Source organism: Kitasatospora sp. NPDC023385 (assembly GCF_055664045.1).
Map to the genome: position 1 here is coordinate 55,252 of NZ_JBVOOL010000015.1, position 55,565 is coordinate 110,816.

A 55,565-nucleotide genomic window follows, 5' to 3' on the forward strand; every position below is an offset into this window, starting at 1 on the left:
CCGTCGTCCGCGACCGCGGACCGGGTGGGATGTGCGCCTTCGGGGGGACTCACGGCACCTCTCCGGGGCGTTTGCCGAGTGAGGTGGCCGCCGGACCGCCGCTCTCGCCAGTCCGGGTGGCGGGCAGGCGGCGGGTGAAGGGAAAGCCCGCCAAGGTGATTCCGGCGGCGGCCAGAATGGCCACCTTCAGACCGTTGAGCTGGGCGGTCCGGTACGCCGTGACCACCGCGTCCGCCTCCTGCGGCGGGATCGGGGTGGCGGCGAGGGCGGCTGCGGCCTGGTCGGCCGGCACGAAGTTGAGCCCTGCCTCGACCTGGATCCCGGCCTGCTGGCGGACCGCGTCCGAGACCGCCGGGTCCTTCGCCAACGCGGCGGTGAAAGCGCCCGCCAGGGCCCCGATCAGGATGGCGCCGATCAGCGCCGTGCCGAGCGACGAGCCGAGGTTCTGGGCGGTGTACTGCAGCCCGCCGACCTCGCTGCGTTCGGATTCACCGACACTCGACTGCACGACGTTGCCCAGCTGGGAGGCGAACAGGCCCATGCCGAGCCCGAGCAGCGCCATCGCCAGGGCGAAGGACAGGTCGTTGAGGGCGGGCTCGATGGTGCCGAGCAGCCACAGGGTCGCGGCGAGCAGCACCAGCAGGCCGATCCGGACCACCGTCCGCGGGGACGCGAACCTGCCCAGCACAGGACCGCTCATCGCCGCCACGAGCATGGTGATCGACACAGGCAGTAGCCGCAGCCCGGTTTGGAAGGCGTCCAGGCCCTGCACCACCTGAAGGTAGAGCGGAATGGCGAAGAACAGACCCAGCAGGATCATGTTCTGGCTGAACAGCATGAGCAGACCGGAGCGCAGACTCGGGATGCCGAACAGACCGAACCGCACCAGTGGATCTGCCCGGCGTGCCTCCCAGAGGCGGAAGAGGTAGAGGAGGGCGAGGCCGAGCGCGATGACGAAGACCGTGGGTGCGAACCCGAACACCGTGAACGGGGGGTTGCGCGGATGCAGCCACCCCCAGGAACTGCTCTGCAGGACGGCCAATACCACGAGGGCCAGCCCGGCGACCGACAGCACCACACCGCCCAGGTCGAGCCGTGGGCGGTGCTCGGGCGCCGGCTGCGGGGGGATCCAGCGCATCAGCGCGAGGATGACCACCACGAGCACGGCCTCGCCGGCGAACACCAGGCGCCAGGTCAGGTACGTGGTCACCCACCCTCCGAGCAGCGGGCCCACGGCGATCCCCGCGCCGGCGAGACCGCCGATGACTCCGTAGGCGATCGCGCGGTCCCGGCCCTGGTAGGTGCCCGCCACCAGGGCGGCGAGGGCCGGGAGGACCAGGGCGGCCCCGAGACCCTCGATGACGGACCAGCCGAGCGCCAGCACTCCCAGTGTGGGGGCGACGGCGGTGAGGGTGGAGCCCACCCCGTAGACGACGAGTCCGACGGCGAACACACGGCGGCGCCCGAACATGTCGCCGAGCTTCCCGCCGGTGATCATGAAGGCGGCCATGACCAGCGTGTAGAGGGTGATGACGGCCTGGATCGCCGTCACCTCGGTGTCGAAGTCGATGACCAGCTGGCTGATCGACACGTTCATCACCGAGGCGTCCAGCACCATGAGGAACTGTGCCATCCCGAGGATGCACAGCACTTTCCACCGATTCACCGGACCTCCAGGAGGGTTCACACGCCGGCTCGGGCGTCGATCCGGCCGTCGCTGATCGCGGTGGTGAGCGCGGCGTGGTCGCCACGGGTCCGTTCGGCGTACGCCATGGCGAAGTCGGCGACGGCGCGGTCGAAGACGTCACCGGAGCCGAGGTACGCGGCGATCGCGACGCGGTCCCCGGAGCGGGCGTGCCCGCCGGCGAGGGTGCGGCCGCACAGGTCGGCGTACCGCTCCAGCAGGGGCCGCGGCATGCCCTCGATGACGGCGGAGCCCTTCATGTCGCGCAGTTGCCGCCAGTAGAAGTCGCGACCCGCCGGGCCGGTGGCCCAGCCCAGGAAGATGTCGCCGACGGCCTGGAGCCTGCGCTGCCCGGCGACCACCCGTTGACCCTGGTGCCGGTGGCGGCTGGGTGCGAGATGCGGTTCCAGCACCGACCGCTCCGCCTCCTTCACCTGGAGGAAGAGCGGCTCGCCGGTGTTGCGCCCACGGAACAGGCCGATGTAGCAGCGGGTGCCCACGCTGCCCACGCCGACCACCTTGCGGGCGGCGTCGACCAACTCGAAACGGTCGAGCAGCGCTGCGCGCTCCTCCGGCAGGGTGTCGCGGTAGTCCCGGAGGACCTGCTGGAGGCCGGGCAGGTCCTGCGGGTCCGCCGGTTCCAGCAGCGGCGGATCGCGGATGATGCGGGGTTCGCCGTCCGGACCGTGCTCGGTGAGCTTGGCCAGGGCCTGCAGGCTGGTGCGCCCGCGGGCCTTCCGCAGCGTGGCCTCGACGCGCGCGCGATGCTTCGGCTTCTGGATCAGCGGCAGCAGGTCGGCGGTGTCCACCCGTTCGTACCAGACGTCGAGTTCCCCGAGACCGGCGAGCCGTCGCATGGCCAGCCGGTACGCCCGGGCGGAGGCCAGCGCCACGGTCCGCGCGGACGTGTCGGACTCCCGGTTCTCGTACGCGGCGACGGCGACACTGGCGGCCAGCCGTTTGACGTCCCACTCGAAGGGGCCCGGCAGGGCCTCGTCGAAGTCGTTGAGATCGAACACCAGGGCTCGCTCGGGCGAGGCGAAGAGACCGAAGTTGGACAGGTGCGCGTCCCCGCAGAGCTGGACCGCCAGGCCGGTGTTCGGGGCGGCGGCGAGGTCCGCGGCCATGATCGCGGGCGCGCCGCGCAGAAAGGAGAAGTGGGAGGCCGCCATCCGGCCGTACCGGATCGGCAGCAGCTCCGGAACGCGGGAGACGGCCTGCTGTTCGAGGATGGCAACGGGGTCGGACCGGCCCGGTGCCGGGGCCCAGCGCCCGTGGGCCGAGCGCGGCACGCGTTGACGGGCCTGCTTCCCTGCGGCGATCGAGTCGGAGGTCGTCGGTTCCACCTGGCCAGTGTCACCGCGCCCGGATCAGGCGGCCGTCTCAGGCGGCCGTTCGAGTGTGCGAGCAGCAGGCCGGGTCACCAGCCACGTGCTCCCGGCGCTGCGGTCATGCCCGTACCTGCTGCTGCCGCGGGTACGTGGCCTGCCTGGCGCTCTCGATGACGCGCGCGCGAGGCCGTGGGCGGTCGCGCCGGTCAGGATGAACAGGGCACTGAGGAGGATCCATCCGTCCCTTTCGTCGATGCTGAGACCGGCCGCGGGCGCGGGCCGGTCCGGCCCGGGTGCGTACTGCGGAGCAGGGCGCGTCGTGTCCTTGGCGATCGCGACGAGGCCTGACAGCGCGTGCCTGACCGTGGCAACGACGAGTACCGAGGATCCGAGCACGATCCAGCCGACGCGTCCCATCACCGGGCCCGGGCGCGATGACGGGACGTGATACCTGGTGGTGGACGCCGGGCATGCGTCTCACCTCCTCTGCTGAGTGCGATGGGGACGATCCCTCCCTTACGACGTTCGCAGAACGCCGCCGGTCACTCCGCTCTCCCTCCCGGCCGGGTGCCGGCACCCGGCCGCCGCTGCGGCTCGTCACGGGTGTGAGCAATCCGGATCGCGTCCGTCCAAGAGTGGGCGACGAACCGGCGTAGGGCATCACGTACGGACCGCTGTTCGGCGCAAACGGCCGTGGGGCTCCGCCTCTCATGGGCGCTCCGGCGCGGTGGTCAATGTCTTCCCGGACCCGGTCGGCTCGCCGCCGTACCTAGCCCGGACGGCTCACCTCAGGATGCCGGTCACCGAGCTCTACGGGGCAATGGTGGTCGGTGGCGCCACGGCCGCGCGAAGTGCTGGGAGTCCCGATGAACGAGCCGCCAGGGCCTCCGTCCCCACCGGGAAGGGGCGATGCGCCGGGCGGCGGCCCGCCCTCCGGGGCCAAGCGCCGCTCCCAGGCGGGTCGGATCGTCGGGAGCACCGTCTCGGCCGTGCTGATCACGTTGACCTGCGTTCTGGTGCCGGTCTCGCTGCTCACCGTCTGGGTGCACGACATCGCGCTGGACACCGACAGGTACGTCGCCACAATGGCGCCTCTGGCGACGAATCCGGCGATCCAGGACGCCGCGGTCAGCCGGATCGCGCACGCGGCGGACGCGCGGGTGGACGGCCCGGCGGTCGCCTCCGACCTCGCCGCCTGGCTGCAATCGCAGGGACTGCCACCGAGGGCCGCCTCGGCGGTCAAGGCGCTCGGGCCCAAAATCGATGACGCGGTGGACCAGGTGGTCACCAGGGCGGCGACCGAGATCGTGCACAGCGCCACCTTTGACACCGTGTGGACGCAGGCCAACCGCTCCGCGCACGCGGCTGTCGTCCAGGCCCTCACCGGGCACGGCCGGGGCGCGGTCGAGGTCAGCGACGGCACCGTCACCCTCGACGTCGGGACGGCCGTCGACCGGCTGAAGGACGAGCTGGTGGCCAAGGGACTCTCCCCGGCCGAGAAGATCCCGGACGTGAACAAGCAGCTGGTGCTGTTCCAGTCCGACAAGCTGGCGAAGATCCGCGGGGCCGCGCACGCACTCGACGTGGTCGGCAACTGGATGCCCGTCCTGACCGTACTGCTCGGCGCGATCGGCGTCCTACTGGCGCGGCGCAAGCGCCGGGCCCTGGTGTCCACGGCCCTCGGCGCGGCCGGCGCCTGCCTGCTGGTGGCCATCGTCCTGGTGACCGCCCGCCGCTACCACCTCGACCACCTGACTCCCGCCGTGCAGTCCCCGGCCGCCGCCGCGGCGGTCTTCGACACGCTGTTGCACTTCCTGCGGATCAGCCTGCGCACCGCGATCGTCCTCTGCGTCGTGGTGGCGCTCGGCGCCTACCTCTCCGGCGCGGGACGACTGCCGCGCGCCGTCCGCGGCCGGGCGGACCGCGCGGCGGACTCCGCCGCCCACTGGGGCGACGCGCACGGGGTGCACACCGGAAGGGCCGGCACCTGGACCGACTCCCACCGCCGCCGGATCGTCCTCGCGGTGGTGCTGATCCTGGCCCTGTTGTTCGCCCTGTGGAACCACCCGACCGTGCTGACCGTGCTGCTGCTCGTCCTGGTGCTCCTCGTGGTGCTCGCCGTCCTGGCACTGCTCGCCGCCTCCGGACGGGTCGTCACCCGCAACCGCTCCGGTGAGTGACATCGGGCAGACGGGGGCCTCAGTGTGCTCCTCCACGGGGTCTGCGCCGTGGCGCTCTCGGACCACAATTCGGCTGGACAGCGGTCGTCCCGCGATCGGGTGAGCCGTGTTCTCGTGCGCTGAGCCCAGCTGATGACCCAGCCGCTACACGGCGACCTCGACAGCGCCCGGTCCGCGGACGAGGGCCTCCCCGGCCGGCCACGGAGCCGACGACCTTTCGTCATCGAAGGAGATCGCAGCTGTTCGGCCGAATCCGGCCCGGACACCGGCCGCCGTGCCCACCGGCGTGGCTGCCAGCAACACAGAGCGCGCCGCTGCGGTCTGCAGCAGTCTCAGCGCCAGCTCGTACAGGCCCGGGTCAGGCGGGTCCGACGAGCCCGGAGTGACCCGCGTCCCCGGCGTCCAGACAGACGTCCACCAGGTCGTCCAGCCCGGCACGGTGAAGCAGGAGCGTGCCGCGTCGGCTGGTGGAGACCGCCGCCGTACGGATACCGGCGGTACGCAAGGCGCACAGCAACTGGACGGCGCCGGTGCGCGGCGGTGCGCCCCGGGAGTTCAGGAGTTCCTCGAAGCGCTGGTCCTGGTGGCGGACCAGCAAGCGCAGCAGGTCTTCCCCCGACGGGCCGAGGTGCTGGACGGCCAGGTCGGCGATCAGCGGGTACCGCTCGTCCACGTCGTCGAGCATGCCACACCGGCCCCTCCGGAATTGGTCTCGACCTCTTCCCGGAGGGGCCGTCATGTGCTGTGCTGTCCGCCATGGTTGACAGTGCAGACAGCGCCGTGGCGGGGACGTCCCACCCGACCGTCCCGCTCACCCCCATGACGGTGCCCGCCCACGAGGCCGAGGCCCGCAGCAGGTCCTTCCACGACGTGATGGCCCAGCGCCGGACCGTCCGCGACTACTCCACCCGCCCGATCCCGGACGGGGTGCTCGACTGGGCGGTGCGGACCGCGAGCACCGCGCCCAGCGGCGCGCACGTCCAGCCCTGGCGGTTCGTGGTGATCACCGACCCGGAGCGCAAGCGGCGGCTGCGCGAGGCGGCGGAGGCCGAGGAGCGCGAGTTCTACGGCCACCGGGCGTCCCAGGAGTGGCTGGCCGCGCTGGCGCCGATCGGCACCGACTGGCGCAAGCCCTTCCTGGAGGACGCGCCCGCCGTGATCGTCGTGTTCGAGGTGCACAAGGGGCCCGGCTCGCCGCGCCCCTACTACACCAAGGAGTCGGTGGGGATCGCGGTCGGGCTGCTGCTGGCCTCGCTGCACCAGGCCGGACTGGCCACGCTCACCCACACGCCGAGCCCGATGAGGTTCCTCAACGAGGTGTGCGACCGCCCGCCGGAGGAGCGCGCGGCGTACGTGATCCCGGTCGGCTACCCGGCCGAGGGGGCGCGCGTGCCGGATCTGCGGCGCAAGGAGCTCGACGAGGTGATGGTCCGGCTCTGACGCTCCGGTGGGAGACCGGACGCGCCCGCCGTCGGAGGGGCCCGGATGGTGACGGGTCCGGGCCGCGGACATAATCGCCGCCATGAGCCAAGCACAGCCACGCTCCTGCGGCCCGGCCCCGGCCCGCGGGGCGCGGACGGCGGTCGAGGTGACCCCCGGGCGGCCGCCCGAACTGCTGCGGCTGCCCGGCGGCCTCCGGCTGCGCCGCCGGGGCAGCACCGACACGGCGGCGCTGAACCGGGCCGTCCGCGCCAACCTGGACCACCTGCGGCCCTGGCTGGAGTGGGCCTCCGAGGCCCCCACCCGGGCGCAGACCGCCCAGCTGACCCGGGCCGGCTCCGCCGCCTGGGAGGCCGGCACCGACTTCATGTACCTGGCCGGCCTGGACGCCGAACCTGGCGGCGTGATCGGCGCCTTCGGCCTGCACGGGCGGATCGGCCCGGGCGCGCTGGAGCTCGGCTACTGGGTCGCCGCCGGACACGTCGGCCGCGGCATCGCCACCACCGCCACCGGTGCGCTGACCGAGGCCGCGCTGGCACTGCCCGGGATCACCCGGGTGGAGATCCGCTGCGACCGGGCGAACGCCGCCAGCGCGGCCGTCCCGCGCAGGCTCGGCTACCGGCTGGACCGGATCACCGAGGCCGCCGTCCGGGCACCGGCCGAGACCGGACGGCAGCTGGTGTGGGTCAAGGAACGGCCCTCGGCCGACCGGGGATCCGCCAGCGGGACCGCCCGGGCCTGGGACGCGGGGTCGGGCTAGTAGCGACCGCCCGTCGGCACCGGCAGCGCGTCCAGTTCGGCGAGGTCGGCCGCCGAGAGCTCGACCTCGGCCGCCCCCACGTTGTCCGCCAGGTAGCGCGGCGTCCTGGTGCCCGGGATCGGGAAGACGTACCGGCCCTGCGCCAGCACCCAGGCCAGTGCCACCTGCGCGGCCGTGGCGCCGATCCGCTCGGCCACCTCCCGGACCTTCGCGACCAGCGCCAGGTTCGCCTTGAGCGCGTCCTGCTGGAAGCGCGGCAGGCGGCGGCGGAAGTCGTCGGCGGGCAGCTCGTCGAAGGAGGAGATGCTGCCGGTCAGGAAGCCCCGGCCGAGCGGCGAGAACGGCAGGAGGGCGATGCCCTGGTCCTCGGTGTAGGGCAGGACCTCGGCCAGCGCGTCCCGGGTCCACAGGGACAGCTCGTTCTGGACGGAGGCCACCGGGTGCACCGACTGCGCCCGCTTGATCTCCTCGACGGTCACCTCGGAGAGGCCGATGTGCCGGACCTTGCCCGCCGCGACGAGTTCGGCGAACGCGCCCCAGGTCTCCTCGATCGGCACGTCCGGGTCGACCCGGTGCAGCTGGTAGAGGTCGACGTGGTCGGTGCCCAGGCGGCGCAGGCTCTCGTCGATCGAGCGCCGCACGTGCTCGGGGCGGCCGTCGCGCTCCTGCTGGCCCCCGCCGCCGGGGACGATGCCCACCTTGGTGGCCAGGAAGGCGCGTTCCCGGTACGGGCCGGCCAGCGCGGCGCCGACGACCTCCTCGTTGGTGTACGGGCCGTACATGTCGGCGGTGTCGATCAGGCCGACGCCGAGGTCGAGCGCCTGGCGGATCACCTGGACGGAGTTGGCGTCGTCCCGCCCGCCCATGTCGTAGGCCCAGGTCATGCCCATGCAGCCGAGGCCGATGACGCCGAGCTCCGGGCCGTTGGTACCGAACGAGGCCTTGCGCATGACGGTGCTCCCATCGTGGTTTCCGGGGTGGTGCGTGATCAACGCGTTCAGCATCCCTCTTGGAGTGCACTCGAGGTCAAGTCCGGTCCGTCCGGCCGGATCCAGTCCCGGAAGCCGCCGTCCAGGACCAGCGCGGCGAGCGCCGCGTACCCGCCGGCGCCCGGGTGTGCGCCGTCCCCCGCCACGGCCTCGGCCACCCAGACCGGATCGGCGGCCAGCGCCTCGGTGACGTCCACGAACGCGACGCCGGACGCGGCGCAGAGCGCGGCCGTCGCGGGGGCGAGCCTGCGCAACCGTGCCAGGTGCGCCGCTCCCCCGCCGACCACCGGCGGCGGGCCGACCACCAGCACGCCGAGGCCGCGTTCGCGGGCGCCGTCGAGCAGGGCGGCGAGATTGGCCAGGGTGTCCTCGTGCGCGACGCGCGGTGCGCCGGCCTCCTCCACCGCGTCGTTGGCGCCGACGGAGAGCACCAGCCGGTTGTCCGCGCCGGGCACGGTCCGCGCGCCGATCTCGGGCCAGGAGCGGTGCAGCGCCTGCGCCGAGGTGTCGCGCCGGACGCCGAGGTTGAAGGCGGTGGCGTCCGGTGCGGCGGCCTGCAGCACCCGGCCGGCCCAGCCGCGGAACTCCGGGTCGCCGAAGCCCTGGACGAAGGAGTCGCCGAGGAAGCAGATCCGGGGGCCGTCGAAGGTGACGTGTCTGGTCATCGGCCCACCGTAGGGGCGCAGGCGGGGCGCGCGCTTCCGATTTCACCACCGGGCCCGGCGGCCCGGCCGTAACCCCTCGATGGTGGGCCGCGGCGCCGCCTTAACCCTCTCTAAAACCTGTCCCCGGTGAGGTCTCCGGTGCCGGGAAGTGCTTGACGTGCACAGCTGGTCTAGTCCAGTTTGATGCTCAGCACCGCGCTCCCCCACCGGACCACCCCAGGCCGCCGCCCACCCCGCGTGCCCCCTCGCGGCGCGGGCGGCCTCCACGTCCCGAGAGGCACCCCCATGCCCAGCGCGCCCCAGCACGCCCCCACGCACCACCGCCCCACCGGCCGCACCACTCTGCTGAGCCTCGCCACCGCCACCGCGCTGGCCGCGGGCGGCCTGGCCGTCCTCGCCGGCAACGCCGGGGCCGCCGACGGCAACCTGCTCGCCAACGGCGGCCTGGAGAGCGGCGCACTCAGCCCCTGGAGCTGTTCCGACGGCACCGGCAGCATCGTCAACTCCGGTGCGCACAGCGGGACGTACGCCCTCAAGGGAGCGGTGAGCGCGAGCGACACCGCGCAGTGCGGCCAGACCGTCAGCGTCCAGCCCGGCACCACGTACAGCCTGAGCGGCTGGGTCCAGGGCCAGTACGTCTACCTCGGCGTGACCGGCAGCGGCGTCACCGACCCGGCCGCCTGGACGCCCGGCGGCGCCACCTGGCAGCAGTTGTCCACCAGTTTCACCACCGGCCCGGCCACCACGAGCGTCACCGTGTACGTGCACGGCTGGTACGGACAGGGCGGCTACCTCGCCGACGACATCACGCTGACCGGCCCCGGCGGCGGCAACCCGACCATCCCGCCGCCGACTTCCGGCACACCGACCGCGACGCCAACCGGTACGCCTACCGCGACGCCCACCGGCAGCCCGAGCACCCCGCCGCCGAACGTCGCCCTCCCCGTCGCCCCGTACATCGACATGGGCGCCTGGCCCACCCCGTCGATGCCCGACATGGCCAAGGCCGGGAACCTCAAGGGCTACACCATGGGCTTCGTCACCGGCGTCGGCTGCAAGGCCAGCTGGTTCAACGCCTACGACCCGCGCACCGGTTGGGCCAAGGACCAGGTCGACGCGCTGCGCGCGGCCGGCGGCGACGTCAAGGTCTCCTTCGGCGGCGCCAGCGGCACCGAACTCGCCGCCGCCTGCACCTCGGTGGACTCGCTGTTCGCCGAGTACGACGCTGTGGTGAAGGCCTACGACCTGCGCTACGTCGACTTCGACGTCGAGGGCGCGGCCATCGCCGACACCGCCGCCAACGACCGCCGCTCCGCCGCGCTCGCCAGGCTGCAGCAGGCCCACCCCGGCCTCAGGGTCTCCTTCACCCTGCCCGTGCTGCCCGAGGGCCTGACCGCCGAGGGCGTCGCGATCGTCAAGTCCGCCCGCGACGCCGGGGTCGCCACCGACCTGGTCAACGTCATGGCGATGGACTACTACCGCAGCGGGACGGACTACGGCAACGCCGCCGTCCAGGCCGCCCAGTCGCTGTTCGGCCAGCTCAAGGCGCTCTACCCGGCGAAGACCGACGCCCGGCTGTGGGCCATGGTCGGCGTCACCCCGATGATCGGCGAGAACGACGACCACCAGGTCTACGACCAGGCCGCGGCCCGGCAGCTGGTGACCTTCGCCACGCAGAACCACCTCGGCCTGCTCGCCTTCTGGGACGCCACCCGCGACGCCAACGCCTGCACCGGCGGCTCACTCTCCAAGTGCACCAACATCCCGCAGCAGCCGTACGAGTTCGCGAAGCTCTTCGCCCGGTACGCGGGCTGAGCCACGGCGTTCCCGGGGTGCCGGTGAGCCCGAAGGCCGCCGGCACCCCGACGAAATTGGCATCTCATCGCATCGGACCGTCGACTACTCTCCGTCCCACCTGTACGGCACGAGGGAGCGGACATGACGGTCCTCGCCGAACTCATGCAGACCTTCACCGCCGGCCGCCGCACCGCCCTGCGCGAACTCCTCTCCCGGGGGCGCGAACGCGGCGAACTGGCCGGGGACGCCGACCTGGACCTGATCGTGGACCAGGTCTACGGCGTCTTCTGGTACCGCTTCCTGCTCGGACACGGCCCGCTGGACCCGGCCACGGCGGAACGGCTCGCCGACACCCTGATCACGGGAAACGGGGCCGACTAGGGCGAGCTGACGGATCGCCAGCCTCTCGTTCTGCCCTGCTCTAACCCTGCTCGAAGACCTCGATGTCCTCCAGCACCGAAATGGTCACCACCACGTCCAGCGGGTCTCCCCAGTCGACATGGAGCAGGAACTCGACACCGCCGGCCTCCACGCCGGCCAGCCCGTGCGGGCCGATGTTCGTCACGTAGACATTTGCGTCGCCGAGAAGGGGACGCCCGAGGGTTTTGGGTCCGCCACCGAGTCCGCCGAACTCGGGCGCGAATTGTGCCGCGGTGACGACCACCGCGGAGTCCAGGTTGATAACGCCATCCCAGTTCCAATTCTTTCGAATTGTTCCCTGTTGGCCGCGGTAAAGGATGCGGAGCGAGCGAGCCATGATGAACTCCTCTCGTGAACTCCCCCTACTTTCATGGTGCGCAGGCGTTCCGAATGCCGCAACCTGCAACTGTGAGTGACATGCACTGGGGAACCGGGCAAGAAGTGCGCCCGGCCGACTTTCCATTTTTCTTCCGGTTCACGGGCTCGCGGTCGGCCGCACCCGCCAGAATTCCGACGGATTCAGCTTTTACGGGTCTCGGCCAGCAGGCAGACGTACGAGCGGTCCTCGTGCCGCGGATGCGGCTGCTCCAGCCGCGTCGTGACGGTGAAGCCGGCTGCGTCCAGCAACTCGGCGAGGCGGGCCGCCGGGACCAGGTACGAGGCGTACGACACCGGGTGGCCGTACCCCTGGGTGGGGTGCAGCCGGGCGTCGCCCGCGTGTCCGCCGAGGAGGAGGTGGCCGCCGGGCGCGAGGAGGCGGTGGAACTCGGCGAACAGTGCGGGCAGTTGCCCGGGCGGCGTGTGGTGGACGGAGTACCAGGCGAGGATGCCGCCGAGGGCGCCGTCGGGGAGGTCCATGGCGGCCATCGAGCCGTGCAGGAAGCGCAGTCGGGGGTAGGCCCCGCGGGCGAGCGCGACCATCTCGCCCGACACGTCCACGCCGAAGGCCGACAGTCCCAGGCCGTCCAGGTACGCCGTCACCCGCCCCGGCCCGCAGCCGAGGTCGGCGACGTCGCCACCGCCCGATTCCCGTACCAGCTCGGCGAAGGCGGCGAGCATCGCCCGGGACGGCGGGTCCATGGCCTCCGGCGGGACGACGAGGCGGACGTAGTCGGCGGCGACGGCGTCGTACGACTCGCGGACGGCGGCGAGGTGGGCGGGTTCGGTCACCGTGCGGCCTCGGCGGCCTTGACTGCCTTGGCGGCGTTGGCGGCGCGCTCGGCGAACACCTTCTCCCGCCGGTCGGCGGTCTGCTTCATCATCCGCCGGCGGTCGCGGGCGGAGAGCCGGTCGAGGTACAGCCCGCCGTTCAGGTGGTCGGTCTCGTGCTGGAGGCAGCGGGCGAAGTAGCCGGTGCCCTCGACGGTGACGGGGTTGCCGTGCTGGTCGACGCCGCGCACCACGGTACGGGCGGGGCGGGCGAGCCGGGTGTTCGCGCCGGGTACGGAGAGGCAGCCTTCGGTGTCCTCGATCAGCGGGCGGCCGGGCTCCTGTTCCTCGACCACCGGGTTGAGCAGGTGGCCGGTGTGCCGGCCGCCGTCGTCGTCGAGGCAGTCGTAGACGAACAGGCGCAGGTCCACGTCAACTTGGTTGGCGGCGAGGCCGCAGCCGTCGGCGACGGCCATGGTGACGAACATGTCGTCGATGAGCCGGGCCAGGCGCTCGCCGCCGAAGTCCTCGTCGGTCGCCGTGCGGCAGGTGCGGCGCAGGATCTCCTCCCCCACCTCGGTGATCCGCAGGACGGTCGGGGGTTCGCGCAGGTCGGACACGGGCGCTCCTTCGAGGGGGTGGGCTTGCCGTCGACTTTGCAAAGTAGCAGACTTTGCAAAGTGACCGAACACCTCGTCAGATCCGGCTCCCTCCCCGAGCACGCCGTCCGCACCGCGCTGCTGGAACTGCTCACCGAGCACGGCACCGTCACGTCCACGGAGGCCGCCGCCCGGCTCGGCCTCAGCTCGGGCCTGTGCTCCTTCCACCTGCGACAGCTGGCCCGCCACGGGCTGATCGAGGAAGCCCCGGCCACCGACGGGCGGGCCCGGCCGTGGCGGCTGCCACGGACGCAACTCCCCGTCGCCGCAGACGGGTTCGGCGAGCTGGCCCGAGGGCTGGAGGACGAGAGCTACCAGCACTGGCTGGCCCGGCGCGGCGAGGCCCCGGCGGACTGGCGGCGGGACGAGGCGTTCAGCGAGGTCGTCTACCTCACGCCCGAGGAACTGGCCGCCGTCGGCGAGGCCGTCCGGCAGGTGCTCGCCCGGTACCGCGGCCGCGAGGCCGATCCGGCCGCCCGGCCCGCCAGGGCCCGCCCGGTCGCGGCGGTCACCCGGCTCTTCCCGCTGCTCGACCGGTGACGCCCGCCGCCGGGTGCCGGCGGTAGGCGGCAGCCGGCGGCGAAGGCCAGGAATGCCGACGGCCAGGGACGGTTGATCAGGCCACCCGGGCTCGGACCCGGGCCCGCAGCGCCCGCGCCGCCGGTCCGGCCGACAGGCCCACCGCCGCCCCCAGGACGATGCCCTGCGCCCCGTCCCAGACGTCCTGCACGTCGCAGGCCCGCCCGATCACCGGCAGCGCGTAGTGCACGGCCGACACCGTGAACGGCAGGGCCGCCGCCGCGAGCAGCGCCACCGCCGCCCGCCGCCGGGTGCCGGCGAGCGCGGCCGCGAAGCCCACCGGGGCGTAGGTCGCCAGCTTGAGCTCGATGTGCCGCACGTGCAGCAGTTCGTACGGCGACCGGGGCCGCCCGCCCTCGACGGTGCAGTGCCGGACGGCGTCCTCCGAGAGCCGCAACGCCTCCGGCAGCAGCGTCGCCACGACGACCCCGCCGAGTCCGAGCAGCAGGACGAAGCCCACCGCCCAGTGGGCCCGCAGCAGCCGCCCCACCGGCCGGTTCAGCAGAGCCGCGGGCACCAGCGAGAGCAGCAGCCCGGGCCAGAACATCGGCATCCCGCCGAGCACCGCACTGATCACGCCTCAACGGACGCCCCGGACGCCCGCCCGGTTCTCCGCCGGCGGCGGGAATCCGCGAGGACGCCGAGGACGCCGAGGACGCCGAGGATGCGGCCCCCGGCCGGTCAGTGCGGGACCGGATCAGTGCGGGATCGAGGAGATCAGCTCCTGCGCCCCCTGCCGCTTGAGCGCCAGGGCCACCGAGGTCCCCAGGTCCTCCGGGTCGAGCGCGCCCGCCCACTCGTGGGCGTCCAGCACCTGCTTGCCGTCGGGGGTGAAGACCCGGCCGCGCAGGGAGAGGCGGCCGTCCGGTTCGGCCTTGGCGTAGCCGGCGATGGGGCTGTTGCAGTGGCCCTGCAGCACGTGCAGGAACATGCGCTCGGCGGCCGCCTCTCGCCACGTGTCGTGGTGGCCGAGCCCGGTGACGGCTCCGATGGTCGCGGTGTCGTCCTCGCGGCACTGCAGGACGAGGATCCCGGCGCCGATGGGCGGGCACATCGCCTCGGTGCCGAGGACTTCGGTGATCCGCGCCTGCTCGCCGATCCGTTCCAGGCCGGAGACGGCGAGCAGGAGCGCGTCCACGGTCCCGGCTGCCAGCTTGGCGAGCCGGCTGTTGGCGTTTCCGCGGATCGGGACGCACTCCAGGTGCGGGTGGGAGGAGGCGAGTTGGGCGGTGCGGCGGACGGAGGAAGTGCCGATCCGGGTGCCGGGCGGGAGTTGGGCGAGGGTCAGGCCGCCGGGGTGGACGAGGGCGTCGCGGATGTCGTCGCGGCGCAGGTAGGCGGCGAAGACGGTCCCGGCGGGCAGCGGGCGGTCGGCGGGCACGTCCTTGAGGCAGTGCACGGCGACGTCGGCGTCCCCGGCGAGCAGTGCGGCGTCGACCTCCTTGGTGAACGCGCCTTTGCCGCCGAGGTGGGCGAGGTCTCCCGTCCAGCGGTCGCCGGAGGTGGTGACGGGTACCACCTCGGTGCGCAGGTCCGGGTGCAGGGCGGCGAGTTCGGCGCGGACCCGCTCGACCTGGGCGAGCGCCATGGGCGAGGAGCGGGAGACGATGCGGATCAGCTCAGCGGTGGACATGGCGCGATGATAGGCCGTCGAACACCCGCCGTTGACGGTACCTCAGGCCCGTGGCGCACAGCCGCCGCATCCGTCCCGCCGCCTCTTCCACCGCCCCACCGCCCCGTCGCCCCACCGCCCCGTCGCCCCGCCGCCGACCCGTCCACCGCGCCGCGGTCACTCGTTGTGCAGCACCTCCGCGATCGGCAGCCGGGCCGCCGAGCGGGCCGGGAAGAGGGCGCCGAGGACGGCGATCACGACGCCCGCCAGGGCGACGGCGGCCAGCAGCGGGACGCTCCAGACGTCGCGAGGCGGAGGTGCTCGCCCTGCTCGGACGTGGGCTGTCCAACACCGAGTTGGCGCGCGAGCTCACCCTCAGCGAGTCGACGGTGAAGACGCACGTGGCCCGGATCTTCGCCAAGTTGAACCTGCGCGACCGGGCGCAGGCGGTGGTCCTCGCCTACGAGACCGGGCTGGTCGCGCCGGGCGGCGGCGACTGACCGCCACGTCGGCCGCTTCCTCACCCGTTCCTCACCCGCCAACGGCCCGAATCCCAGGGGCAATTCGCACGACAATCATCCGGCTCACTCGTTAGAGCTAACTCGCCGTCGAATCCCCCTTTTTGCCAGGTCATGGGGGAATATCTGCATGTCCGCGCCCGAACGGAGAACCACCCCGGGCGCGCCATCCCCCGGCATGACGAAGACAATTGGACAGGCCCGTGACCACCACCGCCCCCGTGTGGGACTGCCCCTTCCACCACACCGACGGCCTGGAGTTCGACCCCCTCCTCCGGCGGCTGCTCACCGAGGCCCCGATCGCCAGGATCCGGCTGCCGCACGGCGAGGGCGAGGCCTGGCTGGCCACCCGCTACGAGGACGTCAAAGTGGTCACCACCGACCGCCGGTTCAGTCGCGCCGCGGGCATCGGCCGCGACCTGCCGCGGATGACGCCCGCCCCGATCGCCCAGGCCGAGGCGATCAACCTGATGGACCCGCCCGCCCACAACCGGCTGCGCCGGCTGGTCGCCCAGGGCTTCACCAACCGCCAGGTCGAACGGATGCGCCCGGCCACCCAGCGGACGGTCGACGGCTACTTCGACGAGATGGCCGAGCACGGCGCCCCCGCCGACCTGATGCACTTCCTGGCCGGCCGGCTCCCGCTCACCACCATCTGCGAACTCCTGGCGATCCCCGAGGCCGACCGCGACGAACTGCGCGGCCACGCCGTCGCGATGATGCGGATGGGCCCGGGCAGCCGGACGGGCCAGGAGGCCGCCAAGGCCGTCCTGCGCGCGTACTTCACCGAGCTGACCGCCGTCCGCCGCGCCGACCCCGGCGAGGACCTGATCAGTGCCCTCGCCACCGCCCGCGACGGCGACGAACTGCTGGACGCCGACGAGTTGACCGTCATGGCGATGGTCCTGCTGGTCACCGGGCACGACACCAGCACCTACCAGCTCGGCAACATCACCTACACCCTGCTCACCCACCCCGAGCAGCTCGCCAAGCTGCGCGCCCAGCCGGAGATGCTGCCGCGCGCCCTGGAGGAGCTGCTGCGCTTCATCCCGTTCCGCCAGGGCGTCGGCATCGCCCGGGTCGCCACCGAGGACGTCGAGCTGGGCGGCACGCTGATCCGGGCCGGCGAGGCCGTGCACGTCTCGTACCTGACCGCCAACCGCGATCCCGCGGTGTACGAGCGCCCCGACGAGCTGGACCTCGACCGCGGCGCGCCCACCCACATGGCCTTCGGGTACGGCCAGCACCACTGCCTCGGTTCGCACCTGGCCCGGATGGAGCTGCAGGTCGCCATCGGCACCCTGCTGCGGCGCTTCCCCGGGCTGCGACTGGCCGTCGAACCCGCCGACCTCGACTGGAACTCCGGTTCGATCTGGCGCTTCCCGCGCGCCCTGCCGGTGGCCTGGTAGCCGCCTCCGCACCCGCCGCCACCGCCACCGCCACCGCCACCGCACCGTTCCACGCCGCCACCGGCCCGCCACGGGCCCCCAGGGAAGACCCACATGGCCACACTCTGCCGCCCCGCCATCGCCGTGCCCGAGCACGTCATCACGCTCGACGAAACCCTCGACCTGGCCCGCACCCTGCACGCCGGCCATCCCCAACTCGGCCTGGCCCTGCGGTTGATCGAGAACACCGGGGTCCGGACCCGGCACCTGGTCCAGCCGATCGAGCGGACCCTCACCCACCCGGGCTTCACCGTCCGCAACGAGGTGTACGAGCGCGAGGCCAAGCTCCGCGTCCCCGAGGTGGTCGAACGCGCCCTCGCCCACGCCGAGTTGTCCGCCCGGGACATCGACCTCATGGTCTACGTCTCGTGCACCGGCTTCATGATGCCGTCGATGACCGCCTGGCTGATCAACACCATGGGCTTCCGCTCCGACACCCGCCAGGTGCCGATCGCCCAGCTCGGCTGCGCGGCCGGCGGCGCCGCCGTCAACCGCGCGCACGACTTCTGCCGCGCCTACCCGGGCGCCAACGTGCTGATCGTCGCCTGCGAGTTCTGCTCGCTCTGCTACCAGCCCACCGACCTCGAGGTCGGCTCACTGCTCTCCAACGGCCTGTTCGGGGACGCGGTGGCCGCCGTGGTGATGCGCGGGCACGGCGGGCACGGCGTGCAGATCGAACGCAACGGCTCGCACCTCGTCCCCCACACCGAGAACTGGATCTCCTACGGGGTGCGGGACACCGGCTTCCACTTCCAGCTGGACAAACGGGTGCCCGGCACGATGGAGATGCTCGCGCCCGCGCTGCGCGGCCTGGCCGGCGAGCACGGCTGGGACATCTCCGGGCTCGGCTTCTACATCGTGCACGCCGGCGGTCCGCGCATCCTGGACGACCTGTGCCGCCTCCTCAACCTGGAGCCGGCCACCTTCCGCTACAGCCGGGCGACGCTCACCGAGCGCGGCAACATCGCCAGCGCCGTCGTGTTCGACGCGCTCGCCCGACTGTTCGCCGACGGCGGCGTCCCCGAGGGCACCACCGGACTGATCGCCGGCTTCGGACCTGGCATCACCGCCGAGGTGTCACTGGGGAGTTGGGTCGGTGTGCCGAGCGATCCGCCGTGCCCGCGCCGCCCGCGCGCCATGGCCACCTCCGACGTCGCGCTCGCCCAGCCGACCACCCCGCGCCGCCTTCCGGCCGGCACTACGATCACCGAATGACCGACACCACGGACCGCACCGCCGTCGCCGCCAGAGCCGCCGAACTCGCCGCCCTGTTCCCGGCGCTGCACGCGCCGCAGTACTGGAGCTGGGGGCGGTACGACGCGCAGTTCTCCACCGAGCTGCCGCCGGACGACCTGGTCACCAACATCCACCTGGTCGGGTTCGCGGACGGCGACGTGGTGCTGTGCCGGGACGACCGGGACCACTGGTTCCTGCCCGGCGGCACCCGGGAGCGGGACGAGAGCGTCGCCGCCTGCCTGGAGCGGGAGCTGCGGGAGGAGGCGGGCGCCCGGCTGCTCGGCGCGCCGGACTGGCTGGGCGCGCACCGCTGCCGCACCGACGACCCGGTGCCGTACCGGCCGTGGCAGCCGCATCCGCAGAAGGCCTGGCTGTGGGGCTGGGGCGAGGTCGTGCTGGACTCCTCTCCGACCAACCCGGCGGACGGCGAGCAGGTGGTCGAGGTCCGTGCCGTCCCGGCCGCCGAGGCGCAGCGGCTGCTGCTGACCGGGCACGACGCGTGGTGGAGCGAGCTGGTCGGGCTGGCCGTGGAGCTCCGGCGCAGGGCCGATCTGGGCTGAGGTCACCGCCCGGTCGAGGAATTCCCAGTCTGCGGAAGATCACTGGAACGGCGGAACATCGAACAGTCATGTCCGTTTTGTGATGATATGACTCGGCCATGGACACCTACCTCTTGGCCGTGACGGACTACCCGCTGCTCAACATCTTCTGGACGATGCTGGAGCTGTTCCTCTGGGTGCTCTGGTTCTTCCTGCTGTTCAAGATCATCACGGACATCTTCCGCAGCCACGACCTCAGCGGCTGGGGCAAGGCCGGCTGGCTGGTCCTGGTGATCATCCTGCCGCTGATCGGCGTCCTCGCGTACCTGATCGCCCGCGGGCAGTCGATGGGCCGGCGCGACGTCGCCCAGGCCGAACGGACCGAGGCCGCGTTCAAGGCCTACATCCGGGACGCCGCCACGGACGGGGCCACGACCGGCGCGACGGCCGGTGCCGCGACCGGCGCGACGGCCGGCGCGACGAGCGGAGCCGCCGGCGGCAGCCATGTGGACGACCTGGCGAGACTGGCGGACCTCAGGGAGCGGGGCGCCATCTCCGAGGAGGAGTACCAGAAGGCCAAGAACAAACTCCTGGTCTGACCGAGCCCACGGCACGACGGCCGGGGCCGGTGGGCGTGCCACACGCCCACCGGCCCCGGCCGTTCCCCGCTGGGGACCGGCCTCCCGGCCCGCGGCGCTCCGGTCAGCGCCGCCCGGAACGCCGGCTGCCCGCGCCGTCGCCGCCACCACCGGCCAGACCTGCCCGGCGCAGCGCGTCCGCCATGGCGCTGTTGGCCGGGGCCGGAGCCGGGGCGCCGCCCGTGCGGTCACCGCGGTCGCGGCCGCCCTGGCCGCCACGCCGGTCCTGGCCGCCCAGACCGCCCTGGCTGCCCTGGCCGCCCTGGCCGCCGCCGCCCCGCCGCTCCTGGCGCGGCGGGCGGGCCTGCCGGTCCCCGCGGTCGCCGCCCCGGTCCCCGCCCCGATCGCCGCGCTCGCGCCCGACCTCGTCGTCCAGCCGCAGGGTGAGCCCGATCCGCTTGCGCGGCACGTCCACCGAGACCACCCGGACCTTCACGATGTCGCCGGGCTTGACCACCTCGCGCGGGTCCTTGACGAAGGTCTTCGACAGCGCCGAGACGTGCACCAGCCCGTCCTGGTGGACGCCCACGTCCACGAAGGCGCCGAAGGCGGCGACATTGGTGACCACGCCCTCCAGCACCATGCCGGCCTCCAGGTCGCCGATCTTGTCGACGCCCTCCTTGAAGGTCGCGGTGCGGAAGGCGGGGCGCGGGTCGCGGCCGGGCTTCTCCAGCTCGCCGAGGATGTCGGTGACGGTCGGGACGCCGAAGGTGTCGTCCGCGAAGTCGCCGGGCTTCAACGCCCGCAGTGCGGCGCCGTTGCCGATCAGCTCGCTCAGCTCCCCGCCGGTCGAGGCGAGGATGCGGCGCACCACCGGGTAGGCCTCGGGGTGCACGCTGGAGGCGTCCAGCGGGTCCGCACCGCCGGGGATGCGCAGGAAGCCGGCGCACTGCTCGAAGGCCTTGGGGCCGAGCCGTGACACGTCCTTGAGCTGCTTGCGGGTGCGGAACGGGCCGTTGGCGTCGCGGTGGGCCACGATGTTGTCGGCGAGCGTGCCGGTGATGCCGGAGACCCGGGTGAGCAGCGGCGCCGAGGCGGTGTTGACGTCCACGCCGACGGCGTTGACGCAGTCCTCGACCACCGCGTCCAGCGAGCGGGAGAGCTTCACCTCGCTCAGGTCGTGCTGGTACTGGCCGACACCGATCGACTTGGGATCGATCTTGACCAGTTCGGCCAGCGGGTCCTGCAGGCGGCGGGCGATCGAGACCGCGCCCCGGATCGACACGTCCAGCTCCGGCAGCTCCTGCGAGGCGAACGCGGACGCCGAGTAGACCGACGCGCCGGCCTCGCTGACCACCGCCTTGGTGAGCTTCAGCTCGGGGTGGCGCTTGATCAGGTCCTCGGCGAGCTTGTCGGTCTCCCGGGAGGCGGTGCCGTTGCCGATCGCGACCAGGTCGACGTCGTGCTTCTTCGCCAGCGCGGCCAGGGTGTTCAGGGCCGCGTCCCACTTGTTGGCGGGCTGGTGCGGGTAGATCGTCTCGTACGCGACGACCTTGCCGGTGGCGTCCACCACGGCGACCTTCACGCCGGTGCGGAAGCCCGGGTCCAGCCCCATGGTGGCGCGGGTGCCGGCCGGGGCGGCGAGCAGCAGGTCGCGCAGGTTGGCGGCGAAGACCCGCACCGCCTCCTCCTCGGCCTCGGCGCGCAGCCGGGCGCGCAGGTCGATGCCGAGGCGCACCAGGATCCGGGTGCGCCAGGCCCAGCGGACGGTGTCACCGAGCCACTTGTCGGCCGGGCGGCCGCGGTCGGCGATGCCGAAACGGGCGGCGATCCGCTGCTCGTAGTCGCTCTCGCCGGGCAGGTCGCCCGCGGAATCCCCGTCGTAGGGCGAGAGTTCGAGGTCGAGCACCTCCTCCTTCTCGCCGCGCAGCATCGCCAGGATGCGGTGCGAGGGGAGCTTGGTGTACGGCTCGGCGAAGTCGAAGTAGTCGGCGAACTTGGCGCCGTCCTGCTCCTTGCCGTCGCGGACGGTGGCGACCAGGCGGCCGCGGGTCCACATCCGTTCGCGCAGCGAGCCGACCAGGTCGGCGTCCTCGCCGAAGCGCTCGACCAGGATCGCCCGGGCGCCTTCCAGGGCCGCCGCGCCGTCCGGCACCGACGCGTCGATGGTGCCGTTCCCGATGAGGGCGGCGGCGAGCGCTGCCGGGTCCTGGGAGGGGTCGGCGAGCAGGGTGTCGGCCAGCGGCTCCAGTCCGGCCTCCCGGGCGATCTGCGCCTTGGTGCGCCGCTTCGGCTTGAACGGGAGGTAGATGTCCTCCAGGCGGGCCTTGGAGTCCGCGGCCAGCACCTGGGCGCGCAGCGCGTCGTCCAGCTTGCCCTGGGCCTCGATCGACTCCAGGACGGTCGCCCGGCGTTCCTCCAGTTCGCGCAGGTAGCGCAGCCGTTCCTCCAGGCCGCGCAGTTGGGCGTCGTCGAGGGAGCCGGTGGCCTCCTTGCGGTAGCGGGCCACGAAGGGCACGGTCGCGCCGCCGTCGAGCAGGTCGACGGCCGCCTTCACCTGCCCCTCGCGGACGCCCAGTTCCTCGGCGATCTTGCGCTCGATCGCCTGCTGGGCCTGGCGGGCCACCTGTTCGGCTGGCGTGGTCACGAAGCCGGTCACCTTCTCCTTCAGAGCTTTCGCCGTACGCCCTGCATTCTGGCAGGTGCCGACGACGGCGCCCGGCCGCACCGGTGGCGGCCGGGCGTGGCGGCCCGGCAGGGCAGCGGCGGAACACAGGCGGAACACAGGCGGCGCACGGGCGCTGCCCGGTGCGCCCGGGCCCCACCGAGGCTTGAGCGGGGCCCAGTTGCCGCCTCCTAGGCTCGCGGGCATGGACACTCTGGATGCCGCCGCCGAACTGGAGCGGCTCGCTGCCGCCAAGTACCTGCTGTTCACCACCTTCCGGAGGGACGGCACTCCGGTGGCCACCCCCGTCTGGGTCGCCCGGGACGGCGACGCGCTGGTCTTCACCACGGTGACGAAGACCGGCAAGGTGAAGCGCCTGCGCAACCGCACGGACGTCCTGGTCGGCCCGAGCGACATCCGCGGCAACCTGCTCGGTGCGCAGGTCCGGGGCACCGCCGTGCTCGACCCCGCCCGGGCGCCCGCCTACCGCGCGCTGCTGCGGCGCAAGTACGGGCTGCTGTGCGCGGTCGCGTTGACCGCGAACGTGCTGCGGTTCGGCAAGGGCGGCACGGTCGGGGTGCGGGTCACCGTCGGCTGATCATCGGGATGTGCCCGGTTGTGGAATACGGCTGAACGGAAACGATCGGCGCTGTACGCTGCCGGGCATGTGCGCTGCCGCCCGGATGCACCCTGACGAGCCGGTGGTCGACGCGGCCCTGGTGCGGCGGTTGATCTCCGCCCAGTTCCCGCAGTGGGAGCGCCTTCCGATCACCCCGGTCGCCCCGGCCGGGGCGGACAACGCGATGTTCCGCCTCGGCCCCGAACTCGCCGTCCGGCTGCCCCGGGTGGAGTGGGCGGCCGGGGACGTGCGCCGGGAGCACCAGTGGCTGCCCGCCCTGGCACCCCGGCTGCCACTGCCCGTCCCCGCCCCGCTCGCGCTCGGACGGCCCGCCGCGGGATACCCGTGGGAGTGGTCGGTGCTCCGGTGGATCGACGGCGTCAACCCGGCGGCCGGCGGCCTCGCCGCACCCGGGGCCCTCGCCCGCGACCTGGCCGGCTTCGTCAACGCCCTGCGCGCCGTCAACCCGACGAACGCCCCGGCCGGCCACCGCAGCGCCCCGCTCGCCTCCCGCGACGGCGCGACCCGCGCGGCCATCGCCCAGCTCTCCGGCTCGATCGACACGGCGGCCGCAACCGCTCTGTGGGACAAGGCACTTCGGCTGCCCGACTACGCCGGGCCACCGGTCTGGATGCACGGCGACCTCACCCCCGGCAACCTCCTGGTCTCCCGCACCGGCCGGCTCGCCGCCGTCATCGACTTCGCCCTGATGGGCGCCGGCGACCCGACCGCGGACCTGATCGCCGCCTGGAACCTGCTGCCCGCCACCGCCCGCCCCGCCTACCGCGCCGCCCTGCGCGCGGACGACGCCATGTGGGCGCGCGGCCGCGCCTGGGCGTTCTCCATCGCCCTGGTGACGATCCCCTACTACCGCCACACCGACCCGGCCCTGACGGCCAACGCCCGCCACGTCGTCCGCGAGGTGCTCGCCGACCGCAGCGTGTAGGGCGCCTTCAGGCCCCGGCCGCCCCGGGCACACCGGATGTCCCACGTATTCCGGACACCTCGTCGGCCACGGCCGCGAGCAGGTTGCGGACCAGCGGCCCCGGGTCGTTGCGGCGCCAGGCGACGGCGACCCGGGTGCGGGCGGTGCCCGGGTCGATCCGGCGGAAGGCGACGCCGCGCAGCCGGATGCGCCGGATGCTCGCCGGGGCCAGGGAGACCCCCAGGCCGGCCCCGACCAGTGCGCACACCGTCTGCCACTCCACCGCGTGCTGCGCGATCCGCGGCGCGAAGCCCGTCTCGCCGCACAGGCCGGTGATCCGGTCGTACAGCTGCGGCCCGTCCTCCCGGGGCAGCAGCACGAACGGCGCGTCCGCCAACTGGGCGAGCCGGACGGTCCGTTGGCCGGCCAGCAGGTGGTGCGCCGGCAGGACGGCGACGAACGGCTCGTGCAGGACCGTACGGAAGGACAGCTCCGGCTCGTCCGCGGGCGGCTCGCGCAGCAGGCCGACGTCGATGGTCCGCTCGTGCAGCGCGGTTAGCTGCGGCGCGCTGGTCATCTCGCGCACGTCCAGGTGCACGGCTGGGTGGCGCTGCCGGAAGGTGTCCAGCAGGCCGGGCAGGACGGTGAGGGCGAGCGAGGCGGAGAACCCGATCCGCAGCCGGCCGGCCTCCCCGCTGCCGACGGCGCGGGCGGCGGCCAGCCCGTCCGCGAGGTCGGTCAGCGCCCGCCGCGCGGCGGGCAGGAGTTCGCGGCCGGCCGGGGTCAGGGTGACGCCGCCGGGGCCACGGTGGAACAGCGGGTGGCCGACCCTGTCCTCCAGCCGCCGGATCTGCTGGCTCAGCGGCGGCTGGGCGATGCCGAGGCGGGCGGCGGCGTGGCCGAAGTGCAGTTCCTCGGCGAGCACGACGAAGGCGTGCACCTGCGGGAGGGGAAGTTCGGGGCGCTCCATACCTCCAGGGATATCAGGTCATGTCGTGCGGAGTGTTGGACGTATCACCGCAGCCCACCTAGCGTCTCCACCATGACAGAGCGACGTGCGATCCTCAGCGGTTCGCCTTTCGAGGAGCAGATCGGCTACGCCCGTGCCGTGGTGGACGGCGACTGGGTCCACGTGTCCGGGACGACCGGGTTCGACTACACCGCCATGGCCATCTCCGACGACGTGGTGGAGCAGGCCGAGCAGTGCCTGCGCAACATCGGGGCCGCCCTGGCCGAGGCGGGCTGCGGCTTCGCGGACGTGGTGCGGGTGCGCTACCTGCTGCCCGAGCGTGCGGACTTCGAACCGTGCTGGCCGGTCCTGCGCCGCTGCTTCGGCGAGGTGCGGCCGGCCGCCACCATGCAGGTGTGCGGGCTCGCCGACCCCCGGATGAGGATCGAGATCGAGGTCACCGCCCGCCGGCCGTCTCGCTGATCCCACGTCAGGTAACCGTCGCTGTTGCTATGGTTCTCTCCGCCAGTAAGGGGGAACGGACTTGGCACGGAACGTGATCACCGTCAGCGTGAGCCGGCGGGTGCTGTGGGTCGGCGGCGACGCCTACCCACTGCAGCACATCGCCCGGGCACGGCAGTTGGTCTGGTGGCCGCCCAAGCGCTCCTGGACGATCATCCGGTTCGTCCGCCAGGTGTTCGCGCTGGCCTTCGCGGTGACCGTCCTCAGCGCGCTGCTGCAGAACTCGACCGACCCGGGGCAGGTCGCGGCCGTCCCCGGCGTGCTGCTGCTGGGTGGCCTCGCCTTCAGCATCTACCGGCTGGTCACCCGGCTGCGGCAGCGGGCGCTGTACAAGCTGGTCATCGAGACCTCCAACGCCTCGACCACGGCCGTGGTGAGCCACGACCCCCGGGAGGTCGGCCGGCTGATCGAGATGATCATGGATGCCATCGACAATCCGCAGGCCGAGTTCGCCATCCAGGTGGAGAGCGTCCACATCGGCGACCGGATCAACCAGTACGGCGACCACAACATCGGAAAGCAGGTGGGCCGGTGAGCGGCGACTTCCACTTCGGCGACTCCGTCACCCAGCACGGTGACCACAACATCGGCATCATCAAGCACCAGGGCCCGGCCGACCCCCAGGCCGCGCTGCGCGAACTCGTCGCCGCCGTACGCGCCCTGCGCGGGCAGGTGCCGGCCGAGGACCGCGAGGTGCTGGACGAATCGCTGGAGGCCATCGGCGACGGCACCGCCACCCCGCCGACCGTCCTGCGGCGCGCACTGCGGAACATCTCCGGGGTCGCCTCCCTGGTCACGGCGGGCGCCCCCGTGGTGGAGGCGATCCGCCGGATCATGGACTCGATCACCTCCTGAGCCCGGCCGCGTTGTCCGGCGTGCGCTACCCGGCTCGCACTGCCCGGCTCGCACCTCCAGCTTGCGCTACCCGGTCAGAAAGCTGCCCCGGTCAACCCGGCTGCTAGCCTGACACCATGAGCGGACTGCGCGAACGCAAGAAGGAGCGCACCCGGCGGGCCATCTCCGAGGCCGCCATCGCCCTCTTCCTGGAGCACGGCTTCGACCAGGTGTCGGTGGCGGACGTCGCGGCGGCTGCCGAGGTCTCCAAGCCGACGCTGTTCTCCTACTTCCCCAGCAAGGAGGACCTGGTCGTCCACCGCTTCGCCGACCACCAGGAGCAGGCCGCGGACGTCGTCCGCGCCCGCCCGGCCGGCGAACCGGTGCTCGACGCGCTCCTCCGGGACTTCCTCACCGGCCTCACCCGGCGCGACCCGGTCACCGGCCTCAACGACCACCCCGCGGTCCTCGCCTTCACCGCCCTGGTCTACGGCACCCCCAGCCTGGCCGCCCGGGTCGGCGAGTACGTGGCCCGCGCCGAACGCTCCCTCGCCGACGCGCTCGCCCAGGCCCCCGACCTCCCGCAGCCGCGCGACCTCACCGCCCCGCTGCTCGCCGCCCAGGTCACCGCCACCCAGCGCGTCCTCGCCCTGCACAACTGGCAGCGCATCCGGGACGGTGGCCGCACCCCCGACGACCTGCACGCCGAAGCCGCCGCCGACGCCACCCGCGCCTTCGGCCTCCTCACCCACGGCTACGGCCCCGGCCCCGGCCCCGGCCCGCACGACGGCCCTGAGGACGGCCCCGGTTAGAGTGCCGCGCATGACGACGCGTCACCACACCTTCGAGGCCCTGCACAACTTCCGCGACCTGGGCGGCCTTCCGGCCGCCGGGGGACGGTCCGTACGGTGGGGCCTGCTCTACCGCTCCGACTCGCTCGGCAAGCTCACCTCGGACGCCGACCTCGACCGGCTCCGCGCCCTCGGCGTACGGACCGTGATCGACCTCCGCTACCCCTGGGAGATCGCCGCCAAGGGCCGGGTGCCCGACTTCGAGGGACTGGAGTACCACAACCTCTCGATCGAGCACCGCCCGTACGACCAGGCCGAGATCGACCCGGAGCTCGACCCCTGGCGCTACCTCGCCGACCGCTTCGCCGAGGTCGCCGAGGACGGGGTCAAGGAGATCCGCCAGACCCTGGACGTGATCACCGACGCCGACGCCCCGGTGGTCTTCCACTGCGCCTCCGGCAAGGACCGCACCGGCCTCATCGCCGCCCTGCTGCTCACGCTGCTCGGTGTCGCCGAGGACGACATCGCCGCGGACTTCGCCCTCACCGAGCTCGCCACCGCGCGGCTCGTCGCCGACTGGCACGCCGCCAACCCCGGCCGCACCCTGCGCTGGCCCGGCTACGGCCGCGCCCCGGAGGCCGTCATCCGCCGCACCCTCGCCGACCTCGCCGCCCGCCACGGCTCCGTCGAGGCCTACCTCACCGGCACTCTCGGCATCGACCGCGCCCGGATCGCCGCACTCCGCTCCCGTCTGCTGACCGACTGAGCCGCAGCGGCAACTCGGTGGCAGGCACCGGGGGTTGTGAACGACCATGGCCGGTATGACCGAGCAACCCGCGCGATGGACCGAAGCGACCGTCTACCCCGACATGTGGTCCGATCCGGACGACGACCCCCGCAACAGCGAGGGCCCCAGCCCGGACGGTGAACCCGGCGCCCTGCACGACTGCCTGACGAACTACCGGCTGACCCTGCGGATGAAGTGCGACGGCCTCGACGCCGACCAGCTGGCGCGACGCTCCGTGCCGCCCTCGACGATGTCGCTGCTCGGGCTGGTCCGGCACCTCGCCGAGGTGGAACGGGACTGGCGCAACTGGCTCACCGAGGACGAGCCGCTGCCGAAGCTGTACGGCAAGCGGGACGCGGACTTCGACGGAGCCCTGGCCGACCCGGCGGTGGTGGCGGACGCCTTCCGGGACCTGGAACGCGAACAGGCCGCCACCGACGCCGCACTGGCCGGGTACGCCGACCTGGGCGAGCGGGTCGGCCGGAGCGGAGTGGCGATCCGGGAACTGCTGGTGCACCGGATCGACGAGTACGCCCGCCACTGCGGGCACGCCGACCTCCTGCGCGAGTGCATCGACGGCCGGGTCGGCCAGTAGGGCCGGTCGGCAGCGGTCAGCGGCGCCGGTCTCGGGGTGGCCGGGCGCCGCCGTTGCCGGGCCGGGGCTTCGCCGCCGGGGCCGGGGCCGTGGGCGCGGCGGTGGCGGGCCAGTGGGCGGGGCGGGTGAGTCCGGCCGGCAGGCGGGTGGCCGCGTCGCCGCGGGCGGCGTCGAGCTGGGCCTGGGTGAGGTAGAGGGCCGTGGTGAGGTCGGCGCCGGCCAGGTTGGCGTCGCGCAGGTCGGCGCCGATGAGGTCGGCCAGGCGCAGGTCCGCGCCGGAGAGGTCGGCGGCGACGAGCAGGGCGCCGCGCAGGTTGGCACCCCGCAGGTCGGCGCCGCGCAGCCGGGCGCCGAAGAAGTCGGCGCCGCGGTGCTCGCGGCGGCGCGGGACGGACGCCCGGACGAGTTCGCCGGCGCGCAGCAGGAGGTCGCTGACGCGCTGCCGGTGGGCCGGCACGTCGACGGCGAGGATCTCCTCGGGGGTGCCGCCGGCGAGCCGGTCGGTCTCCTCCAGGGCCTGCCGCAGGTCTGCGTGGACGGTGTGGGCGGCTTCGAAGGTGAGCGCCTCGGTGAGGTACCGGAGCAGTTCGTGCAGCTGCCGCACGATCGGGAAGACCTCGAACATCGGCCCGGCCGTGTCCGGCTCCTCGCGCCAGCTGCGCCCGCCGAAGGTCACCTGGGAGACCCGCTGCCCGGCGCCGAAGCAGTCGTAGACGGTGCAGCCCTGGAAGCCGCTGTCGCGCAGCCGCTCGTGGATGCCGCAGGTGAAGTCGGTCTGCAGGTTGCGGCAGGGGGTACCGGCGGACTTGTTGATGGCGAAGTCGGTGCCGGCGGCGAACGGCAGGGCGGCGCAGCAGAGTCCGAAGCAGTTGCCGCAGTCGGATCGGAGCGGGGTCGGCGCGGCCGCCGTGGGGTCTTGCGGCGACTCGGTCTCGCGCACGTTCCAGGATCCTTCCAGCAGCCGGGCGCCGGTGTGACGCCGCGGACCCCGGAAATTCTACTGGTCAGACGACCGCCCCAGTCCGTAAGGTATGCAGCTGGACATAGACCATTACATGCGGAGGTGGCGGGATGCCGGAGCCGGACATCAGGGAGCTGGTCCGGAGGTGGATCTCGGGCTGGGCCGTCTCGCGCGGCTCCGCCGAGCCGGTGGACCGGCCCTGGGGCTGGACCATCGACGTCGGCGCGCCCGTCGGCGAAGTGGCCCGGCACGTGCTGCCGGAACCGGCCGAGGCCGAGGTCCGCAGGATCGCCGAGGCCACCACCGCACCCACCACCTGGCTGAAGCTGTTCGCCGAGGACGCCACCGTGCGGCCCTGGCTGGGCCCCCGCTGGCGACTGGACGCGCCGGGCTTCCTGATGAGCGCCCCGCTGGCCCCCGGACGCCCCGCGGCCCCGGCCGGCTACACGGTGACCGCCTGGGAGCGGGGCGGCGTCCTGCGGGTGCTGGTCCGCTCCGGGGACGGGCACTTCGCCGCACGCGGCCAGGCGGGCCTGGCCGGCCCGGTGGCGGTACCGGACCAGATCACCACCGCGCCCGAGTTCCGCCGCCAGGGCCTGGGCGCCCTGGTGATGCGGACGCTGCAGTCCGCCGCGTACGAGGCAGGCGCCGGCACCGGCGTCCTGGTCGGCACCCCCGAGGGCCGGGCGCTCTACACCGCACTCGGCTGGACCACCCACGCCCCGATGGCGAGCCTGGTCCTGGAGCCGGCGGCTCCCGAAAGCTAGCAGCCCGGCAGAGGCCCGCCGCTTGCAGACCCGCCGCCTGCAGGCCCGGAGCCCCGGCGCGCTAGCGGTACGGCAGCAGCTCGGGCCGCTTCGGCGGGCGGCCGTCGCCGGAGGAGCGGCCGGTGAGCCGGCGGCCGATCCACGGGCCGAGGTGGGTGCGCAGCCAGCGGGCGTCGGCTGCCAGCCGTTCGGCGCGGCCGGGCGGGGCGGTGGCGGGCAGCGGGGCGCGCCAGTCGAAGGCGGCGGGGCGGCCGAGTGCCTCCAGTACGCCTTCGGCGACCCGTCGGTGGCCTTCGGGCGAGAGGTGCAGGCGGTCCTCGGCCCAGAGTCGGCGGTCGTCGAAGCAGGGGGCGGAGAAGAGGTCGACGACGGTGATGCCGTCCTGGGTGCCGAGCTCCTGCACGAAGGCCTTCATCCGCAGGATGGCGGGCAGCAGTCGGGCGCCGCCCGCGAGCCGGCGGGTGGGGTCGGTGCTGGTGAACAGGACGATGGTGGCGCCGGTGGCGCGCAGTCGGCGGACGCAGTCGCCGAGCAGCCGCTCGACCCGGTCGATGTCGCAGCCGGGGCGCAGCACGTCGTTGAAGCCGCCGGCGAGGGTGACGAGCTGGGCGCCGGCGGCGGCGCCGGGGGTGAGCTGTTCGTCGTGGATCTGGCCGATGAGCTTGCCGCGGACGGCCAGGTTGGCGTAGCGGAAGTCCCGGTCCGGGTGCTCCGCCGCGAGTGCCGAGGCGACCCGGTCGGCCCAGCCGCGGTAGTGGCCGTCGGGCAGCAGGTCGTCGCCCATGCCCTCGGTGAAGGAGTCTCCGAGGGCGACGTAGCTGTCGTAGCTGCCGTAGCTGCGGTGGGGGGTGGGCACGGGTCGGCCTCCGCTCTCCTGGGATGACTCCGCGGTCCGACGATCGTACGGGTGCGTCCCTGCGCCGGTGCAGCGAGGCTCCCGGCCCCGGTCCTCCCACCGCCGCCGCCGGATGCTAGCCCGGGACGGCGGCCGCAGCCCCGGGCGTGAACCAGTGCTCGCGCACCGCGTCGGTGGGCCGCTGCTCGCCGAGGGCGGCCAGGCCCCACTCCCCCAACGCCTCGATGACGGGCCGCAGTTCGCGGCCGCGTCCGGTCAGTTCGTAGACCGTCGCGTTGGCCGGCCGTTCCAGTCTGCGCCGCACGACCAGCCCGTCCCCCTCGAGCTGCTTGAGCCGGGCGGCCAGGATGTCGGTGGAGACGCCGGGCAGGTCGGCGTGCAGGTCGGTGTAGCGGCGCGGGCCGCGGAGGAGTTCACGGGCGATCAGGAGGCTCCAGCGTTCGCCCACCGCGTCCAGGGCGCGGGCGACGGCGCAGTACTGGTCGTAGCTTCGGCGTGACATGTGGATCAGCATAGCCAAGAGGTTGGACTTTCCAAGTGACAACTTGGTAGAACAAAGCAGAAGCAGCGGAGCGGTGGTGACGGTCGGGAGGCCGCAGGTGGAGTTTCGACAGTCCAGCAAGCTCAATGGCGTGTGCTACGAGATCCGGGGCCCGGTGGTCGACCAGGCCAACGCCCTGGAGGAGGCCGGGCACAGCGTGCTGCGGCTGAACACCGGCAACCCGGCCCCGTTCGGCTTCGAGGCGCCCGAGGAGATCATCCAGGACATCATCCGCAACCTGCCCGCGGCGCACGGCTACAGCGACTCGCGCGGCATCCTGCCGGCCCGCCGCGCGGTGGTGCAGTACTACCAGCAGCGCGGGGTGCAGGGCGTCACCGTCAACGACGTCTACCTCGGCAACGGCGTCTCCGAGCTGATCCAGATGGCCGTCACCGCCCTGGTTGACGACGGCGACGAGGTGCTCGTGCCGATGCCCGACTACCCGCTCTGGACGGCCTCCGTCCGGCTGGCCGGCGGCAAGGCCGTGCACTACCTGTGCGACGAAGAGGCCGAGTGGTACCCGGACCTGGACGACATCGCCGCCAAGATCACCGCCCGCACCAAGGCGATCGTCGTCATCAACCCCAACAACCCCACCGGCGCCGTCTATCCGAAGGAACTGCTGGAGGGCATCCTCGACCTGGCCCGCCGCCACCAGCTGATGGTCCTGGCCGACGAGATCTACGACAAGATCCTCTACGACGACGCCGAGCACCACTGCCTCGGAGCCCTCGCCGACGACGTCCTCACCCTCACCTTCAACGGCCTCTCCAAGGCCTACCGGGTGGCCGGCTTCCGCAGCGGCTGGCTGGTCGTCTCCGGGCCCAAGCAGCACGCCACCGACTACCTGGAGGGCCTGACCATGCTCTCCGGCATGCGGCTGTGCCCCAACGTGCCCGCCCAGTACGCCGTCCAGGCCGCGCTCGGCGGCCACCAGTCCATCAACGACCTGGTCCTGCCCGGCGGCCGGCTCACCGAGCAGCGCGACATCGCGGTCAAGGCGCTCAACGAGATCCCCGGCGTCAGCTGCGTCAAGCCCAAGGGCGCGCTGTACGCCTTCGCCAGGCTCGATCCGGCCGTGCACCGGATCGTCGACGACGAGCGGTTCGTCCTGGACCTGCTGCTGCGCGAGAAGATCCACGTCGTCCAGGGCACCGGCTTCAACTGGCCCCGCCCGGACCACTTCCGCTTCGTCACCCTGCCCCGCGCCGACGACCTGGAGACGGCCATCAACCGGATCGGGCGCTTCCTCGCGACGTACCGCCAGAGCTGACCCGCCCACGCCCGCAGGCATGACCGTCCTACGCTCACAGGCATGACCGTCCTGCGCTCCGCCGCCCTGTTCGTCCTCGCCGCGCTCGCCGAGATCGGCGGCTGCTGGCTGGTCTGGCAGAGCGTGCGCGAGCAACGGCCGTGGTGGCTGGCCGGATTGGGGGTGGTGGCGCTCGGCGCGTACGGCTTCGTGGCGGCGCTGCAGCCGGACAGCCAGTTCGGCCGGGTGCTGGCCGCGTACGGCGGGGTGTTCGTGGCCGGTTCGCTGCTCTGGGGCGTGGTCGTGGACGGCTTCCGGCCGACCCGCTACGACGTGGTGGGCGCGCTGGTCTGCCTGGCCGGGGTCGCCGTGATCATGTACGGCCCCCGGCGCTGAACGCACCGGTGCCCCGGGTCGGAGGTCCGACCCGGGGCACCGTCACACGCGGCGGCGGCTGCCGGCGACCGGCGGCTACCAGCCCCAGCCGCCGCCCTCGCCGTCGTCGTTGCGGCCCGAGTCCCAGCCCTCGCCGACCTTGCGCAGGATCGAGTAGTTGTCGATCTGCGTGCCGTCCTCGGCCAGCGCGGTGACCTTCATGACCGACTTCTGGCCCAGGTGCGCCGGGGTGACGTCGACCTTGATGAAGGAGTAGCCGGTGTAGCGCACCCGCGACCACTGGATGGTCTCGGGCACCTTCACCCTGCCCTTGCCCCAGTAGTAGGTCTTGACCTCGTCCTGGTGGTTCTCGTGCCCCTCGTAGGTGTCCGGCACGTCGAACTTGTACAGGCTGCGGCCGGCCGCGCCCGCGGTCACGTAGACCACGCCGTCCTTCTCGGGCTCGATGGTGGCGCCGCTCGGCACCTGCTTCGAGACCTTGTTGCCCAGGATGGCGTCGGTGCGCTCGTAGATGTGGTTGTGGCCGTTGATGACCAGGTCCACCCGGTACTTCTCGAACAGCGGCACCCAGGCCTCGCGGACGCCGCCCTCGGAGGCGTGCGCGACGGTGGTGGAGAAGGCGCAGTGGTGGAAGAAGACCACGACGAAGTCGACGGTCTCGTCGCTGCGCAGGTCCTTGAGGGTGCGCTCCAGCCACTGGGTCTGCTTGGTCGCCGACAGGCCCAGGTTGGCCGGGATCTCGTACGAGACGTCGTTGGCGTCGAGCGAGATGACGCCGACGTTCTTGTAGCGGAAGGTGTAGACGCCGGGGACCTTGCGCGGGTCCGGGCCGTTGTCCGGCAGGAAGAAGCGGGCGTTCTCGCCGCCGTAGCCGTTGGGCGAGTACCAGGCCTCGATGTCGTGGTTGCCGTAGGCGACCATCCACGGGATCTCGGCGGCGACCGTCTCGGTCTGGACCAGGAAGTCGTCCCAGGTCTTCGCGCTGAAGACGGACTTGTCCGGGTCGGTGCCGGAGCCGGCCGGGTCGGCGTAGCAGATGTCGCCGGCGTGCAGGTGGAAGGCCGGCTTCTGCGCCTTGATGACGTGGTCGTTGCCCGCCGCGTGCGAGCTGACGCCCTGGTCGCCGAAGGCGGTGAAGGTGAACGGCTCGTACACCTTGCCCCAGCGGTGGTCGCGCGAGGGCGCGGTGCGGAAGGTGTGCAGGGTGGAGATCTGCTGCTGCGAGGCCGGGTCGAAGCCGTCGTGGCCGACACCGTAGTAGTAGGTGGTGTCGGGGTGCAGGTCCTCCAGCGCCACGTGCAGGTAGTACTGGTCCACCGGCTGGCTGCCCGGGGCCAGCGCCGGGGTGTGCAGGGCGCGGACCTCGGCCTGCACCTTGTGGCTGAGCTCCCATGGCGTCCTGCCGAAGCGCAGGAACGGCTTCTTGACCGGCGCCGGGACCTGCCAGGAGACGCGGAACTGGGTGTCCGGCTCGGGGCCGAACTGGAGGTGGCGGCCGATCGGCGCGACCAGCGAGCCGTCGATGCCGGCCGTCGTGCCGGCCGTCGCCAACTGCGGGCCGGCCGGCGCGGCGAAGGCCGTGCCGCTGCCCAGGGCACCACCGACGGCGACGGCGCCGACGGTCACGGCGCCGGCGCGCAGCATCCGGCGGCGGGAGAAGCGGGCCCGCAGGTACTCGTGCTGCTCGGCCGTGCTCATGCGGTCGGCAAGCTTGGCCGGCACGCCCATCTTGGGGATATCCATGCGCGGGACTCTGTCAGTGGCACGTGGATCGGACACGGACGCGCGGTGAACGCGCCGCAGCGCACACCCCATTCGAACACCAATGTTCGACCATGGTTCGGTAAAGGACTGGTCCGCACCCATCCGACGGCCGATCATGGCTCCCACCAGCCTTCCGACCTGAGCGGGCGTCGCCGGAGCGTCGCCGGAGCCCTCTCGGGGAGCGGCGTGCGCCGGAGGGTCAGGAGGGCTCCCCCTACTGCGTGGCGGCCCGGTTCCCGGTGCCGTCGCAGGTGCGGCAGATCTCGTCCCGGTAGGCGTGCTTGGCGCCGCCCGCGTCCACCCGGTAGCGCACGTACACGCCGGTGCCGTCGCACAGGAAGCAGTTGCCGCCCCCGCCGCCCACCTCGGTGGTGCCGGTGCCCTGACAGGTCCGGCAGTTGAGGCCGGCGGTGCGGCCGGTGCCCGCGCAGATGCGGCAGACCGTCGTCATCGTCTTCCTCCCTCGCGCGCGGAGCGGCTCGATGCGCGGAACGGCTCGATGCCACCGGTCATGGTAGTGGTGCGGGCCGCCGGACCGCCCCGGGTCGGTGATCTGACGACCGGTCGGGCCGGGCCCGGTGCGGCCGCTACTCCGCCAGGCCCTCGCGGACCCGACGGGAGACCGAGATCAACTGGAGGTCGAGCAGACCGGGCGGATCGGAGAGGCCCGGGCCGCCCGCCCGCACCCAGGCCGCTATGTCGTCGATCATCTCGTCCATCAGCACGAAGCCGAGCCAGACCGGCCGGCCGCCCGCTGCCCGGCCCTCGGCGGACGGACCGACCACCACCACGTTCGACTGGGAGCACACGTCCAGGCACTTGACCGCCCGGACCCGGCCCGCCGGACCCACCGCCGTCCGCAGCCGCTCGTACTGCCCCGCGTGGTCCACGCCGGGGTGCTTCGCCTCGGTGCCGCAGCAGCAGCCGCGGCAGACGGTGACGGTCACCGGGGAGGCTCCGCCCCGCTTCCGGTCCCGGACGCCGTCGCGGCCATGGCCGCCGGTGCGGTCGCCGTCCCGGTCGCGGACGCCGTCGCGGTCACGGTCTCGGCGGCTCATCGGTTCTGGTACCCCCTGGTCTCCGGCGCGCTCTGCCCACGCACTGTACCCGGCACCCGGATGCGGTCCGACCACCCCTTTAGAATGCGCACGTCATAGGGACGAGGGGGAGGACGGGCGGGTGCCGAAGCGAAGAAACCGGGCCCTGCGGAGGTCGGTGAGCGCGGTGGTGGCGGGGCTCCTGCGCGCCCGGCCCCCGGGCCTCTGACGCCCATGGCCGCGGAGCCGGCGAGGCGGGACGACGAAGGGGCGGACGAGGACGGCACCCGAAGCGACGGGCCGGGCCCGGTGGCGCTGTACGAGGGCGAGTGCGCCGACGAGCTCTCCCGGGTCGTGAGCAGCAGACTCTCCTCGCACCAGCTGACGGTACGCGGCCGCCGGCCGATCGCGGGCCGCTTCCGCGCCTTCCGTGAGGGGGAGGTGGGGCTCTACGACCTCCGGTACGGCGCCGACGTACGGATCCGGACCGGGGAGCTGCCCGACTTCTACAGCGTCATCCTGCCCTCCCCCGGCGGCCTGCGGGTCCACGCCAACGGCCGGGAGCTGCCGGCCGGCCCGCACATCGCCGGACCGGGGGACCAGGTCACCATGGACTGGGCCGACGCAGCCGTGAACGAGGCCCTCGTCTTCTCCCGCCGCGCGGTGGAGGAAGCCCTCGCGGCCCGCCTGGGCGACCTCCCCCGGGAGCTGCCGCGCTTCCACCCCACCCTCGACCCCGGGAACCCGGCCGTGCGGTCCTGGCTCGAACTGGCCGGGCACTTCCGGGTCTTCGCCGCCTCCCCGCTGGCACGCCAGTCACCGCTGGGCACACGCCACTTCGAGAGGCTGCTGGTCGACGGTCTGCTGGACGCACAGGCGCACTCGCTGAGCGGCTCGACAGCCGACCGCGGCCCCGCGCTGCTGCCGAGCGCCCTGCGGCGGGCGGCGGACTTCTGCGCCGAGCACGCCGACGAGGCCGTCTCCGTCGCCGACATCGCACGGGCCGCCCGGGTCAGCCTGCGCACCCTGCGGGAGGGCTTCCGGCGCCACCTCGACACCACCCCGCTGGCCTACCTGCGGCGCGTCCGGCTCGACCGGGCCCACCACGACCTGCTCGCCATCGCCGACGGCCGGGCGAGCGGCACGGTCACCGAGGTCGCCTGCCGCTGGGGTTTCACCCACCTCGGCCGCTTCAGCGCGGACTACCGGCGCACGTACGGGCGTTCGCCCTCGCAGGACCTCGGGCGCGGCTCCTGACGGGCCCGGACTATCCGAAAACGGACGTCGGCGGCGCACGGAAGTGGATAGGCGCACGGGCGCCGCTCGGCGAGGCTGGTCCCGAGCGGCGGCGGTGCGCCTCCCGCAGGGGAGGGGGCGCACCGCCCTTACGCCGCGCCCGCTCCGTCACGCCCGTCTCCTGCCACGCCCGCTTCGCCTACCGGGCCGGGCCGCCGGTGACAAGCGCGTGCACGAATTCCGCTCCACGGCGTTTCGGAAATGCCCCCGACACACGGTGGAGCGAAATGCGAAATTTCCACCGCCGGCCATCTGACGGGATTTCGGCAATTTCCGCGCAAACCATGGACGGCCGCGAAACCTGGCAGTAACTTACCTGCGAGTAGCTGTGGCCCGGCTCCGCACGACCCCCACCCGTCGTTTCTCTCCCCCAGGAGGAACCGTGCTCCGCCCTGCCCGGAAATCCCGGCACCTCCGGAATTCCACCGCCCTCGCCGCGATCGCCCTCGGCGCCGCCCTCGCGCTCACTTCCACGAGCGCCCAGGCCGCCACCCCCGCCCCGCAGCACTACGTGGCACTCGGCGACTCCTACGCCGCCGGCGCCGGCGTGCCCGGCCAGTCGGCCGGCCTGTGCCTGCGCTCCGACCACAACTACGGCCACCTGGTCGCCACCGCCCTCAAGGCCGGCGCGTACACCGACGCCACCTGTGCCGCCGCCAAGATCAAGGCGATGACCCAGCCCCAGTACGACGCCTTCATCAAGGTCAACGACCCCCAGCTGGACGCGCTGACCCCCGACGCCGACCTGGTCACCCTCGGGATCGGCGGCAACGACCTCGCGGCCAGCGACCTCGGCCTCGGTGAACTGGTCGCCACCTGCATCGCCGGCGCCGCCGTCAACCCGCTCGGAACGCCGTGCAAGGACGTCTACCACCACGGCTACTGGGACTGGCGCACGTGGTCCTGGCAGTACGGCAACGACGACCTGGCGGAGCGGATCACCACCGGCATCGCCCCGCAGCTCGCCGACACCCTGCAGCGCATCCACCGCAAGGCCCCCAAGGCCAAGGTGCTACTGGTCGGCTACCCGTCCGTGCTGCCCGCCGACGGCTCGTCGTGCGTGCTGCGCCAGCCCGTCACCCCCGGCGACGTCGAGTACATGCACGGCGTGCTCGACAAGCTGAACGCCGCGCTCAGGACCACCGCGGCCGCGGGCGGCGCGACGTACGTCGACACCGCAACGCCGACCCTCGGGCACGACGTCTGCTCGGACGACCGCTGGATCGAGGGCGCGCTGCCCGGCTCGCCCGCCGTGCCGTTCCACCCGAACGCGACCGGCGAGAAGGTGATGGCGGACGCGGTGCTCGCCGCGCTGAAGTAGGGCTCGCCCCGCCCCGGAAAGCCCCGAGGGGGCGGTGACCAGACCCCGGTCACCGCCCCCTCGGTTCGCCCGTGCGCTACTCCGGCTTGGCGGCGGCGGAGGAGGCAGCGGCAGCCGAGGCGGCGGCGGTGGCCAGTCCGGCCGACCACTTCTCCTCGACGTTGCCGAACTTCCAGAAGGCGATCGCCGCGGCCCAGGTGAGCACGAACAGCCCGACGATGGCGTAGCCGACGGAGTTGAGGTCCAGTCCGCCGATCCAGGCGATCGGCCCGCTGGTGATGTCCAGCTTCTCGCCGAGCAGGCCGATCAGCTCGATCGAGCCGATGACCAGCGCGACCAGCACCGACAGCCCGGTGACGGTCAGGTTGTAGTAGATCTTCCGGACCGGCTTGGAGAAGGCCCACTCGTACGCGAAGTTCATGAACGAGCCGTCGATGGTGTCCAGCAGGCTCATCCCGGCCGCGAACAGGACCGGCAGCGTGAGCAGCGCGTACCAGGGCAGCGAGAAGGCCGCCGCGCCGCCCGCCAGCACCAGCAGGGACACCTCGGTGGCGGTGTCGAAGCCCAGGCCGAACAGCAGGCCCACCGGGTACATGTGCCACGGCTTGGTGACGGCCCTGGTGACCCGGCCGAGGATGCGGTTCATCAGCCCGCGCCGCTCCAACTGGCGCTCCAGCTCGGCCTCGTCGTACTCGCCGACGCGCATCCGGCGGAAGACCTTGAGGATGCCGTTGAAGGCGCCCAGGTTGATCAGGCCGAGGAGCAGCAGGAAGGTGCCGGAGACGGTGACGCCGATCAGGCCGGTCAGCTGGTGCAGCGTCGAGTCGTCGGACTCCACCTGGCCGGCCAGCGAGCGGATGCCGAAGGCCAGCAGCGCGCAGAGGCCGAAGACGATCGAGGAGTGCCCGAGCGAGAACCAGAAGCCGACGGACAGCGGCCGCTTGCCCTGGCCCATCAGCTTGCGGGTGGTGTTGTCGATGGCGGCGATGTGGTCGGCGTCGAAGGCGTGCCGCATGCCGAGGGTGTAGGCGGTCAGGCCCATGCCCGCGCCGAACACCTGCCCGCCGACGGTGTAGTGCTCGGGTGCGACGAGCGCGAGCAGGGTGAACCAGCCGACGACGTGCAGCGCGAGGATGAATCCGCCCATTCCGGCCAGGCGGATCCACTCCTCACGGGTGAGCCGGTCGCGCCGGCGAGGGGCGGTCATCGAGGTGTCCTTTCGGTGGGGCGGGCGGAGCTGGGCCATCTTTCCGCCTCGGTGCGCGCAGTTGCAAGTCATACGCAATTACGGCTCGGTTTCCGCCCCCACCCCGAGATCACCACGACCCGTACAGGGCTTCGTAACCTCCCGGGGCTTCCTCCGGTCGCTCTACGCGCGGATACTCCCGTTCCACGCGCGAAAACTCGGGCGCCGAACACCTCGACTCCCCACGGAGGAACGGCACATGACGATCCGCATTCGAACCGTCGCGGCCCTCTCCGGCGCGGCGCTGCTCGCGGCCGGGCTCACCACCCTCACCCCGGCCGCCACCGCCGCCCCCGCCCCCGCCGCCGCCCCGGCCGCGACGGCCACCACCAGCGCCACGCCGCACCGGGTGCTGTTCGACAACAGCAAGGCCGAGACCGCCGGCAACGCCGACTGGATCATCAGCACCAGCCAGCCCGACCCGCTCGCCCAGAACCCCAGCCCCACCACCGAGAAGAGCTGGACCGGCGCACTGTCCGCCTGGGGCGTCGCCCTGCAGAAGACCGGCCAGTACAGCCTCAAGACCCTGCCGGCCGGCTCCACCATCACCTACGGCACCGGCGGCGCGCTCGACCTCGCCAACTTCGACACCTTCGTCATCCCGGAACCGAACATCCGGCTGAGCGCGAGCGAGAAGTCCGCGGTCATGCGGTTCGTCCAGAACGGCGGCGGACTCTTCCTGGTCTCCGACCACCTCAACAGCGACCGCAACAACGACGGCTGGGACTCGCCGAAGATCATCAACGACCTGCTGACCAGCAACGGGGTGAACAACAACGACCCCTTCGGCTTCTCCGTCGACCTGCTCAACATCACCACCGACAACCCGCGCGCGGTCAACGACGCCACCGACCCCGTCCTGCACGGCCCCTTCGGCACCGTCACCGGCTCCATCCTGCGCAACGGCACCACCTTCACCCTCAAGCCCGCCGACAACCCCTCGGTCAAGGGCCTGGTCTACCGGACCGGCTACAGCGGCACCACCGGCGCCTTCTTCGTCACCAGCACCTTCGGCTCCGGCCGGGTCGCCGTCTGGGGCGACAGCTCCGCGATCGACGACGGCACCGGCCAGCCCGGCAACAACCTCTTCGACGGCTGGGACGACCCGGCCGGCACCGACGCCGCCCTCGCCCTCAACGCCACCGCCTGGCTGAGCAAGGCCTGACCGGCCCGCACCGGCCGCACCGGCCGCACCGCTCGCCGGGAGAGCTGGGCGCGCCGGGCGAGCCGGGAGAGCCGGGCAAGCGGCACTCATCAGGAAAACGGCCGCTTCCTCCCCTAGGGTCGGAATACCGACGCCCGCGGCGCGCACGCACCGCACCACCCCCCGCGTACGCGCCGCGGGCCCGCCGGCACCCACCCCGGCCCGGGATCCGATGGGAGCGGCCATGCCGTCGTACCCCTTCCGCACCACCCGCGAGGACGTCCGCATCCCGCTGCCCGACGGCACCCGGCTGGCCGCCCGGCTGTGGCGCCCCGTCGGCGACGAGCCCGTCCCCGCACTGCTGGAGTACTCCGGCGGGCGCCTCACCGACCGGACCGCCGCCGCCGACGCCCGCCGCCACCCCTGGTACGCGGGCCACGGCTACGCCGCCCTCCGGGTCGACACCCGAGGGCACGGCAACTCCGACGGCACCCCCGGCGAACCCGGCGGCGCACAGGAACTCGCCGACGGTGCCACCGTGGTCGACTGGCTCGCCCGCCGCCCCTGGTCCACCGGCCGCATCGGCCTGCTCGGCGTCGGCGCCGCCGGCACCGCAGCCCTGCGGCTCGCCGCCCTGGCGCCGGACACCGTCGGCGCCGTGGTCGCCGCCTGCCCCGAGGGCGGCCACCGGCTCGGCGGCGCCCTCCTCGCCGCCGACCTGCACACCCGGCTCACCGCCCTGGTCGCCGACGCCGCCCTCCCGCCGGACCCGCGCCACGTCGGCGACGCCTGGCGCAGGAGCTGGCTGGCCCGCCTGGAGTCCCTGGAACCGCCCGTCGACGCCTGGCTCGCCGCCGGCGACACCACCGTGCCCGTCTCCGTGCCCACCTTCGCCATCGCCGGCTGGGGCGACCCGTCCTGCTCCTTCGTGCTGCGCCTGCTCGCCGAGTCCCCCACCGCACGCGCCCTGATCGGCCCCTGGCCGCACGGCCTGCCCGAGGACGCCCTGCCCGAGACCCTGCGCTGGTGGGACCACTGGCTGCGCGGCGCCGACACCGGCGCCGCCACCGAACCCGCCCTGCGCAGCTGGATCAGCACCCGCTGGACCGGCGACGACTCCTGGCCCTCCCCCGACGTCCGGGAGATCCACTACGGCCTCGACGGGCCGCTGCTCACCGCCGGCACCGCCTCCGACGACCGGTACGTCCACGTCCGTTCCCCCCAGCACACCGGCCTCAACGCCGGTGCCTACGTCCTGCACGGCCGCCCCGCCGACCAGCCGCCGGACCAGCGGGAGGAGGACGGCCGGTCGGTCTGCTTCGACTCCCAGCCGCTGCCCGAACCCGTCGAACTGCTCGGCGCCCCGGTCCTGCGGCTGCGGCTGCAGCTGCGCGAGGGCGGACCGGCCGCCCTGGTGACGGCCCGGCTCTGCGCCGTCGGCCCCGACGGCACCTCGGAGCTGGTCACCCGGGGAGTCCTGGCCGTCGCGCCCGGCTCCGGGCCGGACGCCGAGGTCGAACTCGCGGCCTGCGCCCGGACCGTCCCCGCCGGGCACCGGCTGCGGCTCGCCCTCTCCTCCGTCTACTGGCCGTGGGTGTGGCCCCCGGCGGAGGCCGCCGGGTACGCCCTCGACCCGTCCCGCTCCACCCTCGGCCTGCCCGTCCGCCACCTCGCCGCCGACGTCGGCGCCGAGCCCGTCACCTTCGAGGCGCCCACGCTGCCCGATCCGCTCGACATCCACCTCACCGAACCGCTCACCGCGCGGCCGGAGCGCCTCACCATCCACGACATCGGCCGCCACGAGTGGCGCACCGAACTCTCCCCCGCCGACGACGGCAGCCGCACCCACCCCGACGGCCTGGTCCGCGACGAGCACACCGTCACCGCCTACCGCGTCCTCACCGGCGCCCCGCTCAGCGCCCAGGCCCGCACCGACCACACCGTACGGCTGGAACGCCCCGACCTCGGCTGGGACGTCACCGTCCAGACCCGCGTCCAACTGCGCTGCGACGCCGGGCACTTCATCAGCATCGTGCAGCTGCGGGCGCTGGAGGCCGGGTCGGTGGTGTTCGCCCGGGAGTGGCAGCACCGGGTGCCCCGGGGGAAGAGCTAAAAGATTCCCTTATATACTTGCCTAATTTTTCGAGTTCGCCTTATAAATGACCCATGAAGACCATCGGCCTCATCGGCGGCATGAGCTGGGAATCCACCGCCGAGTACTACCGCCTGATCAACGAACTCACCCGCGACCGCCTCGGCGGGCTGCACTCCGCACGACTCGTGCTGTACTCGGTCGACTTCGCCGAGATCGAGCAGCTCCAGGCCGCCGGGCAGTGGGAGGACGCCGGGAGGATCCTGGCCGGCGCCGCCCGGTCACTGGAGGCGGCGGGCGCGGAACTCCTCGTGCTCTGCACCAACACCATGCACAAGGTCGCCGGCCACGTGGAGACGGCGGTCTCCGTCCCCCTGCTCCACCTCGCCGACGCCACCGCGGACGCCGTCCGGGCGGCGGGACTGCGCCGGATCGGGCTGCTCGGCACGGCGTTCACCATGGAACAGGACTTCTACCGCGGCCGGTTGGCCTCCGGCGGCCTCGACGTCCTCGTCCCCGAGGCCGATTCGCGCGCCCTGGTCCACCGGGTGATCTACGAGGAACTGTGCGTCGGCGTCGTCCGGGAGCAGTCCCGGGAGGCGTACCGGCAGGTCATCGGGGACCTGGTCGCGGCAGGAGCCCAGGGCATCGTGCTCGGCTGCACCGAGATCGAACTGCTGGTCCGGCCGGACGACAGCCCGGTCCCCGTCTTCCCCACCGCCCGGCTCCACGCCGAGGCCGCCGTCGTCGCCGCCCTGGCCGACCACTGAGAAAAGGACTTGCCCGGAGAGGCGCCCAGGCTGCACGATCTCCCCGGACCGAGACACCGTCAGAGGAGGTGAGACCCGTGAAGGCAGTACCGACGTGGGCGCTCCCCCTCTCCGTCACGGTCGGCGACTGACACGGTCGTCGCCGGGAGCGCCCGACATTCCGCTCCCGAAAGGCAACCCGCCATGCACTCCCTCCAGTTCACCTCCGATTCGTCCTCCGCCGGCCTGCGCGAACGCGACTTCACCCTGGGCGACGTCCCCGGAGTCCTCTGGTCGCCGACCACCGGCGCCGACCGCGCACCCCTGGTCCTCCTGGGCCACGGCGGCGGCAACCACAAGAAGCACCCCGCGATGTCGGGCCGCGCCCGGCTCCTCGTCAACGGCCACGGCTTCCACGTCGCCGTCCTCGACGCACCCGGCCACGGCGACCGGCCGCGCACGGCACACGACGAGGCCGAGATCGCCGACATGTTCCGGGCCAGGGCGGCCGGCGAGCCGGAAGGCCCGATCATCGTCCGCTACAACGACCACCTGGCGAAGCTCGCCGCACCCGAGTACCACGCCGCCCTGGACGCCCTCCAGCAGCTCCCCGAGATCGGCGCCGACGGCCCCGTCGGCTACTGGGGCATCAACCTGGGCACCGCGATCGGCATCCCCTTCGTGGCAGCCGAACCCCGGATCACGGCCGCGGTCTTCGGCCAGCACTGGCCCGACGCCCTCGCCGAGCAGGCGAAGCGGATCACCATCCCGGTCGAGTTCGCCCTGCAGTGGGACGACGAGCACATCCCGCGCGAGGCCGGTCTCGCGCTCTTCGACGCCTTCGCCTCGAAGGAGAAGTCACTGCACGTGAACTCGGGCACGCACAAGGAGTTCCCCCGCTTCGAGGCCGACAGCGCCGCCCGCTTCTTCGCCCGCCACCTCGGGCAGCCGACCGGCTGACCTGCTGACCTGCCGCACCCGGTGCCCGGCCTCCCCGGCCGGGCGCCGAGGGCGGCGAGGGGGCCGCCGCCTCGATCGAAGCGGTCACCCCTCCTCCGGCACCTCCACGATCAGCAACGTCCCCCGGCTGCCCGCCCGGACGGCGTGCCGCACACCCGCCGGCACGACACACAGCCCGCCGGTCCGTACGGTCGACTCCACACCGTCCAGCAGCAGTTCGAGGCATCCCTCGGCGACGAACAGCACCTCGGCCGTGCCGTGCACCTCCGACGCCAGCTCCCGCCCGTCCATCCGCAGCACCTTCACCGCCGCCGTCCCGACCCGCCCCAGCACCTGGGAGCGCCAGGCCTCGGGCAGCCCCGCCGCCCGCTCATTCACATCGATCACATCGATCACATCAACCGCATCAACCGCATCAACCGCATGGACCAAGCTCATGGGCAGGGACGCTACCCGGGACGGACCGGACGTTGGTTGACCGTTTCGTAAAACCTGCCAGGATCCTCGGGGTGAACGCGCGCGCACTGTACGAGGCCCTGCTCGACACCGACGGCCCCTCCGAGGACGCCATCGGCCCCTGGCTCGACCGGGCCGGAGCCGACGACTACCGCGAGCGGCTCCGGACCGCCTCGACCCACCACCACTGGTGGGGCGACGAGGACGGCCAGGACCTGCTCCAGGAGCTCTACGCCCTCGGCCGCGTCAGCGACGTGCTCCTGCCCGAACCGGAACTCCCTTGCCGCCTGCGCCTCTTCGTCGCCCTCGGCATGACGCCGTTCGAGGACGCCGCGCCCTTCGACCCCTTCCTGCACGAGATCGTCGAGGTCGAGCAGGCCGACGACCCGCAGGCGCCGATCGAGGTCCTGGCCGTCCGCCGGCCCGGACTGATGCTGGGCGAACTGCTCTTCAGCCGCGCCGGGGTACGGATCCGGGCCGGCGCCGCGCACGCCGAGCACGGGGTGGCGGACCGCTTCCCGCTCTACTGGACGTTCCGCCGCCCCGACCGGCCCACGCACGACCTGTCCCACGGCTGGGGCGGCAACTCCCAGTGGCGGACGGACTTCCGCCTCGACTACCGCACCCCCGGCGGCGACCACCTCAACGTCGCCGAGGACGGCTCGGTCGACGGCCGCCCCGACCTCGGCCACTACCAGGACCTGACCCCCGACGAACACCTGCTCACCCCCGCCGAGCGACGCGAACTGCTGCGTCACCGCTGCCTCCTGCGCACCCCGCGGGCGGCCGCCGAACTCGCCGGCTCGCCCGGCTGGGAGGACGAACTGTTCCCCTACGAGTGGCGGCTGCCTGCTGCGGAGGCGTGACCGGCCAGGGAGGCGCGATCGGCCAGCACCTCGCCGATCACGTACCGGGCGATGCCCGCCATCCGGGGGTTGGTCTCCCGGTAGTAGTCCAGCTCCAGCAGGGCCACGGACAGCGCCCAGCCCCGGCCGCGGGCCCAGGCGGCTTCGTCGGCGCCGGCACCCGTCCGGAAGGCGGCGCGGACGGGCGCCGGGAGCAGGTACCAGGCGGCGATCAGGTCCACCGCCGGGTCACCGAGGCCCGCGCAGCCGAAGTCGATGACGGCGCTCAGCCGGCCGCGCCCGTCCACCAGCAGGTTGCCGGGCTGCAGGTCGGCGTGGATCCAGACCGGCGGGCCGGAGTGGCCGGGGGCCCGGAGCGCGTGCTCCCAGGCGGAGGTCGCGGCCGCGGTGTCGATGACGTCCGCCAGCCCCGCGATCGCCGCCCTGACCGAGCCGTCCCGCTCCGGCAGGGGCTCGCTACGGAAGGAGGCGGGGCCGCCGGCCGGGTCCACCAGGTGCAGGGCGGTCACGAAGGCCGCCAAGTCGACTGCCAGCAGGGCCGGTTGGGCCACTCGCCCGACCACCGGGTTCGCGCCGTCGAGCCAGCGGAGCACCGACCAGGGCCATGGGCAGCCGCCTCCCGGCCTGCCCTGGGCCAGCGGGACGGGCACCGCGACCGGGAGTTCCGCGGCGAGGCGCGGCAGCCAGGCGCGTTCCTTCTCGATGTCCTCGACGGCTCCCGGAATCCGGGGGATGCGCACCACCAGGTCCGCGCCGAGCCGGTACATCGCGTTGCCGGTCCCGGCTGTCGCCGTCTCCTCGACCGGCAGCCCCGCCCACTGCGGGAACTGCGCGGCGACCATCCGGCGGACGAGGGCGTCGTCGATGTCGAGTTCGTCGGCGTGCATCTTGCGGGAGGAGGACATGGCTCCCGACCCTGCCAGCCACCAGCCGGGCACGCAACGGGATCGGCCTGCCGCTACGGCGGCCAGGAGCACGGACGACGGCCGTTCACTGCCGCACCGCGAGGTCCTGGCTGCCCACCACCTTCAGCAGCCGCAGCGCCGCGTGCGAGGGCGTGCCGGGGGCGGCGGTGTAGAAGATCGTCCACTGGTCGCGGTGCGGGTCGTGCAGCGCCTCGCAGTCGAGGTCGAGCGGGCCGACCACCGGGTGGAGGATCCGCTTGCTGGTCGAACGGCGCACCTCCACGTCCTGCCGCGCCCACAGCTCCCGGAACTCGGCACTGTGCGCGAGCAGCCGCCCGACGAGGGCGCGCAGGGCGCTGTCGGCGGGATAGCGGGCGGCGGCGGACCGCAGGTCGGCGACCGCGAGGCAGGCGAAGTCCTCGACGCCCGCGGGGTCGTGGAGGGCGTGGGCGTCCGGGTCGGTGAAGAACCTCCAGATCAGGTTGCGCTCGCCGGGCGGCAGGGCGGAGAAGTCGCCGAGCAGCGCGGCCGCCATGGCGTTCCAGGCGAGCACGTCCCGGGCAGCGCTGCAGACCATGGCCGGGGTGTCGTCCAGCCGGTCGAGCAGGTGCAGGACGCCCGGCCGCACCTCGCGGGCCAGGCCGGGCGGCGGCAGCGGCGGCTCCCCGACCAGGTGGTGCAGGTGGGCGCGTTCGTCGTCGGACAGCCGCAGCGCCCGGCTGATCGCCCCGATCATCTGGCGGGACGGCCGCGGGCCCCGGCCCTGTTCGAGGCGGATGTAGTACTCGACCGACATCCCCGCGAGCTGCGCGACCTCCTGGCGGCGCAGGCCCGGGGTGCGGCGCCGCCCGCCGGCCGGCAGGCCGACGTCGGCCGGCTGGATCCGGGCGCGCCAGCGCCGCAGGAAGGCGGCCAGCTCCGCCCGATCAACGTGTTCCACGCCCCCAGTCTGGCCCGGCCACCGCCCCAACCACCATGGGACTGCCGGTACCACCCTCGACAGTGCTCTCCCACCCGCGCCCCGGCCCCGCCACGGTGGAGGCATGACCACCACAGCGAAGAACCGCATCGTCCTGATCACCGGCGCCAACAGGGGCATCGGCCTCGCCACCGCCGGTGAACTCGCCCGCGCCGGGCACACCGTCCTGATCGGCGCCCGCGACCCGGAGCGCGGCGCCGCGGCCGCCGCCGGGCTCACCGCCGAGGGCCTGGACGTCCGCGCCGTCCGCCTGGACGTGACCGACTCCGCCACGATCGCCGCCGCGGCCGAGCTGATCGCCGCCGAGTACGGCCGGCTGGACACCCTGGTGAACAACGCGGGCGTCGCCCGGGACTGGCGGCGCGCCCCGGAGGAGCTGCCGGTCGAGGCGGTGCGCGAGACCTACGAGACGAACGTGTTCGGCGTCGTCGCCGTCACCAACGCCATGCTGCCGCTGCTGCGCAAGTCCCCGGCCGGGCTGATCGGCAACGTCTCCAGCGGCCTCGGCAGCTTCTCTTTCCTGGCCGACCCGGACAACCCCATCTGGGAGCACGCGACGCTGCTCGCCTACAACTCCTCCAAGGCCGCGCTGAACGCCGTCACCCTGGTCTACGCCCGGACACTGCGCGGATCCGGCATCAAGGTCGCTTCGCTGGAACCGGGCTACTGCGCGACCGACCTCAACGACCACAGCGGCCCTGCCACGTCGGAGGAGGGCGGCCGCCGGATCGCCCGCCAGCTCGGGGAGGCCGGGGCGGGGCGCAGCGGCCAGTTCTTCCACCCGGAGGGCGGCACCTACCCCTGGTGAACGGCCAGGAGCCCGGGCAGTTCGCGCATGTCGTCGAAGACGACCGTGCCCGGCCCGGCCAGCCGCTCCGCCGCCGTGACGCCGCCCGCGTAGCCGAGCGCGCGCATCCCGGCGGCGCGGGCGGCCCGCACCCCCGGCTCGCTGTCCTCGACGACGACGCAGGCCGCCGGATCGACGCCCATGGACCGGGCGGCGTGCAGGAAGAGGTCGGGCGCGGGCTTGCCGCGCCCGACCTCGGTCGCGCTGAAGATCCGGCCCTCGAACCGGCCGTACAGCCCGGTCCGGCCGAGGGTGTGGCGCATCTTCTCGTGCGTGCCGCTGGACGCCACGCACGTGGGCAGCGCGATCGCCTCCAGAGCGTCCAGCGCCTCCGGCAGGCCGTCCACCGGCGTCAGCCCGGCGTCCACGGCCTCGGCGTGCAGCTCATGGAAGCGCTTGCCCCACACCGCCGCCACGTCCGCCCCCAACCGGTCGGCGACCAGCGCGTTGTTGACCGCCTCCGACCGTCCGACGAACCGCTCGATCGCCTCGGCCCCGGTCAGCGGCCAGCCGTACTCCTCCCCCAGCCGCACGAGCACCCGGACGGCGATCACCTCACTGTCCACCAGCACGCCGTCGCAGTCGAATATCACCAGCTCTATCGGCTTGATCATCCGGACAGCATAGGGCGGCCCCGACCCGGTCAGGGGCCCGGCGGCGGGAAGTTCGTCGCGGACTCCGGGACGCTGTCCGGCAGCCGCACCGGGTTCGAGCACGGGAAGTCCGCCACGACGGCCTTGGCGTACTTCAGCGCGAAGTCGAGGGCCGCCCGGTGAAGCTTCTCCGACCTCGGCCCCTCGGGACCGCCCGTGCTGATCACGACGTGCACGTACGGCCGGCCCATGCGCGTGTTCTCCGGGTTGTCGCACCGGAACCCGAGATCCGCGAAGTACGGCCCGCTCCACCCCTGCACGTCCGCACCGAAGTCGAGCCGACTCTGCCCCGGGAGGTTCAGCTCCGAGCCTGCGCCGTCGGTGTAGTTCATGGTGGACTCGTCCATCAACTGCACGTCGACCAGCACCAGGGACTTCTCCGGGTTCTGGTGGAGATTGCACCTCTGGTCCTCGATGCCCGGGCGAAGGCGTTCCCCATGGCCGCTCAGGTAGTGCTCGGCGAACGTCCTGGGCAGCTCGTCCGCCAGCGGCGCGAGGTCGTCCCGTGTGAGCACCGACCAGCAGGCACTGGTCGACAGCTCCGCCGGTGCGTGAGCCGACCGCCACCACCACCCGAACCCGGCCCCGGCGAGCACCACCCCCGCGACCCCGGCGGCGAGCCACCGCCGCCGGCGCCGCTTGCCCTCAGCCATTGGCGGCCCTGCCGAAGCGGTCCGCGGCGTAGGTACCGCCGGTCAGCACGCCCTTCGCTGCCCCCGTGGCCAGCGCCCGGATCCGCTCCGGATTCAGCCCTGTTCCCTGCGCGGCCTGTTCCACCGTCTTCTTGGCGGAAGCGGCAGCCGCGTTGAAGCCCGCGTCGTCCGCACTCGTGGCCGGATCCGCGGTGTTCGGGTCGATGTAGTAGCTCGACGCCATCTGGTCGATGAGGTAGTTCACCGGCAGTGACATGCCCTTGCCGACGATGGGAAGGTCCCCAGCCACCCTGCCGCCGGTCGCGGCCCAGACCGCTTTCCCCCACATGGCGTTCTGGCTGATGGAGTCGTTGTACGCCTTGGCCTGGCCCTGCATCTCGTCCACCAACCCGGCGGTCCGGCCCGCGGTGAGATAACCGGCCACCTCACCGCCGGAGTGCGCCGCGTTGGTCACGGCCAGGTCGAACTCGGGACCGTAGGTGTCCCGGTGCAGCATCACGTCCTGGATTCGCGCCGTCGTATAGGCCTGCTGAGCCTGGGCGATGGCACCGAACGCGTCGGGGTTGCGGCCCAAGGCCCCCAACAGCTTCTCCGTATTCCCCTGGTTGAGCTTCGCCGGCTCGCCGTAGGTCGTCAGCGCGCTGTCCTCCGGATTCAGCGCCACGTGCACGTCACCCATGTAGGCCGCGGTCAGATGGCCCAAGCTGGGCGCCAGGCCCCCGAAGTCGGCTCCCTTGCGGAGCAGCTTGGGGCCGTCGTCGCTCCCGAAGCGATCGACCACCTGCTGCATCACCTGCGCCATCTCCGGCGTGTGCGGCGGCAGGGGGGTGCCCTGAGGTGCGTCGTAGGAGCGCCCTGTGGTGGCCGCCTCCAGCGCGTGGCCCAGGGCCATCACCTCGGGCGACTCCGCGTGGCCGCCGGCGAAGTAGTCGTTCCCCTTCCAGATGTCCTGGAGCGGCGAGCGGTCGCCTCCCGCGGTCAGCGCCCTGAGGTAGTCGTTGTTCTGGTTGAAGGCCTTGACCGACCCGTCGAGGTTGTACTCCGTCTTCGGATCGTGGAAGAACTGTGTCGCCGCCTCGGGATTGTGCGCGAGCGCGTCCAGCACGCCCGTCATCGGGTTGAAGCCGCCCGCCTGGGCACCCTGCACGTAGCCCAGCAGTTTCATCTGGTCCAAGTCACTGTGGAGCCACGGCGTCGACGTCCAGAAGCCGGGCATCTCACTGAGCTGCGTCACGTGTTCGGCGACCGGGTTGAGGAAGTGCGGGTCGTACTTTCCGGTCCGCAGGATGTTCGCCAGAATCTGGTAGCCGTACGGCTGGACGCTGCCGCTGGCCCGATTGTTGCCGCCCGGCAGAATCTCCACCCGAGTGGCCCCGGCCCGGCGCAGGCCCGCGTCCCACGCGTCGGACAGGTGGGGGAAGTTGTGAGTGTCGGTGGCGGTGGCCAGTGCCGTGCCGAGGTTCTTCTGGAGGTCGGCGATGGCGGTCGAGCGGTTGCCCTTGTCCGCCGAGGCGACGGCCAGCTGGCCGTAGTACTTGAGGAAGCCGTCCGGTCCGAGCCGTCCGTAGAAGGCGGTGGTGAACTGGGGGTTGTTGGCGTTGGCTTTCAGGGTCTTGTTGAGCTCGTCGAGTTGGGCGTCGGAGAGGTTCCCGGCCAGCTTGAGGAGGTCAGCCGCCTTCTCGCCCTGCTCCTCCGGGCCCCTCGACGGCTGGAACGCGGTCGTGCTCTTCCCGGTGGCGCCGCCGAGCGCCGCGGCGGCCGCGGTGTCGGCCGCCTGCGCGCGGGCCACGGCCTTCGCGATGTCCTGGCCCACCGACTGGGCCAGGGCCTTGTAGGTGGTGGCGTAGGTCGGGTCGTGCTTGTCGGAGTCGCTCGTCGGCGCGGGCCAGCTGATGTTGACGCCGTCCGCGTCCACCGTCAGGGAGTTGTCGGCGGCCCTTTTCAACGCGGCGTCCAGGTCCGCCCGGGCGGCGGCGAGTTCGGTGTGTGCGTCCCGCAGGGCCTTGCCGATCGCGCTGGCCTCCTCGAAGGCCGCGTCGAGCTCGTTGCGGGTCTTGGTGATGGTGGCGGCGGCTCGCTCGGCCGCGTCGCCCCGCCAGTTCGATCCCTGGAGTGGCGTGAGGATGTCGCCGGTGAACTCGGAGGAGAGTTTCCAGTCGCGCGTCAGCGACTCGAAGGCCGAGGCCAGGGTCTCGATGCCCTTGAACGTCTCCTGGCGCAGGTCGGAGTAGGTACTCATGTCGCCGGCCTCAGTTCGCGTTCAAATTCTGGGCGTTCACCTGGTCGGCGCGCGCGTACTGGTCGGCGTTGCTGATCAGACCGGTGGAGATGTCCGCTATCGCCTGGCTGGTCGACCGCGCCTGCGCTTCCCATATCTCGTGCGCGGCCTGGATCGCCCCCACGATCGCCCAGTTCTTGGACATGCCCTGGAGGCTGCCCTGGAGGTCCTTCCACACGTCCTTGGTGGCGTTGTCGAAGTCGGTGTGCAGGGTGCCCGCGTTGCTCCCCGCCTTGCGCAGAGCCTCCGGGCTCACCTTCATCGTCGGTCCGCCGGGGGCCGCCATGACCACCGGTGGCGGCGTCCACCCCGGGGCCGCCGTACCAGCCGCGGCGGCGGCGAGGTCCGGGAACTGATTCTTCGCCGCTTCCGTCAGGTTCCCGGAACTGTCGAAGAGCCACGGATTTATCTTGCGTTCGAAATCCAGATCAGTCACTCGTCCCCGCCCCCAAAACCGTGCAACCCCCGCCGATGGGCCGTCCATTCGTTCGACCCAATGGACAGCAGCCTATCCATTGGTCGTTGTTGCGGAAAAAATTTGAGCGAAATCTGAGCGCATAGCCGACGCCAAGCCGGAAGGGCCCGGCGGTGCCGCCGGGCCCTCCACTACCGACTGAGCGTCAGCTGGTCTGGATCGAGGTGTCGTCGATCACGAAGCTCGTCTGCAGCGAGGAGTCCTCGACGCCGTTGAACTTCACGGTGACCGTCTGGCCCGCGTAGGCCGACAGGTCGAAGGTCCGCTGCTGGTAGCCCGCCGCGGCGTCCGCGTTGGAGTAGGTCTTCAGCGTGGTGCCGTTGACCGACACGGTCAGCTTGTCGTACGCGGTGGTGCCGGTCTCCGCGGTGTCGATGTGCAGCCAGAAGCTCAGCGTCGCCTTGCAGCCCGCCGGGATGCTCACCGTCTGCGACAGCGAGTCGGTGTGCGCGGAGCCGTAGCCGTTCATCCACGCCTTCCACGAACCGCCGTGCGCGGCCTGGCCCGAGCTGTTGTCGACCACGCCGGAGCTCGCCGTCCACGGCGCCGCCGAACCGGTCTCGAAGCCCGCGTTGCCCAGCAGCTGCGCCGGCGTGCAGCCGCCGCCACCACCGGTGGTCACCGTCCAGGTGAAGCTGGCCGTCCCCGACTTGCCCGCCGAGTCCTTCACCGTCACCGTCACGTTGGACGTACCCGCCGCGGTCGGCGTACCCGTGATCGCACCCGTCGACGCGTTGATCGCCAGACCGGCCGGCAGACCCGCCGCCGAGTACGACAGCGGAGCGGTCCCGCCCGAGGCGCCGATCTGCAGGCTGACGGCGGTGCCGACCGCCGTGGACTGGTCACCGGGGCTGGTCACCGAGACGGCGCCGCTCCCGGCCGGCTTGGTGAGCAGGCAGCCGGCCACGTTGAGGTCGATGGCCCGGCTGGAGTTCAGGCAGGTGGTGAACCAGTAGGTCTCCTCGCCGTAGCTCTGGCCCTTGACGGCCTTGGTGGTGCCGTCGGCGGCCACCTCGCACGGGTTGTTGAGGGTGCACATCGCGCCGTCGTCGTTACCGGTGTTGTTGATGCCGACGATCCGCCCGCTGGCGGAGTCGATGATCGGCGAGCCGGAGGTGCCGTGCGTGGTGTTGCAGCCGGAGCTGTAGCGCAGCGAGTCGTGCCAGCTCCACTGGTCCTCGCGCAGGGTGGGCACGAACCCGTTGACAGCGCAGTTCCAGACCTGCTTCCAGTACGACGAGGGTATGTACATCGAGGCGCCGTCGGTGGGGTGCGCGTCGTTGATCGTCAGTGCGGTGGCGCCGTACTTGGAGGTGATCGAGCCGTAGGTGTCGGTGAGTTGGTAGAGCGCGACGTCGGTGCCGGTCATCGTCGCGTAGATCACCTTGTCGGCCTGGACGGTGCCGAGGCTGTTGCCGGCGCCGTCCAGGAGGGTGCCGCTGCGGCTGGCGCTGACGTTCTGGATGACCTGGCCGGCCGGGGGCATGCTGGGCAGGCAGTGCCCGTTGGTGAGCATCATGGCCCGGTCGCCGGCCACCGAGGCGGGGTACCGGACCAGCGAGGCCGAGCAGTCGTCGAGGGCGATGGTCGACGTCAGGTCGGCCGCCTGCACGGCGGGGGCAGCGGGAGCGGCGGGGGCAGTGGACGCCGAGGCGTGCGCGGGGACGGCCGCGAAGGCCAGCCCGCCCGCGACGACGGCACCCGTGCCGGCCATCGCGACAAGTCTCTTGAACATGGCTCTCCTTGTGGGGGATCGCGGGGTGTACGACTGGTCGCCGACGCCCGCGCCGCACGAAAGTGCCATGGCCACTTCAAGCGGGTCAACCGTTCTGGCCGAACTCGCCACTCCCCATGACCTGTTGTGCCACCCTGCGGCAACCCCCCGTCCCGATATGCCCGTTACGGGCGGAGCCGATGAACGCTATGGCTGGACAGCCGAGTTGTCGAGCACCCACTCGGCAGCGGGGTTGATGTTGCCGTCCTCCCCGAACAGGGAGACCGCCACTCCCCGGTCCGACGTGAAGTCGCGCGCGTCCGTGAACTTGGCGAACGCACAGCCCTGTGTGAACTGCTTGGCATCGGAGTCCCAGTCCACCCCACCGGTGAAGTAGAGGTCGTACGAACCGTCCGAGATCCCCTCGATGACGGCCTGCTGGCCCTTGGCCACGTACACCGAGGCCACCGCCGTGCCGTTCGCGGCGATCGTGAGAACCGCGTCCGCTCGGCTGTTGTTGTCGACCTTCAGCGCGCCCTTGCCGCCCTTCCCGCCCGCGCGGACCACGGTGCCGTTCGCCAGGGTCCGCGGCTGTGCCAGCGGCTTGGGCAGTTGCGGGACGGCGAAGGCGGTCCGGTAGCCGGCCGCCGTCAGCTTGGTGAGTGCCGCCGAGACTCCCGCCACTCCCTGACCCGCTCCGAACCGGGCCAGGCCGGCGCCGGCGGCACAGACCTTGTGCGTCGTGATGTCAGCTCGGACGGCCTCGGTGTCCGTGGCGAGGGTGGTCAGGGCGGTCGCCAGGTCGGCCCGCGCCGGCTCGCTGCCGGAGGGCGCGGTGGCGGCGTTCAGGTTCTGCGCGGCCCGGTTGGCGTCGGACGCCAGGCCGGCGAGCGCGGTTTGGAGGTCGTACGCGCTCTTGGCCGAGGTCGCCTTGCCGAACGCCGTTCGGACCGGCTCGAGGGCCTGGTCGAGGGCCGTACCGAACGGCGTCACGGTGGCCCTCGGCGTCGCACCCGGTGCCGCACCACCCCCGCCCCCGCCCCCGCCCGAACACGCCGCAAGCAGCAGCGCCGCGCCGACGGCCAG

At 72.8% G+C, this 55,565-nt stretch carries 55 protein-coding genes and 4 pseudogenes (1 of these 59 running past the window's edge); 30 read left to right on the forward strand and 29 right to left on the reverse strand.

The genetic code is table 11. From position 1 onward, the window contains the following. Nucleotides 1-49: 49 nt before the first annotated feature. Both AC0B61_RS23235 and AC0B61_RS23240 read right to left on the reverse strand, forming a co-directional pair. Nucleotides 50-1,666 carry an MFS transporter gene (locus AC0B61_RS23235; RefSeq protein WP_471742644.1) on the reverse strand — a complete coding sequence of 539 codons (1,617 nt, stop codon included), beginning with the start codon at nt 1,664-1,666 and terminating at the stop codon, nt 50-52. 17 nt (nt 1,667-1,683) lie between these two features. Further along, nucleotides 1,684-3,030, reverse strand: coding sequence for a DUF2252 domain-containing protein (locus AC0B61_RS23240; protein WP_471742645.1), 1,347 nt, complete (start codon nt 3,028-3,030; stop codon nt 1,684-1,686). A gap of 974 nt (nt 3,031-4,004) precedes the next feature. Between AC0B61_RS23240 and AC0B61_RS23245 the strand changes: the two genes are divergently transcribed. After that, nucleotides 4,005-5,195 (forward strand): hypothetical protein, encoded by a 1,191-nt coding sequence (locus AC0B61_RS23245; protein ID WP_471742646.1) that lies wholly within the window; start codon nt 4,005-4,007, stop codon nt 5,193-5,195. 358 nt (nt 5,196-5,553) lie between these two features. Here the strand turns inward: AC0B61_RS23245 and AC0B61_RS23250 are convergent, their stop codons facing one another. Continuing rightward, on the reverse strand, nt 5,554-5,880 hold the full coding sequence (locus AC0B61_RS23250) for an HAD family hydrolase (protein ID WP_471742647.1): 327 nt from the start codon (nt 5,878-5,880) through the stop codon (nt 5,554-5,556). Between the two features lie 71 nt (nt 5,881-5,951). Here AC0B61_RS23250 and AC0B61_RS23255 point away from each other — a divergent pair, with 71 nt between their 5' ends. Beyond that, a complete protein-coding gene (locus AC0B61_RS23255; protein ID WP_471742648.1) occupies nt 5,952-6,635 on the forward strand; it encodes a nitroreductase family protein in 684 nt (227 codons plus the stop codon). A gap of 82 nt (nt 6,636-6,717) precedes the next feature. Next, nucleotides 6,718-7,395, forward strand: a complete 678-nt coding sequence (locus AC0B61_RS23260; protein ID WP_471742649.1) for a GNAT family N-acetyltransferase — start codon at nt 6,718-6,720, stop codon at nt 7,393-7,395. Here the strand turns inward: AC0B61_RS23260 and AC0B61_RS23265 are convergent. Beyond that, on the reverse strand, nt 7,392-8,345 hold the full coding sequence (locus AC0B61_RS23265) for an aldo/keto reductase (RefSeq protein WP_471742650.1): 954 nt from the start codon (nt 8,343-8,345) through the stop codon (nt 7,392-7,394). The two genes, AC0B61_RS23260 and AC0B61_RS23265, sit on opposite strands and share 4 nt — an antisense overlap. Before the next feature lie 47 nt (nt 8,346-8,392). Beyond that, a complete protein-coding gene (locus AC0B61_RS23270) occupies nt 8,393-9,049 on the reverse strand; it encodes a GDSL-type esterase/lipase family protein (RefSeq protein WP_471742651.1) in 657 nt (218 codons plus the stop codon). A gap of 285 nt (nt 9,050-9,334) precedes the next feature. Between AC0B61_RS23270 and AC0B61_RS23275 the strand changes: the two genes are divergently transcribed. Further along, nucleotides 9,335-10,864, forward strand: coding sequence for a carbohydrate binding domain-containing protein (locus AC0B61_RS23275; RefSeq protein WP_471742652.1), 1,530 nt, complete (start codon nt 9,335-9,337; stop codon nt 10,862-10,864). A gap of 66 nt (nt 10,865-10,930) precedes the next feature. Next, complete coding sequence (locus tag AC0B61_RS23280) at nt 10,931-11,227, forward strand: TetR-like C-terminal domain-containing protein (RefSeq protein WP_471742775.1); 297 nt, start codon at nt 10,931-10,933, stop codon at nt 11,225-11,227. A 40-nt stretch (nt 11,228-11,267) separates the two neighbouring features. On the opposite strand, the gene AC0B61_RS23285 is transcribed toward AC0B61_RS23280, so the two are convergent. The 3 genes from AC0B61_RS23285 to def all read right to left on the reverse strand — a co-directional run bounded on the left by AC0B61_RS23285 (nt 11,268) and on the right by def (nt 13,035). Beyond that, nucleotides 11,268-11,603, reverse strand: coding sequence for a hypothetical protein (locus AC0B61_RS23285; protein WP_471742653.1), 336 nt, complete (start codon nt 11,601-11,603; stop codon nt 11,268-11,270). A 182-nt stretch (nt 11,604-11,785) separates the two neighbouring features. Next, nucleotides 11,786-12,436 carry a class I SAM-dependent methyltransferase gene (locus AC0B61_RS23290; RefSeq protein ID WP_471742654.1) on the reverse strand — a complete coding sequence of 217 codons (651 nt, stop codon included), beginning with the start codon at nt 12,434-12,436 and terminating at the stop codon, nt 11,786-11,788. Next, nucleotides 12,433-13,035 carry a peptide deformylase gene (def, locus tag AC0B61_RS23295; RefSeq protein WP_471742655.1) on the reverse strand — a complete coding sequence of 201 codons (603 nt, stop codon included), beginning with the start codon at nt 13,033-13,035 and terminating at the stop codon, nt 12,433-12,435. Before def ends, AC0B61_RS23290 begins: the two co-directional genes overlap by 4 nt. A 60-nt stretch (nt 13,036-13,095) precedes the next feature. On the opposite strand from def, the gene AC0B61_RS23300 reads away from it, so the two are divergent. Further along, nucleotides 13,096-13,614 carry a helix-turn-helix domain-containing protein gene (locus AC0B61_RS23300; RefSeq protein ID WP_471742656.1) on the forward strand — a complete coding sequence of 173 codons (519 nt, stop codon included), beginning with the start codon at nt 13,096-13,098 and terminating at the stop codon, nt 13,612-13,614. Nucleotides 13,615-13,690: 76 nt separating this feature from the next. On the opposite strand, the gene AC0B61_RS23305 is transcribed toward AC0B61_RS23300, so the two are convergent. Then, nucleotides 13,691-14,230 carry a hypothetical protein gene (locus AC0B61_RS23305; protein ID WP_471742657.1) on the reverse strand — a complete coding sequence of 180 codons (540 nt, stop codon included), beginning with the start codon at nt 14,228-14,230 and terminating at the stop codon, nt 13,691-13,693. A 120-nt stretch (nt 14,231-14,350) separates the two neighbouring features. After that, nucleotides 14,351-15,286, reverse strand: a complete 936-nt coding sequence (gene hemC, locus AC0B61_RS23310) for a hydroxymethylbilane synthase (protein WP_471742658.1) — start codon at nt 15,284-15,286, stop codon at nt 14,351-14,353. A gap of 284 nt (nt 15,287-15,570) precedes the next feature. Here hemC and AC0B61_RS23315 point away from each other — a divergent pair. From AC0B61_RS23315 to AC0B61_RS23335, 5 genes and pseudogenes are all read left to right on the forward strand, one after another. Continuing rightward, nucleotides 15,571-15,765: pseudogene (locus AC0B61_RS23315) on the forward strand (response regulator transcription factor); the annotation flags it as partial. A gap of 221 nt (nt 15,766-15,986) precedes the next feature. Continuing rightward, nucleotides 15,987-17,192 (forward strand): cytochrome P450, encoded by a 1,206-nt coding sequence (locus AC0B61_RS23320; RefSeq protein WP_471742659.1) that lies wholly within the window; start codon nt 15,987-15,989, stop codon nt 17,190-17,192. 93 nt (nt 17,193-17,285) lie between these two features. Beyond that, nucleotides 17,286-18,446 carry a type III polyketide synthase gene (locus tag AC0B61_RS23325; protein WP_471742660.1) on the forward strand — a complete coding sequence of 387 codons (1,161 nt, stop codon included), beginning with the start codon at nt 17,286-17,288 and terminating at the stop codon, nt 18,444-18,446. Further along, nucleotides 18,443-19,027 carry an NUDIX hydrolase gene (locus tag AC0B61_RS23330; protein ID WP_471742661.1) on the forward strand — a complete coding sequence of 195 codons (585 nt, stop codon included), beginning with the start codon at nt 18,443-18,445 and terminating at the stop codon, nt 19,025-19,027. The genes AC0B61_RS23325 and AC0B61_RS23330 overlap by 4 nt, the downstream gene beginning before the upstream one ends. Nucleotides 19,028-19,146: 119 nt before the next feature. Beyond that, nucleotides 19,147-19,605, forward strand: coding sequence for an SHOCT domain-containing protein (locus AC0B61_RS23335; RefSeq protein ID WP_471742776.1), 459 nt, complete (start codon nt 19,147-19,149; stop codon nt 19,603-19,605). A gap of 103 nt (nt 19,606-19,708) precedes the next feature. Here the strand turns inward: AC0B61_RS23335 and AC0B61_RS23340 are convergent, their stop codons facing one another. Then, a complete protein-coding gene (locus tag AC0B61_RS23340; RefSeq protein WP_471742662.1) occupies nt 19,709-22,231 on the reverse strand; it encodes a Tex family protein in 2,523 nt (840 codons plus the stop codon). A gap of 223 nt (nt 22,232-22,454) precedes the next feature. Between AC0B61_RS23340 and AC0B61_RS23345 the strand changes: the two genes are divergently transcribed. Further along, nucleotides 22,455-22,847, forward strand: a complete 393-nt coding sequence (locus tag AC0B61_RS23345) for a PPOX class F420-dependent oxidoreductase (RefSeq protein ID WP_471742663.1) — start codon at nt 22,455-22,457, stop codon at nt 22,845-22,847. Nucleotides 22,848-22,914: 67 nt separating this feature from the next. Beyond that, nucleotides 22,915-23,814 (forward strand): aminoglycoside phosphotransferase family protein, encoded by a 900-nt coding sequence (locus tag AC0B61_RS23350; protein WP_471742664.1) that lies wholly within the window; start codon nt 22,915-22,917, stop codon nt 23,812-23,814. 7 nt (nt 23,815-23,821) lie between these two features. Here the strand turns inward: AC0B61_RS23350 and AC0B61_RS23355 are convergent, their stop codons facing one another. Next, nucleotides 23,822-24,763, reverse strand: a complete 942-nt coding sequence (locus tag AC0B61_RS23355) for a LysR family transcriptional regulator (protein ID WP_471742665.1) — start codon at nt 24,761-24,763, stop codon at nt 23,822-23,824. A 72-nt stretch (nt 24,764-24,835) separates the two neighbouring features. Between AC0B61_RS23355 and AC0B61_RS23360 the strand changes: the two genes are divergently transcribed. The 6 genes from AC0B61_RS23360 to AC0B61_RS23385 all read left to right on the forward strand — a co-directional run bounded on the left by AC0B61_RS23360 (nt 24,836) and on the right by AC0B61_RS23385 (nt 28,271). Beyond that, nucleotides 24,836-25,225: a RidA family protein gene (locus AC0B61_RS23360; protein ID WP_471742666.1), complete on the forward strand. Its 390-nt coding sequence runs from the start codon at nt 24,836-24,838 to the stop codon at nt 25,223-25,225. 61 nt (nt 25,226-25,286) lie between these two features. Further along, complete coding sequence (locus AC0B61_RS23365) at nt 25,287-25,799, forward strand: DUF6232 family protein (RefSeq protein WP_471742667.1); 513 nt, start codon at nt 25,287-25,289, stop codon at nt 25,797-25,799. Next, nucleotides 25,796-26,119: a hypothetical protein gene (locus AC0B61_RS23370; protein ID WP_471742668.1), complete on the forward strand. Its 324-nt coding sequence runs from the start codon at nt 25,796-25,798 to the stop codon at nt 26,117-26,119. Before AC0B61_RS23365 ends, AC0B61_RS23370 begins: the two co-directional genes overlap by 4 nt. Nucleotides 26,120-26,235: 116 nt before the next feature. After that, nucleotides 26,236-26,910 carry a TetR family transcriptional regulator gene (locus AC0B61_RS23375; protein ID WP_471742669.1) on the forward strand — a complete coding sequence of 225 codons (675 nt, stop codon included), beginning with the start codon at nt 26,236-26,238 and terminating at the stop codon, nt 26,908-26,910. Nucleotides 26,911-26,920: 10 nt separating this feature from the next. Next, nucleotides 26,921-27,655, forward strand: coding sequence for a tyrosine-protein phosphatase (locus AC0B61_RS23380; protein WP_471742670.1), 735 nt, complete (start codon nt 26,921-26,923; stop codon nt 27,653-27,655). 55 nt (nt 27,656-27,710) lie between these two features. Further along, nucleotides 27,711-28,271, forward strand: coding sequence for a DinB family protein (locus AC0B61_RS23385; protein ID WP_471742671.1), 561 nt, complete (start codon nt 27,711-27,713; stop codon nt 28,269-28,271). A 16-nt stretch (nt 28,272-28,287) separates the two neighbouring features. Here the strand turns inward: AC0B61_RS23385 and AC0B61_RS23390 are convergent, their stop codons facing one another. Continuing rightward, the gene (locus AC0B61_RS23390; RefSeq protein WP_471742672.1) at nt 28,288-29,211 is read right to left on the reverse strand and encodes a pentapeptide repeat-containing protein; all 924 of its coding nucleotides are present in this window, start codon (nt 29,209-29,211) and stop codon (nt 28,288-28,290) included. 131 nt (nt 29,212-29,342) lie between these two features. Between AC0B61_RS23390 and AC0B61_RS23395 the strand changes: the two genes are divergently transcribed. Next, the gene (locus AC0B61_RS23395) at nt 29,343-29,999 is read left to right on the forward strand and encodes a GNAT family N-acetyltransferase (RefSeq protein WP_471742673.1); all 657 of its coding nucleotides are present in this window, start codon (nt 29,343-29,345) and stop codon (nt 29,997-29,999) included. A gap of 61 nt (nt 30,000-30,060) precedes the next feature. Here the strand turns inward: AC0B61_RS23395 and AC0B61_RS23400 are convergent, their stop codons facing one another. After that, nucleotides 30,061-30,783, reverse strand: a complete 723-nt coding sequence (locus tag AC0B61_RS23400) for an SGNH/GDSL hydrolase family protein (RefSeq protein WP_471742777.1) — start codon at nt 30,781-30,783, stop codon at nt 30,061-30,063. 190 nt (nt 30,784-30,973) lie between these two features. After that, a pseudogene (locus AC0B61_RS23405) lies at nt 30,974-31,357 on the reverse strand (winged helix-turn-helix transcriptional regulator); the annotation flags it as partial. A gap of 97 nt (nt 31,358-31,454) precedes the next feature. Between AC0B61_RS23405 and AC0B61_RS23410 the strand changes: the two are divergent. Both AC0B61_RS23410 and AC0B61_RS23415 read left to right on the forward strand, forming a co-directional pair. Next, nucleotides 31,455-32,669, forward strand: coding sequence for a pyridoxal phosphate-dependent aminotransferase (locus AC0B61_RS23410; RefSeq protein ID WP_471742674.1), 1,215 nt, complete (start codon nt 31,455-31,457; stop codon nt 32,667-32,669). Nucleotides 32,670-32,711: 42 nt separating this feature from the next. Next, complete coding sequence (locus tag AC0B61_RS23415) at nt 32,712-33,044, forward strand: YnfA family protein (protein ID WP_471742675.1); 333 nt, start codon at nt 32,712-32,714, stop codon at nt 33,042-33,044. Between the two features lie 75 nt (nt 33,045-33,119). Here the strand turns inward: AC0B61_RS23415 and AC0B61_RS23420 are convergent, their stop codons facing one another. The 3 genes from AC0B61_RS23420 to AC0B61_RS23430 form a co-directional block, all read right to left on the reverse strand. Continuing rightward, nucleotides 33,120-34,787 (reverse strand): purple acid phosphatase family protein, encoded by a 1,668-nt coding sequence (locus AC0B61_RS23420; RefSeq protein WP_471742676.1) that lies wholly within the window; start codon nt 34,785-34,787, stop codon nt 33,120-33,122. Between the two features lie 235 nt (nt 34,788-35,022). Further along, nucleotides 35,023-35,259 carry a hypothetical protein gene (locus AC0B61_RS23425; protein ID WP_471742677.1) on the reverse strand — a complete coding sequence of 79 codons (237 nt, stop codon included), beginning with the start codon at nt 35,257-35,259 and terminating at the stop codon, nt 35,023-35,025. Nucleotides 35,260-35,395: 136 nt separating this feature from the next. Beyond that, nucleotides 35,396-35,866: a (2Fe-2S) ferredoxin domain-containing protein gene (locus AC0B61_RS23430; protein ID WP_471742678.1), complete on the reverse strand. Its 471-nt coding sequence runs from the start codon at nt 35,864-35,866 to the stop codon at nt 35,396-35,398. A 213-nt stretch (nt 35,867-36,079) separates the two neighbouring features. Between AC0B61_RS23430 and AC0B61_RS23435 the strand changes: the two genes are divergently transcribed. Both AC0B61_RS23435 and AC0B61_RS23440 read left to right on the forward strand, forming a co-directional pair. Further along, a complete protein-coding gene (locus AC0B61_RS23435; protein ID WP_471742679.1) occupies nt 36,080-37,102 on the forward strand; it encodes an AraC family transcriptional regulator in 1,023 nt (340 codons plus the stop codon). Nucleotides 37,103-37,523: 421 nt separating this feature from the next. Then, entirely contained in the window at nt 37,524-38,462 is a 939-nt protein-coding gene (locus AC0B61_RS23440; RefSeq protein ID WP_471742680.1) for an SGNH/GDSL hydrolase family protein, read from the forward strand. 76 nt (nt 38,463-38,538) lie between these two features. On the opposite strand, the gene nicT is transcribed toward AC0B61_RS23440, so the two are convergent. Beyond that, nucleotides 38,539-39,669 (reverse strand): Nickel transporter NicT, encoded by a 1,131-nt coding sequence (gene nicT, locus AC0B61_RS23445; RefSeq protein WP_471742681.1) that lies wholly within the window; start codon nt 39,667-39,669, stop codon nt 38,539-38,541. Nucleotides 39,670-39,907: 238 nt separating this feature from the next. Between nicT and AC0B61_RS23450 the strand changes: the two genes are divergently transcribed. From AC0B61_RS23450 to AC0B61_RS23465, 4 genes are all read left to right on the forward strand, one after another. After that, entirely contained in the window at nt 39,908-40,873 is a 966-nt protein-coding gene (locus tag AC0B61_RS23450; protein WP_471742682.1) for a hydrolase, read from the forward strand. 223 nt (nt 40,874-41,096) lie between these two features. Next, nucleotides 41,097-42,965 carry a CocE/NonD family hydrolase gene (locus AC0B61_RS23455; RefSeq protein WP_471742683.1) on the forward strand — a complete coding sequence of 623 codons (1,869 nt, stop codon included), beginning with the start codon at nt 41,097-41,099 and terminating at the stop codon, nt 42,963-42,965. A gap of 53 nt (nt 42,966-43,018) precedes the next feature. After that, nucleotides 43,019-43,714, forward strand: a complete 696-nt coding sequence (locus AC0B61_RS23460; RefSeq protein WP_471742684.1) for an aspartate/glutamate racemase family protein — start codon at nt 43,019-43,021, stop codon at nt 43,712-43,714. Between the two features lie 183 nt (nt 43,715-43,897). Beyond that, on the forward strand, nt 43,898-44,653 hold the full coding sequence (locus AC0B61_RS23465) for an alpha/beta hydrolase family protein (protein WP_471742685.1): 756 nt from the start codon (nt 43,898-43,900) through the stop codon (nt 44,651-44,653). 84 nt (nt 44,654-44,737) lie between these two features. Here the strand turns inward: AC0B61_RS23465 and AC0B61_RS23470 are convergent, their stop codons facing one another. After that, entirely contained in the window at nt 44,738-45,040 is a 303-nt protein-coding gene (locus tag AC0B61_RS23470; RefSeq protein ID WP_471742686.1) for a cupin domain-containing protein, read from the reverse strand. 122 nt (nt 45,041-45,162) lie between these two features. Between AC0B61_RS23470 and AC0B61_RS23475 the strand changes: the two genes are divergently transcribed. Then, nucleotides 45,163-45,975: a hypothetical protein gene (locus tag AC0B61_RS23475; RefSeq protein WP_471742687.1), complete on the forward strand. Its 813-nt coding sequence runs from the start codon at nt 45,163-45,165 to the stop codon at nt 45,973-45,975. On the opposite strand, the gene AC0B61_RS23480 is transcribed toward AC0B61_RS23475, so the two are convergent. Both AC0B61_RS23480 and AC0B61_RS23485 read right to left on the reverse strand, forming a co-directional pair. Beyond that, nucleotides 45,942-46,880, reverse strand: a complete 939-nt coding sequence (locus tag AC0B61_RS23480) for an aminoglycoside phosphotransferase family protein (RefSeq protein ID WP_471742688.1) — start codon at nt 46,878-46,880, stop codon at nt 45,942-45,944. The genes AC0B61_RS23475 and AC0B61_RS23480 overlap by 34 nt on opposite strands. A gap of 85 nt (nt 46,881-46,965) precedes the next feature. Further along, nucleotides 46,966-47,820 carry a helix-turn-helix transcriptional regulator gene (locus AC0B61_RS23485; RefSeq protein ID WP_471742689.1) on the reverse strand — a complete coding sequence of 285 codons (855 nt, stop codon included), beginning with the start codon at nt 47,818-47,820 and terminating at the stop codon, nt 46,966-46,968. A gap of 103 nt (nt 47,821-47,923) precedes the next feature. Here AC0B61_RS23485 and AC0B61_RS23490 point away from each other — a divergent pair, with 103 nt between their 5' ends. Next, complete coding sequence (locus tag AC0B61_RS23490) at nt 47,924-48,667, forward strand: SDR family NAD(P)-dependent oxidoreductase (RefSeq protein ID WP_471742690.1); 744 nt, start codon at nt 47,924-47,926, stop codon at nt 48,665-48,667. Here the strand turns inward: AC0B61_RS23490 and AC0B61_RS23495 are convergent. From AC0B61_RS23495 to AC0B61_RS23525, 7 genes and pseudogenes are all read right to left on the reverse strand, one after another. Further along, on the reverse strand, nt 48,655-49,320 hold the full coding sequence (locus AC0B61_RS23495; protein ID WP_471742691.1) for an HAD family hydrolase: 666 nt from the start codon (nt 49,318-49,320) through the stop codon (nt 48,655-48,657). The two genes, AC0B61_RS23490 and AC0B61_RS23495, sit on opposite strands and share 13 nt — an antisense overlap. Nucleotides 49,321-49,349: 29 nt before the next feature. Continuing rightward, nucleotides 49,350-50,012 (reverse strand): hypothetical protein, encoded by a 663-nt coding sequence (locus AC0B61_RS23500; protein WP_471742693.1) that lies wholly within the window; start codon nt 50,010-50,012, stop codon nt 49,350-49,352. Then, a complete protein-coding gene (locus AC0B61_RS23505) occupies nt 50,005-52,251 on the reverse strand; it encodes a hypothetical protein (protein ID WP_471742694.1) in 2,247 nt (748 codons plus the stop codon). The genes AC0B61_RS23500 and AC0B61_RS23505 overlap by 8 nt, the downstream gene beginning before the upstream one ends. A 10-nt stretch (nt 52,252-52,261) precedes the next feature. Next, a complete protein-coding gene (locus AC0B61_RS23510) occupies nt 52,262-52,726 on the reverse strand; it encodes a WXG100 family type VII secretion target (protein ID WP_471742695.1) in 465 nt (154 codons plus the stop codon). Between the two features lie 184 nt (nt 52,727-52,910). Further along, nucleotides 52,911-53,633 (reverse strand): annotated as a pseudogene (locus AC0B61_RS23515) (Ig domain-containing protein); the annotation flags it as partial. Between the two features lie 210 nt (nt 53,634-53,843). Continuing rightward, nucleotides 53,844-54,569, reverse strand: a pseudogene (locus AC0B61_RS23520) (trypsin-like peptidase domain-containing protein); the annotation flags it as partial. 117 nt (nt 54,570-54,686) lie between these two features. Continuing rightward, nucleotides 54,687-55,565, reverse strand: partial view of a hypothetical protein gene (locus AC0B61_RS23525; protein WP_471742696.1) — the 3' portion only. Its footprint extends 15 nt past the window's final position; 879 of the gene's 894 nt are visible here — the last part of the coding sequence; the start codon falls outside the window, past its right edge; it ends in the stop codon at nt 54,687-54,689.

Coding starts and splice junctions, on each gene's coding strand:
- AC0B61_RS23250 (WP_471742647.1), bottom strand. CDS start 5,880: ATGCTCGACGACGTGGACGAGCGGTACCCGCTGATCGCCGACCTGGCC.
- AC0B61_RS23255 (WP_471742648.1), top strand. CDS start 5,952: ATGGTTGACAGTGCAGACAGCGCCGTGGCGGGGACGTCCCACCCGACC.
- AC0B61_RS23260 (WP_471742649.1), top strand. CDS start 6,718: ATGAGCCAAGCACAGCCACGCTCCTGCGGCCCGGCCCCGGCCCGCGGG.
- AC0B61_RS23265 (WP_471742650.1), bottom strand. CDS start 8,345: ATGCGCAAGGCCTCGTTCGGTACCAACGGCCCGGAGCTCGGCGTCATC.
- AC0B61_RS23270 (WP_471742651.1), bottom strand. CDS start 9,049: ATGACCAGACACGTCACCTTCGACGGCCCCCGGATCTGCTTCCTCGGC.
- AC0B61_RS23275 (WP_471742652.1), top strand. CDS start 9,335: ATGCCCAGCGCGCCCCAGCACGCCCCCACGCACCACCGCCCCACCGGC.
- AC0B61_RS23285 (WP_471742653.1), bottom strand. CDS start 11,603: ATGGCTCGCTCGCTCCGCATCCTTTACCGCGGCCAACAGGGAACAATT.
- hemC (WP_471742658.1), bottom strand. CDS start 15,286: ATGTCCACCGCTGAGCTGATCCGCATCGTCTCCCGCTCCTCGCCCATG.
- AC0B61_RS23325 (WP_471742660.1), top strand. CDS start 17,286: ATGGCCACACTCTGCCGCCCCGCCATCGCCGTGCCCGAGCACGTCATC.
- AC0B61_RS23330 (WP_471742661.1), top strand. CDS start 18,443: ATGACCGACACCACGGACCGCACCGCCGTCGCCGCCAGAGCCGCCGAA.
- AC0B61_RS23345 (WP_471742663.1), top strand. CDS start 22,455: ATGGACACTCTGGATGCCGCCGCCGAACTGGAGCGGCTCGCTGCCGCC.
- AC0B61_RS23350 (WP_471742664.1), top strand. CDS start 22,915: ATGTGCGCTGCCGCCCGGATGCACCCTGACGAGCCGGTGGTCGACGCG.
- AC0B61_RS23355 (WP_471742665.1), bottom strand. CDS start 24,763: ATGGAGCGCCCCGAACTTCCCCTCCCGCAGGTGCACGCCTTCGTCGTG.
- AC0B61_RS23360 (WP_471742666.1), top strand. CDS start 24,836: ATGACAGAGCGACGTGCGATCCTCAGCGGTTCGCCTTTCGAGGAGCAG.
- AC0B61_RS23375 (WP_471742669.1), top strand. CDS start 26,236: ATGAGCGGACTGCGCGAACGCAAGAAGGAGCGCACCCGGCGGGCCATC.
- AC0B61_RS23380 (WP_471742670.1), top strand. CDS start 26,921: ATGACGACGCGTCACCACACCTTCGAGGCCCTGCACAACTTCCGCGAC.
- AC0B61_RS23385 (WP_471742671.1), top strand. CDS start 27,711: ATGACCGAGCAACCCGCGCGATGGACCGAAGCGACCGTCTACCCCGAC.
- AC0B61_RS23395 (WP_471742673.1), top strand. CDS start 29,343: ATGCCGGAGCCGGACATCAGGGAGCTGGTCCGGAGGTGGATCTCGGGC.
- AC0B61_RS23400 (WP_471742777.1), bottom strand. CDS start 30,783: ATGGGCGACGACCTGCTGCCCGACGGCCACTACCGCGGCTGGGCCGAC.
- AC0B61_RS23415 (WP_471742675.1), top strand. CDS start 32,712: ATGACCGTCCTGCGCTCCGCCGCCCTGTTCGTCCTCGCCGCGCTCGCC.
- AC0B61_RS23420 (WP_471742676.1), bottom strand. CDS start 34,787: ATGGATATCCCCAAGATGGGCGTGCCGGCCAAGCTTGCCGACCGCATG.
- AC0B61_RS23425 (WP_471742677.1), bottom strand. CDS start 35,259: ATGACGACGGTCTGCCGCATCTGCGCGGGCACCGGCCGCACCGCCGGC.
- AC0B61_RS23430 (WP_471742678.1), bottom strand. CDS start 35,866: ATGAGCCGCCGAGACCGTGACCGCGACGGCGTCCGCGACCGGGACGGC.
- AC0B61_RS23435 (WP_471742679.1), top strand. CDS start 36,080: ATGGCCGCGGAGCCGGCGAGGCGGGACGACGAAGGGGCGGACGAGGAC.
- nicT (WP_471742681.1), bottom strand. CDS start 39,669: ATGACCGCCCCTCGCCGGCGCGACCGGCTCACCCGTGAGGAGTGGATC.
- AC0B61_RS23450 (WP_471742682.1), top strand. CDS start 39,908: ATGACGATCCGCATTCGAACCGTCGCGGCCCTCTCCGGCGCGGCGCTG.
- AC0B61_RS23455 (WP_471742683.1), top strand. CDS start 41,097: ATGCCGTCGTACCCCTTCCGCACCACCCGCGAGGACGTCCGCATCCCG.
- AC0B61_RS23460 (WP_471742684.1), top strand. CDS start 43,019: ATGAAGACCATCGGCCTCATCGGCGGCATGAGCTGGGAATCCACCGCC.
- AC0B61_RS23465 (WP_471742685.1), top strand. CDS start 43,898: ATGCACTCCCTCCAGTTCACCTCCGATTCGTCCTCCGCCGGCCTGCGC.
- AC0B61_RS23480 (WP_471742688.1), bottom strand. CDS start 46,880: ATGTCCTCCTCCCGCAAGATGCACGCCGACGAACTCGACATCGACGAC.
- AC0B61_RS23490 (WP_471742690.1), top strand. CDS start 47,924: ATGACCACCACAGCGAAGAACCGCATCGTCCTGATCACCGGCGCCAAC.
- AC0B61_RS23495 (WP_471742691.1), bottom strand. CDS start 49,320: ATGATCAAGCCGATAGAGCTGGTGATATTCGACTGCGACGGCGTGCTG.
- AC0B61_RS23500 (WP_471742693.1), bottom strand. CDS start 50,012: ATGGCTGAGGGCAAGCGGCGCCGGCGGCGGTGGCTCGCCGCCGGGGTC.
- AC0B61_RS23505 (WP_471742694.1), bottom strand. CDS start 52,251: ATGAGTACCTACTCCGACCTGCGCCAGGAGACGTTCAAGGGCATCGAG.